This is a genomic window from Nakamurella sp. GG22 (assembly GCF_052976845.2).
Genome location: NZ_JBRIIO020000008.1, coordinates 114263 through 171209, shown reverse-complemented (window position 1 = coordinate 171209; position 56947 = coordinate 114263). Strand labels below are relative to the sequence as shown.

At 68.2% G+C, this 56947-nt stretch carries 51 protein-coding genes and 2 pseudogenes (2 of these 53 cut by a window edge); 22 read left to right on the top strand and 31 right to left on the bottom strand.

The window, feature by feature from the left end; genetic code table 11:
* The 3 genes in view from larC to larE are tightly spaced (each overlapping or abutting the next) and all read right to left on the bottom strand, a layout consistent with a single transcriptional unit that may run on beyond the window.
* A protein-coding gene (gene larC / locus ACVBEQ_RS11355) for a nickel pincer cofactor biosynthesis protein LarC (RefSeq protein WP_447153233.1) crosses the window boundary here: on the bottom strand, positions 1–407 show its 5' portion. The gene continues 811 nt to the left of window position 1, outside the view; only the first 407 of its 1218 coding nucleotides appear in the window; the start codon lies at positions 405–407; the stop codon falls past the left edge of the window.
* Positions 404–1171 carry a nickel pincer cofactor biosynthesis protein LarB gene (gene larB, locus ACVBEQ_RS11350; RefSeq protein WP_447153232.1) on the bottom strand — a complete coding sequence of 256 codons (768 nt, stop codon included), beginning with the start codon at positions 1169–1171 and terminating at the stop codon, positions 404–406. Before larB ends, larC begins: the two co-directional genes overlap by 4 nt.
* A complete protein-coding gene (gene larE / locus ACVBEQ_RS11345) occupies positions 1164–2042 on the bottom strand; it encodes an ATP-dependent sacrificial sulfur transferase LarE (RefSeq protein WP_447153270.1) in 879 nt (292 codons plus the stop codon). The genes larB and larE overlap by 8 nt, the downstream gene beginning before the upstream one ends.
* A gap of 179 nt (positions 2043–2221) precedes the next feature.
* On the opposite strand from larE, the gene ACVBEQ_RS11340 reads away from it, so the two are divergent.
* On the top strand, positions 2222–3250 hold the full coding sequence (locus ACVBEQ_RS11340) for a LacI family DNA-binding transcriptional regulator (protein WP_447153231.1): 1029 nt from the start codon (positions 2222–2224) through the stop codon (positions 3248–3250).
* Between the two features lie 108 nt (positions 3251–3358).
* A complete protein-coding gene (locus tag ACVBEQ_RS11335; protein ID WP_447153230.1) occupies positions 3359–5095 on the top strand; it encodes a glycoside hydrolase family 3 protein in 1737 nt (578 codons plus the stop codon).
* A 21-nt stretch (positions 5096–5116) separates the two neighbouring features.
* On the opposite strand, the gene ACVBEQ_RS11330 is transcribed toward ACVBEQ_RS11335, so the two are convergent.
* A complete protein-coding gene (locus ACVBEQ_RS11330; protein ID WP_447153229.1) occupies positions 5117–5758 on the bottom strand; it encodes a trimeric intracellular cation channel family protein in 642 nt (213 codons plus the stop codon).
* Between the two features lie 131 nt (positions 5759–5889).
* Here ACVBEQ_RS11330 and ACVBEQ_RS11325 point away from each other — a divergent pair, with 131 nt between their 5' ends.
* Positions 5890–6495 (top strand): helix-turn-helix domain-containing protein, encoded by a 606-nt coding sequence (locus ACVBEQ_RS11325; RefSeq protein ID WP_447153228.1) that lies wholly within the window; start codon positions 5890–5892, stop codon positions 6493–6495.
* Positions 6488–7213, top strand: coding sequence for a B3/B4 domain-containing protein (locus ACVBEQ_RS11320; RefSeq protein ID WP_447153227.1), 726 nt, complete (start codon positions 6488–6490; stop codon positions 7211–7213). Before ACVBEQ_RS11325 ends, ACVBEQ_RS11320 begins: the two co-directional genes overlap by 8 nt.
* 30 nt (positions 7214–7243) lie before the next feature.
* On the opposite strand, the gene ACVBEQ_RS11315 is transcribed toward ACVBEQ_RS11320, so the two are convergent.
* The 12 genes from ACVBEQ_RS11315 to ACVBEQ_RS11260 form a co-directional block, all read right to left on the bottom strand.
* Entirely contained in the window at positions 7244–7999 is a 756-nt protein-coding gene (locus ACVBEQ_RS11315) for a sugar phosphate isomerase/epimerase family protein (RefSeq protein WP_447153226.1), read from the bottom strand.
* Positions 8000–8141: 142 nt separating this feature from the next.
* Positions 8142–8468 carry an L-rhamnose mutarotase gene (locus tag ACVBEQ_RS11310; protein WP_447153269.1) on the bottom strand — a complete coding sequence of 109 codons (327 nt, stop codon included), beginning with the start codon at positions 8466–8468 and terminating at the stop codon, positions 8142–8144.
* Positions 8465–9982 carry a rhamnulokinase gene (locus ACVBEQ_RS11305; protein ID WP_447153225.1) on the bottom strand — a complete coding sequence of 506 codons (1518 nt, stop codon included), beginning with the start codon at positions 9980–9982 and terminating at the stop codon, positions 8465–8467. Before ACVBEQ_RS11305 ends, ACVBEQ_RS11310 begins: the two co-directional genes overlap by 4 nt.
* Complete coding sequence (locus tag ACVBEQ_RS11300) at positions 9979–12021, bottom strand: bifunctional aldolase/short-chain dehydrogenase (RefSeq protein ID WP_447153224.1); 2043 nt, start codon at positions 12019–12021, stop codon at positions 9979–9981. Before ACVBEQ_RS11300 ends, ACVBEQ_RS11305 begins: the two co-directional genes overlap by 4 nt.
* 70 nt (positions 12022–12091) lie before the next feature.
* Entirely contained in the window at positions 12092–13261 is a 1170-nt protein-coding gene (rhaI, locus tag ACVBEQ_RS11295) for an L-rhamnose isomerase (protein WP_447153223.1), read from the bottom strand.
* A gap of 69 nt (positions 13262–13330) precedes the next feature.
* Positions 13331–14434 carry an ABC transporter permease gene (locus tag ACVBEQ_RS11290; RefSeq protein WP_447153222.1) on the bottom strand — a complete coding sequence of 368 codons (1104 nt, stop codon included), beginning with the start codon at positions 14432–14434 and terminating at the stop codon, positions 13331–13333.
* A complete protein-coding gene (locus ACVBEQ_RS11285) occupies positions 14431–15483 on the bottom strand; it encodes an ABC transporter permease (protein ID WP_447153221.1) in 1053 nt (350 codons plus the stop codon). Before ACVBEQ_RS11285 ends, ACVBEQ_RS11290 begins: the two co-directional genes overlap by 4 nt.
* Positions 15480–17057, bottom strand: a complete 1578-nt coding sequence (locus tag ACVBEQ_RS11280; RefSeq protein ID WP_447153220.1) for a sugar ABC transporter ATP-binding protein — start codon at positions 17055–17057, stop codon at positions 15480–15482. The genes ACVBEQ_RS11285 and ACVBEQ_RS11280 overlap by 4 nt, the downstream gene beginning before the upstream one ends.
* A 109-nt stretch (positions 17058–17166) precedes the next feature.
* Positions 17167–18234 (bottom strand): autoinducer 2 ABC transporter substrate-binding protein, encoded by a 1068-nt coding sequence (locus ACVBEQ_RS11275; RefSeq protein WP_447153219.1) that lies wholly within the window; start codon positions 18232–18234, stop codon positions 17167–17169.
* A gap of 148 nt (positions 18235–18382) precedes the next feature.
* A complete protein-coding gene (locus ACVBEQ_RS11270; protein ID WP_447153218.1) occupies positions 18383–19243 on the bottom strand; it encodes a DeoR/GlpR family DNA-binding transcription regulator in 861 nt (286 codons plus the stop codon).
* Positions 19244–19404: 161 nt separating this feature from the next.
* Positions 19405–20001: a dihydrofolate reductase family protein gene (locus tag ACVBEQ_RS11265; protein ID WP_447153217.1), complete on the bottom strand. Its 597-nt coding sequence runs from the start codon at positions 19999–20001 to the stop codon at positions 19405–19407.
* A 54-nt stretch (positions 20002–20055) separates the two neighbouring features.
* The gene (locus ACVBEQ_RS11260) at positions 20056–20598 is read right to left on the bottom strand and encodes a hypothetical protein (protein WP_447153216.1); all 543 of its coding nucleotides are present in this window, start codon (positions 20596–20598) and stop codon (positions 20056–20058) included.
* A 417-nt stretch (positions 20599–21015) separates the two neighbouring features.
* Between ACVBEQ_RS11260 and ACVBEQ_RS11255 the strand changes: the two genes are divergently transcribed.
* Positions 21016–22434, top strand: a complete 1419-nt coding sequence (locus ACVBEQ_RS11255) for a glycosyltransferase (protein ID WP_447153215.1) — start codon at positions 21016–21018, stop codon at positions 22432–22434.
* 24 nt (positions 22435–22458) lie between these two features.
* Here ACVBEQ_RS11255 and ACVBEQ_RS11250 read toward each other — a convergent pair whose 3' ends face one another.
* Positions 22459–23160 carry a type 1 glutamine amidotransferase domain-containing protein gene (locus ACVBEQ_RS11250; protein ID WP_447153214.1) on the bottom strand — a complete coding sequence of 234 codons (702 nt, stop codon included), beginning with the start codon at positions 23158–23160 and terminating at the stop codon, positions 22459–22461.
* 150 nt (positions 23161–23310) lie between these two features.
* Here ACVBEQ_RS11250 and ACVBEQ_RS11245 point away from each other — a divergent pair, with 150 nt between their 5' ends.
* Positions 23311–23667 carry a GntR family transcriptional regulator gene (locus tag ACVBEQ_RS11245; protein WP_447153213.1) on the top strand — a complete coding sequence of 119 codons (357 nt, stop codon included), beginning with the start codon at positions 23311–23313 and terminating at the stop codon, positions 23665–23667.
* Between the two features lie 18 nt (positions 23668–23685).
* Here the strand turns inward: ACVBEQ_RS11245 and ACVBEQ_RS11240 are convergent, their stop codons facing one another.
* Both ACVBEQ_RS11240 and ACVBEQ_RS11235 read right to left on the bottom strand, forming a co-directional pair.
* Positions 23686–24174, bottom strand: coding sequence for a VOC family protein (locus ACVBEQ_RS11240; protein WP_447153212.1), 489 nt, complete (start codon positions 24172–24174; stop codon positions 23686–23688).
* Positions 24174–24407, bottom strand: a complete 234-nt coding sequence (locus tag ACVBEQ_RS11235; protein WP_447153211.1) for a hypothetical protein — start codon at positions 24405–24407, stop codon at positions 24174–24176. The genes ACVBEQ_RS11240 and ACVBEQ_RS11235 overlap by 1 nt, the downstream gene beginning before the upstream one ends.
* 103 nt (positions 24408–24510) lie before the next feature.
* On the opposite strand from ACVBEQ_RS11235, the gene ACVBEQ_RS11230 reads away from it, so the two are divergent.
* Positions 24511–27246, top strand: a complete 2736-nt coding sequence (locus ACVBEQ_RS11230) for a helix-turn-helix transcriptional regulator (RefSeq protein ID WP_447153210.1) — start codon at positions 24511–24513, stop codon at positions 27244–27246.
* 33 nt (positions 27247–27279) lie between these two features.
* Here ACVBEQ_RS11230 and ACVBEQ_RS11225 read toward each other — a convergent pair whose 3' ends face one another.
* The 5 genes from ACVBEQ_RS11225 to ACVBEQ_RS11205 all read right to left on the bottom strand — a co-directional run bounded on the left by ACVBEQ_RS11225 (position 27280) and on the right by ACVBEQ_RS11205 (position 33378).
* Positions 27280–28287, bottom strand: a complete 1008-nt coding sequence (locus ACVBEQ_RS11225; RefSeq protein WP_447153209.1) for a sugar phosphate isomerase/epimerase family protein — start codon at positions 28285–28287, stop codon at positions 27280–27282.
* Position 28288: 1 nt separating this feature from the next.
* On the bottom strand, positions 28289–29488 hold the full coding sequence (locus ACVBEQ_RS11220; RefSeq protein WP_447153208.1) for a Gfo/Idh/MocA family protein: 1200 nt from the start codon (positions 29486–29488) through the stop codon (positions 28289–28291).
* A gap of 67 nt (positions 29489–29555) precedes the next feature.
* A complete protein-coding gene (locus ACVBEQ_RS11215) occupies positions 29556–30659 on the bottom strand; it encodes a substrate-binding domain-containing protein (RefSeq protein ID WP_447153207.1) in 1104 nt (367 codons plus the stop codon).
* A gap of 110 nt (positions 30660–30769) precedes the next feature.
* Positions 30770–31774 carry an ABC transporter permease gene (locus ACVBEQ_RS11210; protein ID WP_447153268.1) on the bottom strand — a complete coding sequence of 335 codons (1005 nt, stop codon included), beginning with the start codon at positions 31772–31774 and terminating at the stop codon, positions 30770–30772.
* Between the two features lie 68 nt (positions 31775–31842).
* Positions 31843–33378: a sugar ABC transporter ATP-binding protein gene (locus ACVBEQ_RS11205; RefSeq protein WP_447153206.1), complete on the bottom strand. Its 1536-nt coding sequence runs from the start codon at positions 33376–33378 to the stop codon at positions 31843–31845.
* Positions 33379–33483: 105 nt separating this feature from the next.
* Here ACVBEQ_RS11205 and ACVBEQ_RS11200 point away from each other — a divergent pair, with 105 nt between their 5' ends.
* Positions 33484–34692, top strand: coding sequence for an ROK family transcriptional regulator (locus ACVBEQ_RS11200; protein WP_447153205.1), 1209 nt, complete (start codon positions 33484–33486; stop codon positions 34690–34692).
* An 8-nt stretch (positions 34693–34700) separates the two neighbouring features.
* Here the strand turns inward: ACVBEQ_RS11200 and ACVBEQ_RS11195 are convergent, their stop codons facing one another.
* Entirely contained in the window at positions 34701–35702 is a 1002-nt protein-coding gene (locus ACVBEQ_RS11195) for a sensor histidine kinase (protein WP_447153204.1), read from the bottom strand.
* Positions 35699–36406, bottom strand: coding sequence for a response regulator transcription factor (locus tag ACVBEQ_RS11190; RefSeq protein ID WP_447153203.1), 708 nt, complete (start codon positions 36404–36406; stop codon positions 35699–35701). Before ACVBEQ_RS11190 ends, ACVBEQ_RS11195 begins: the two co-directional genes overlap by 4 nt.
* Positions 36407–36506: 100 nt before the next feature.
* On the opposite strand from ACVBEQ_RS11190, the gene ACVBEQ_RS11185 reads away from it, so the two are divergent.
* From ACVBEQ_RS11185 to ACVBEQ_RS11165, 5 genes are all read left to right on the top strand, one after another.
* Positions 36507–37955: a ferredoxin reductase family protein gene (locus ACVBEQ_RS11185; RefSeq protein WP_447153202.1), complete on the top strand. Its 1449-nt coding sequence runs from the start codon at positions 36507–36509 to the stop codon at positions 37953–37955.
* 19 nt (positions 37956–37974) lie between these two features.
* On the top strand, positions 37975–38562 hold the full coding sequence (locus tag ACVBEQ_RS11180; RefSeq protein WP_447153201.1) for an FMN-binding protein: 588 nt from the start codon (positions 37975–37977) through the stop codon (positions 38560–38562).
* On the top strand, positions 38559–39362 hold the full coding sequence (locus ACVBEQ_RS11175) for an FAD:protein FMN transferase (protein ID WP_447153200.1): 804 nt from the start codon (positions 38559–38561) through the stop codon (positions 39360–39362). Before ACVBEQ_RS11180 ends, ACVBEQ_RS11175 begins: the two co-directional genes overlap by 4 nt.
* A 554-nt stretch (positions 39363–39916) precedes the next feature.
* Positions 39917–40945 carry an aldo/keto reductase gene (locus tag ACVBEQ_RS11170; RefSeq protein WP_447153199.1) on the top strand — a complete coding sequence of 343 codons (1029 nt, stop codon included), beginning with the start codon at positions 39917–39919 and terminating at the stop codon, positions 40943–40945.
* Between the two features lie 15 nt (positions 40946–40960).
* Positions 40961–41380, top strand: coding sequence for a DUF1622 domain-containing protein (locus ACVBEQ_RS11165; protein WP_447153198.1), 420 nt, complete (start codon positions 40961–40963; stop codon positions 41378–41380).
* Here ACVBEQ_RS11165 and ACVBEQ_RS11160 read toward each other — a convergent pair.
* From ACVBEQ_RS11160 to ACVBEQ_RS11150, 3 genes are all read right to left on the bottom strand, one after another.
* Positions 41317–42615: an NAD(P)/FAD-dependent oxidoreductase gene (locus ACVBEQ_RS11160; protein WP_447153197.1), complete on the bottom strand. Its 1299-nt coding sequence runs from the start codon at positions 42613–42615 to the stop codon at positions 41317–41319. The two genes, ACVBEQ_RS11165 and ACVBEQ_RS11160, sit on opposite strands and share 64 nt — an antisense overlap.
* Complete coding sequence (locus ACVBEQ_RS11155; protein WP_447153196.1) at positions 42612–43652, bottom strand: NAD(P)H-binding protein; 1041 nt, start codon at positions 43650–43652, stop codon at positions 42612–42614. The genes ACVBEQ_RS11160 and ACVBEQ_RS11155 overlap by 4 nt, the downstream gene beginning before the upstream one ends.
* A gap of 108 nt (positions 43653–43760) precedes the next feature.
* Positions 43761–44966 carry a saccharopine dehydrogenase family protein gene (locus ACVBEQ_RS11150; RefSeq protein ID WP_447153195.1) on the bottom strand — a complete coding sequence of 402 codons (1206 nt, stop codon included), beginning with the start codon at positions 44964–44966 and terminating at the stop codon, positions 43761–43763.
* A 191-nt stretch (positions 44967–45157) separates the two neighbouring features.
* Here ACVBEQ_RS11150 and ACVBEQ_RS11145 point away from each other — a divergent pair, with 191 nt between their 5' ends.
* The 3 genes from ACVBEQ_RS11145 to ACVBEQ_RS11135 all read left to right on the top strand — a co-directional run bounded on the left by ACVBEQ_RS11145 (position 45158) and on the right by ACVBEQ_RS11135 (position 48406).
* Entirely contained in the window at positions 45158–46738 is a 1581-nt protein-coding gene (locus ACVBEQ_RS11145; protein WP_447153194.1) for an APC family permease, read from the top strand.
* Complete coding sequence (locus ACVBEQ_RS11140) at positions 46735–47166, top strand: universal stress protein (protein WP_447153193.1); 432 nt, start codon at positions 46735–46737, stop codon at positions 47164–47166. The genes ACVBEQ_RS11145 and ACVBEQ_RS11140 overlap by 4 nt, the downstream gene beginning before the upstream one ends.
* A gap of 193 nt (positions 47167–47359) precedes the next feature.
* Positions 47360–48406 (top strand): LacI family DNA-binding transcriptional regulator, encoded by a 1047-nt coding sequence (locus ACVBEQ_RS11135; protein WP_447153192.1) that lies wholly within the window; start codon positions 47360–47362, stop codon positions 48404–48406.
* A 77-nt stretch (positions 48407–48483) separates the two neighbouring features.
* Here the strand turns inward: ACVBEQ_RS11135 and ACVBEQ_RS11130 are convergent, their stop codons facing one another.
* Together ACVBEQ_RS11130 and ACVBEQ_RS11125 are read right to left on the bottom strand one after the other, a co-directional pair.
* Positions 48484–49443, bottom strand: coding sequence for an alpha/beta fold hydrolase (locus ACVBEQ_RS11130; protein WP_447153191.1), 960 nt, complete (start codon positions 49441–49443; stop codon positions 48484–48486).
* A 166-nt stretch (positions 49444–49609) separates the two neighbouring features.
* Positions 49610–50125: a TspO/MBR family protein gene (locus ACVBEQ_RS11125; protein ID WP_447153190.1), complete on the bottom strand. Its 516-nt coding sequence runs from the start codon at positions 50123–50125 to the stop codon at positions 49610–49612.
* A 243-nt stretch (positions 50126–50368) separates the two neighbouring features.
* Between ACVBEQ_RS11125 and ACVBEQ_RS11120 the strand changes: the two genes are divergently transcribed.
* The 6 genes and pseudogenes from ACVBEQ_RS11120 to ACVBEQ_RS11095 form a co-directional block, all read left to right on the top strand.
* On the top strand, positions 50369–50941 hold the full coding sequence (locus ACVBEQ_RS11120; protein WP_447153189.1) for a Rieske (2Fe-2S) protein: 573 nt from the start codon (positions 50369–50371) through the stop codon (positions 50939–50941).
* A 110-nt stretch (positions 50942–51051) separates the two neighbouring features.
* Positions 51052–51810, top strand: coding sequence for a response regulator transcription factor (locus ACVBEQ_RS11115; protein WP_447153188.1), 759 nt, complete (start codon positions 51052–51054; stop codon positions 51808–51810).
* A complete protein-coding gene (locus ACVBEQ_RS11110; protein ID WP_447153187.1) occupies positions 51788–53371 on the top strand; it encodes a sensor histidine kinase in 1584 nt (527 codons plus the stop codon). The genes ACVBEQ_RS11115 and ACVBEQ_RS11110 overlap by 23 nt, the downstream gene beginning before the upstream one ends.
* Positions 53372–53521: 150 nt before the next feature.
* Positions 53522–55546: pseudogene (locus tag ACVBEQ_RS11105) on the top strand (PAS domain-containing sensor histidine kinase); the annotation flags it as partial.
* A gap of 48 nt (positions 55547–55594) precedes the next feature.
* On the top strand, positions 55595–56188 hold the full coding sequence (locus ACVBEQ_RS11100; RefSeq protein ID WP_447153267.1) for a response regulator: 594 nt from the start codon (positions 55595–55597) through the stop codon (positions 56186–56188).
* Between the two features lie 169 nt (positions 56189–56357).
* Positions 56358–56947, top strand: a pseudogene (locus ACVBEQ_RS11095) (aldo/keto reductase); it runs 379 nt beyond the window's last position.

The window sequence follows — 56947 nt, the reverse complement described above, 5'->3', positions numbered from 1 at the left end:
ACCCCGACCACATCCGCGATCGAATCGAGCGCACCGACCTCATGGAAATGCACATCATCCAGGTCGATGCCGTGAACGTGCGCCTCGGCCGCGGCGAGCCTGCCGAACACCGTCATAGCGCTCGTCCGGACCGGCTCCGCCAGGTGGGCCGCGGCCAGCAATTCACGGATGGTTCGCCAGGTCCGGTGCGGGGGATCGTCGACCAGCACGGCGACGTCGACCTTGGTTGCCCGCAACCCGGCTCTGGACACGACGGTGCCGGTGAGCCGTACGGCGCCGGGAATCACCGCCTCGACGGCCGACTGCACGGCGCCGAGGTCGGCGCCGGCATCGACGAGCGCACCCAGCACCATGTCACCGGCGACCCCGGCCGAGGCGTCCAGCCAGGCCTGCAGGAGCCTGGTCACCTGCCTTCCTCGACAGGCGAGTCCTCGACAGGTGCATCCTCAATAGGTGCATCCTCGACAGGTGCTCCCTCGATAGGTGCGGCGATCTGCGCAGCCAGATGACCCGCGCCGTAACCATTGTCGATGTTGACGACCGCCACACCCGGGGCGCAGGCGTTCAGCATCGTCAGCAGCGCGGCGATTCCGCCGAACGACGCGCCGTACCCCACAGAGGTGGGCAGGGCGATCACCGGCGCGGAAACGAGCCCCGCGACGACCCCGGGCAGGGCGCCGTCCATCCCGGCGGCCACCACGATCACCCTCGCCCTGCGTAGGTCGTCCAGCCGGCGCAGGACACGGTGCAGCCCGGCGACTCCGACGTCGACGACCAGTTCGGTTGCGCGGCCGAGGTACCGGGCCACCAGCTGGGCCTCCCGGGCGACCGGCAGGTCGGAGGTGCCGGCGCACACCACGACGACCAGTCCGCCGGTCGGTTCGGGCGGCTCCGCGGGCCAGGCCAGGAGTCCGGACTCGGCGTCATGAAATGCCTCCGGCAACACCGCCAGCACCGCTGACGCGTGCGACGGCCCTGCCCGGGTGAAGAGCGTCACCCCTGGCCGGCCCCGCACGGCGGCCGCGATGGCCGTGAGCTGTTCCGGTGTCTTGCCGCTGCAGTACACCGCCTCCGGATAGCCGCGGCGCCGCAACCGGTCGTGGTCCAATTCAGCGAATGCCGCCAACTCCGGTGGACCGACGTCATTCTGTGGCGCGGAATGGTCATCCACGGGACACCTGTACCAGCGGCAGGGTGAACGCCCCCGACTGCATACCGGCGAGATCGATGGCGGCATAACGGAAACCGGCGCCCGTTGCGGCGGCGAGAATCTGCGAACGGGCGGGATCCTCGACGGCCCGGAGGAGTTCATCCCCGGCCAGTTCGATGCGGGCGATCTCGCCGTGGTGACGCACCCGCAGATCACCGAAGCCGAGCCGGTGCAGGGCGGCCTCGACCTGCTCTATCTGGGACAGCTTCTCGGGTGTCACCGACTGGAAATGCGGAATGCGCGACGCCAGGCAGGGTGCCGCCGGCTTGTCGGCGGACGGCAGCGACCACGCCCTGGCGATGCCGCGCACCGCGGCCTTGGTCAGGCCTGCCTCCGCCAGCGGCCGGAGGACTCGATGGTCGGCGGCGGCTCGCGAGCCCGGCCGGTCGGGGCGAACCGCGTCGTCGGCGTTCTCGCCGTAGGCGACCGCATCGAGCCCGTACCTGCTCGCGACGTGGTCGTCGATGCGGGTGAACAGTTCGTCCTTGCAGTGGAAGCATCGGTCCGGCCCATTGGCCCGGTACTCCGGCCTGTCACCCTCATGAGTGACGACCTCGACGAGTTCGGCACCGATCGACGCGGCCACCCGGTGGGCGCCCGCCCGTTCCTCGGCCGCGAGGCTGGGTGACACCCCGAGGATGGCGACCACTCGTTCGGCGCCCAGCGCGCGCACCGACAGGGCCAGCAGCACCGACGAATCCACCCCTCCGGAGAAGGCGACACCGAGCCGATCGATACCGGCCAGCAGGCCCGCGACGCGGGTCAGGGCATCGGCGGCCACGTCGGCATTCCCGGCCTTTTCGGCCGGCTCGCCCGGCAGGGGCTCGGTCATCGTCACGCTGCCAGCCTCCCACTGTCGCAGTCCAGCTCTCACCGTGCCCGGGCACGGCGGACGCAGGTGCAGTACATCTTCACCCCTGAGGAGCCGGCAAGCGGTTGCCACTTGTTGCGTCCGAGGCGTTTACTTTTTCGGACCACTCACCGTCGCCGCCACGCCGCAAGGACTGTCCCGTGACCGAGGAGCCACCACCGCCGCCGATCCGTCCGCCGACCATCTACGACGTCGCGAAGGTCGCCGGGGTGGCCGCATCCACGGTCTCCCGGGCGTTCTCCCGGCCGGGGCGGGTCAACGCCGCGACGGCCGAACGCATCCGCGCGGCCGCGGATGCGCTCGGGTACCGGACGAACCCACTCGCCCGCGCCCTGCCCACCGGCCGTACGTCGATGATCGCGGTGATCATCTCCGACATCACCAACCCGTTCTATTTCGAGATCATCCGTGGCGCCCAGGCCGCGGCGGCCGCAGCCGGATACACCATGCTGCTGGCCGATGCGCAGGAATCCGACGTGCTGGAGCGGGAGGCGCTTGACCGGGCCATCCCGACGGTGGAGGGCATCGTGCTGGCCAGCAGCAGGATGTCGGACTCGGCGATCCGGATGACCGCCAAGCAACGGCCGATGATCGTGCTGAACAGGGCGGTCGCCGACGTACCCAGTCTGGTCACCGACAATCCGCACGGCGTACGCCGGGCGGCGGAGCATCTCGCCGAACTGGGCCACCGCTCGATCACCTATGTCGCAGGGCCGGAGGCCTCCTGGGCCGATGGCATCAGGTGGCGCTCGCTCCGGGAGGCCGCGGCCGAACTCGGCCTGCAGACCCGACGTCTGGGACCGTACACACCCAACGTGGCCGGCGGAGAACAGGCGGCCGCCGCCCTCAAACGCAAGCCGGCGTCGGCGATTCTGGCCTACAACGACCAGTTGGCCATCGGGATCATCCGTGGGCTGACCGCCGCCGGCACCAGGGTTCCCGGCGATGTCAGCATCATCGGCATCGACAACATCTTCGCCGCGGATCTCATCACCCCGCGGTTGACCACCGTTGCCGCGCCGCTGCACGCGCTGGGCGGCACCGCGGTCAAGAATCTACTCGCCATCATCAACGGCGCGCATGCACGGGCGCGGGAAGCCATGGTGCTGCCCACCCGGCTGGTGGAACGCGCGTCCACCGCCCCTCGGCGCCGCACGTCGCAGGAATGAGATCCAGCGCTGCGGGCAATTGATGGCAACCGATTGCTGTTCGTCAGGGCGACCGGCGAAGCTGATGTCACCACGTCGGTAGCACGTCAGTGAATCGAGGAGTCAGTCATGGTCGACCTGTCCGCCGCACCGTTCCATCTGGATCAGGACGCCGTCGACTGGGTACACAGCACCATCGAATCGATGACCGTCGAGGAGAAGATCGGGCAGCTGTTCATCAATCACAACAACGAATTCACGCCCGAGTATCTCGACGGAATCCTCGATACCTACCACGTCGGGGGAATGCGATATCGCTCCGGCGATGCCGCCGAGATCCGGGAGCATGCCCGCTATGCCCAGTCGAAGTCGAAGATCCCACTGCTGATCGCGTCGAATCCGGAGATGGGCGGATTCGGCAGCAGCAACGACGGCACCTTCGTCAGCACCCACCTGCAGGCAGGCTCCCACCCCGACAAGTCGATCGCCAGGGACATGGGCGATGTCGCCGGAGCGGAATGCAGGGCCATCGGCTGCAACTGGGCCTTCGCGCCCATCGTTGACATCCATTACAACTGGCGAAACACCGTCATCTCCACCCGGGCATTCGGGAACAACCCGGACATCGTCATCGAGCGGGCCAAGGAATACTTCGACGGAATCACCGCGCACAACATGGTCTGCGCCATCAAACACTTCCCCGGTGACGGCATCGACGAGCGCGACCAGCACGTGGTGACCTCCTACAACACCCTCCCCGCCGATGAATGGGACCGGACCTACGGCAAGGTGTACCGGGAACTGATCGACCGCGGCGCGCACTCCGTTATGGTCGGGCACATCGGCGCGCCCGAACTGTCCCGCCGGTATCGGCCCGACATGACCGACGCGGACGTGCTGCCGGCCACCCTGTCACCGGAACTGCTCCAGGACCTGCTGCGCGGCGATCTGGGATTCAACGGCGTGATCCTCACCGACGCGTCACAGATGATCGGCCTCACCCAGGCCATGAAGCGACGCGACCTGGTGCCCGCGACCATTGCCGCCGGCTGCGACATGTTCCTGTTCTTCCGTAACCCGGAGGAGGACTTCCGGTACATGCTGGACGGCTACCGGACAGGTGTCATCACCGAGCAACGGCTGCAGGATGCGCTGGAACGGATCCTCGCCCTCAAGGCCTCACTCGGCTTGCATCTGATCCCTCGGGAGGACATCGTCCCGCCCGCAGCCGGTCTCGCGGTGATCGGCAGCGAACGGCACAAGGCGGTCGCGGCCGCCATCGCCGACAAGACCGTCACCCTGATCAAGGACACCCAGCACAATCTGCCGATCACCCCACAGACGCACCCCCGGATCCGGCTGTACGGGGTCGCCGGTGGCCGCGATTTCACCCGCACCGACCCACTGGGCTACCTGGACATCGTCCGGGAGGAATTGGAGAAGGCCGGGTTCACCGTGGATGTGTTCAAGACCGCACAGCAACGGCAGGAAGCGGGCGACACCGAGGCCAATTTCATGAGCGTGATCTCGGACGAGGCACGCGGGGACTACGCCGACCGATATGACGCGGCCTTCATCTTCGCCAATGTCAAGGGATTCGCCCAGGAGGCGGCGATCCGGATCAAGTGGTCGACCCCGATGGCCGCCGAGATCCCCTGGTACGTCACCGAAGTGCCGACCGTGTTCGTGTCCTTGACGCAGCCGAACCATCTCATCGACGTGCCGATGGTGAAGACAGCCATCAATGCGCATGCCGACACCGCGGAGGCCATCCACGCCACCGTTCAGAAGATCATGGGCCTCTCCGAATTCCAGGGCACCTTCAACGACAACGTCTTCTGCGATTCCTTCGACACCCGGCTGTAGTGCAACCGGCAAAGGGAACCGCTATTCATGCCTATCGTTGCCGTGCAATGGCACCGGTGCGTGCCACTTGAACCGCAGGGCAAGGAGGCGAAAGCCGCAGATGCCCGCGGCCGCCGCTCCCTGGATGGCGATGTTGCTGTATCCGAACGAGTACGCCACCGCCACCACCAGCGAGCCGGCGACCGCGGGAATGGCATAGAGCTGCGAGTCGCGGCGCAGGACGGACGGAATCTGCCCGGCCAGCACGTCACGCAGGATGCCGCCGCCGACCCCGGTGATGGTGCCGAGGAGGACCGCCGCCACGATCGGGATGCCCGCGGCGGTCGCCTTGGTGGTCGCCGTCGCACAGAAGACGCCGAGGCCGATCGCGTCGAAGAACAGCACGGTGCGCCCCATCATCGCCACCCGCGGATGGAAGACGAAGGTGACGACCGTGGCGACCAGGGGAAGCACCAGGAACCAGGAATTGGTCAGCGCCGCGGGAGGGACCGCGCCGATCAGAACGTCCCGGATGACTCCCCCGCCCAGTGCGGTCACGGTGGCCAGTACCGCCATGCCGACGATGTCGAACTTCCGTCGGACCGCCAGCAGTGCACCGGAGAGCGCGAAGGCGAATACCCCGATCAGATCCAACGCGGTCTGGACGATTTCTGTCGCGGACATGAACGGCATTCTGGCGCATCGGATCTCCGGTGTCGGGTGATTCGGCATGTCTTCGATCGGCCACGTCCGGCCTTCGTCTGTAAGGTCATCGCCAGGTTTGCAGTGCACTTGCAGTGCACTATGCTGCACTGATGGATGATACGACCGCCGACCTCTCCATGGTGATCGGCAACCGGGTCCGGCATGAGCGGCAATCCCGGAAGTGGACCCTCGACCAGCTGGCAGAGGCGGCAGCCGTGAGCCGCCGGATGATCATCAATGTCGAGCAGGGCGAGGCGAATCCGAGCATCGGAACGCTGCTGAGGATCAGCGACGCTCTCGGCGTCGGATTGCCTGCATTGGTGGAGCCGCCTCGGCCCACACCGGTGAAGGTCACCCGCAACGGTGAGGGCGCCGTGCTGTGGACCAGTGAAGCCGGCGGCCGCGGCGTACTGATAGCCGGTACCGAACCACCTGATGTGGTGGAGCTGTGGGACTGGACCCTGGGTCCGGCGGACCGGCACACCAGTGAGGCTCACGCACCGGGGACCAGGGAACTTCTGCAGGTCCAGCAGGGCGCGATCACCGTCGAGATCAACGGCGAGATCACCAGCTTGGGCGTGGGTGACGCCGTTGCGTTTCCCGGCGACGTTGCTCACGCCTACGCCAACCCGAACACGCAGCCGGCCAGGTTCTCACTGGCCGTGTTCGAGCCCGTTGTGGGCTCGGGGCGCCGGTCCGAGGTGACCCATGGCTGACGCAGCATCGCTCGAGGATTTCCTCGCCGGTGGACGGGTCGACGCCGAGGTGTTCGCCCTGCGCCCGGATTACCGCGCCCTGCTGATTGCGGTGGACGGGTTGATCCCCGGCCCGAGCGACCAGACCGGCGAGGGCCTGCTGCTGGCAGCGGAGAAGGCCACCCGTCGGGACCTGAGTGACCGGCCGCTCGAGCAGCTTCCTTCGGTTGCCGCCTGGCGGGACGCATACCGGGCGTTCGGCGCCAAGCCGCAACGCACCCGCAACAGCCTGGAGGCGCTGATGCGTCGCGCCGCGGACGGACTCCCCCGGGTGAATCGGCTGACCGATCTGTACAACGCGATCTCAGTGCTGCATCAAATCCCGCTGGGCGGCGAGGATGTCACCCGCTATGCCGGGCCGCCGCGGCTACTGCGCGCCACCGGCGCCGAGCCGTTCGACACCGTCGCGGGCGGCGAAACCGTGATCGAACACCCCGACCGCGGCGAGGTCGTCTGGTGCGACGATGCCGGCGTGACCTGCCGCCGCTGGAATTGGCGTCAGGCTCGCCGCACTCAACTCCGCGAGGACACCACGAAGGCCCTGTTCATCCTGGACGCCCTGGAACCGACAACCGATGACGAACTGAGCGCCGCGGCGGACGACCTGCTCGCCCATCTGACCGGGTTGGGTCCGGGCGTGCGCACTGCCCACCGTCTGATCACCGCCGACACAGGCTGATATCCGGCGTGCGTCGGGTGCATGGACAACTCAGTGCAGGCTGATCGTCTCGACGGCCCGCAGCTTGTCCCGGATGAACCGGTTGGCGTGCGCGGCCAGGTCGTCGCTGTCCTGCCACAGGTTCCGCCAGATGCCGAGCGTGTTGCTGAGCTCGGGACTGACCACGGCCGAGGAGAACGACTCGAAGACGACAGGCCCGTCGTACTCGATCCGCGCAAGGCCGCGGAAGAACTCGTCGAAATTCACCGTTCCGGTGCCGAGGTAGCCACGGTGACTTTCGCCGATGTGCACATAACCGACGTGCTCGGCCGCATCCAGCACGGGTGAGAACTGGTCGGATTCCTCGATGTTCATGTGATAGGTGTCCAGGTGCAGCGAGACGTTGTCCGTCCCGACCCGCTCCAGGAATCCCAACCCGGCCCTCGCGGTGTTCATCACATTGGTCTCGTAGCGGTTGACGATCTCCAGCGAGAGCCGCACGCCCGCCGACTTCGCCCTCTCCGACAGCCGGCCGATCGCGGCCGCGCTGTTCGCGATGCCGGTCTCCGTCGCAGGGGCCGAGTACTTTCGCATCGCCGAATAGACGACGCCGCAGAGCACCTCGCCGCCCATGGTTGCGACGTGGTCGATGCAGGTGCCGAGCATGCGCTCTCCGGCGGCGACCGTTTCGGGATCCTCGCTGGACAGGTCGGTGCGCTCCGTGAGGCCGAGCGAGGCGGTGACCGCGAGGTCGTTGTCACGCAGCAGCCGCGCGGCAAGGTTCGCATCAAAGGAATCCGGATCCATCAGGGGAACCTCGATGAGATCGAAAACCCGCTGCCTTCGTCCGCTCTATCGCGTGCCGCAGGCCCTTCTCCTCGAAAGTGCCGGTGAAGACCAAGGCGTGTGCGCCGATCAACATGCTTTCCCTCCTGGATAGTCGAACATGTCAGTGGTCGCCGAGGTGGAAGACCTCGGTGAGCAGGGTCATCGAGGTGTCCGGTGGCCGGCCATCGATGCCGACGAAGAACTCCGCCATCTCCGCCTGCCAGCGGCCGTTCACCTCGGTACCGGCCATCGCTTGTTGCGCCAGGTCCAGATCGTCGGTTTCGACGTAGCCGATGAGCAGCCCGTCGTCGCGCAGGAACAGCGAATAGTTGCCCCACCCGGCATCCCGAAGCGCCGACCGCATCTCCGGCCAGACCCGCGCGTGCCGATCCGTGTACTCGGCGAGTCGGTCGGGCCTGACCTGGAGGCTGAAGCAGTACCGCATCAGGTGCCTTCCACAGTGCCGGGCCGATGAGTGCCGGGCCGATGAGTGCCGGGCCGATGAGTGCCGGGCCGATGAGTGCCGGGCCGATGAGTGCCGGGCCGATGAGTGCGGGTCCGCACCGCGGCCCGCAGTTCTGCCCGCAGCGACCACAGGTCACCACTGAGCACCCCGTGGGTTCGCGCTTGCACGAGCAGATTGCCCAATGCGGTGGCCTCCACCGGCCCGGCGATCACCGGTCTACTGCAGGCGTCGGCGATCAACTGGCACAGCAACTCGTTTTGCGACCCTCCGCCGACCACGTGCACTGTGTCGATGGAATGACCAGATAGCCTTTCGGCGTCATCGATCCCGGCCGCGAACGCCGTGGCGAGGCTGTCCAGGATGCACCGGACCACCTCGGCAATGGTGTGCGGAATCGGTCGTCCGGCGTGGCGGCAGGCTTGCACAATCCGGGCCGGCATGTCGCCGGGGGGCAGGAACCTCGGGTCATCCGGGTCGAATTGTGGCCCGCCGGCAGGAAGCCGACCGGCCTCGGTGAGCACCTCGTCCAGGTCGACGTCCCAGCCCTGCAAGCTCCAGGTTCTGATGGATTCCGACAGCAACCACAGCCCCATGACGTTGCGAAGGTAGCGGGTGGTGCTGTCGACGCCGCGTTCGTTGGTGAAGTTCGCCGCCCGGCTGTCCTCGGTCAGCACCGGATGCTCCAGTTCGACACCCACCAAACCCCACGTGCCGCAGGAGATGTACCCGAAAGCCGGGTCCACCGCGGGGACGCCGACCACAGCGGAGGCGGTGTCGTGGGAACCGACCGTCGTCACCTGGAGCGGACGGTGCACCCCGGTGCCCTCGACGACCCGGTCGGCGAGCTCGCCGAGAACAGTCCCGGGCGGAACCACCTTCGGCAGCAGACCATCTGGGAGGCCGGTTGCCTGCAGCAGGTCGGTCGACCAGCAACCGGTGCGGGCATCGAGCAGTCCGGTGGTGGACGCATTGGTCTCCTCGGCGACCCGCCTGCCGGTCAGCCAGTAGCCGAGGAGGTCGGGGATCAGCAGGGCCTGAACATCGGGTCGGTGCGCGTCCGGGTCGGCCGCGAATTGGTAGACGGTGTTGAACGGCAGGAATTGCAGGCCGCTCACGGCGTACAGGCGCTCGGGCGGCACCGCGTGATGCACGGTGTCAAGGACCCGGTCGGTGCGGGAATCGCGGTAGTGCCGCGGATTTCCGAGCAACCGCCCGTCCGGTTGCACGAGCCCGTAGTCCACCGCCCACGAATCGATCGCCAGTCCGGCGAGGTCCGGTGCTTCCCGGGAGGCCGCACGGATGCCCTCCAGCACCTCCCGGTACAAGCCGAGGATGTCCCAGTACAACCCGTCCGGGAGCGCGACCGGGCCGTTGCGGAACCGGTGCACCTCGGTCAGCTCGATGCGTCCGGGCCCGACCCGCCCGACGATCACCCGGCCACTGGACGCGCCGAGATCCACTGCTGCCAGGCTGATCCCGCCGCCTGCCACGGTCATCGCAGGAACGCCGCGGCGACCCCGGAATCAACAGGGATGTGCAGGCCCGTGGTCTGGGACAGGTCACCGGCGGTGAGTGCATAGACGGCGTCACCGATGTGCTCCGGCAGCACCTCCCTACCGAGCAGCGTCCGCTTCGCGTAGTAGGCACCGAGGTCCTCTTCCTTGACCCCGTAGACCGCTGCCCTGGAGGCGCCCCACCCGGAGGCGAAGATGCCGGAACCGCGGACCACCCCGTCGGGATTGATCCCGTTCACCCGTACCCCGTACTGACCCAACTCGGCGGCCAGCAACCTGACCTGGTGGGCCTGGTCGGCCTTCGTGGCCGAGTAGGCGATGTTGTTCGGTCCGGCGAACACACTGTTCTTGGAGGAGATGTAGACGATGTCGCCGCCCAGCCCCTGTTCGATCATCACCCTGGCCGCTTCCCGGGACACCAGGAAGGAGCCCTTCGCCATCACGTTGTGCTGCAGATCCCAGTCCTGGACGGTCGTCTCGAGCAGCGGCTTGGACAGCGACAGGCCCGCGTTGTTGATCACCAGATCGACACCGCCGAACGCCAAGTTCGCGGCCGCGAACATGTCGGCGACGGCGTTTTCGTCGGATACATCCGCCCTGACGGCGATTGCGATGTCCGGCCCGCCCAGCTCGTCGGCGAGTTGCCGGGCACCGTCGAGGTTAAGGTCGGCGATGACGACGCAGCCGCCCTCGGCGGCGATCCGGGTGGCGATGGCCTTGCCGATCCCGGAGCCGGCTCCGGTCACCACCGCGACCCTGGTGGCCAGCGCCTTCGGCTTCGGCATCCGTTGCAGTTTGGCCTCTTCCAGCGCCCAGTATTCGATGGCGAACTTCTCCGCCTCCGAGATGGGCTGATAGGTGGAGACCGATTCGGCGCCGCGCATCACGTTGATCGCGTTGACGTAGAACTCACCGGCAACCCGGGCGGTTTGCTTGTCCTTCCCGAAGGAGAACATCCCCACCCCGGGCACCAGCACGATCGCCGGGTCCGCGCCCCTGATGGCGGGGCTGTTGGGGGTGGCATTGCGGTCGTAGTAGCCCTGGTACTCCGCGCGGTACGCATCGTGCAGTTCCACCAGCCGTGCCTTGGTGTCCGCCACCGACGCCGAGGAGGGCAGGTCCACCACCAGTGGCTTGACCTTGGTGCGCAGGAAATGATCCGGGCAGGACGTCCCCAGCTCCGCCAACGCAGCCAGTTTCTCCCGGGACAGGAACTCGAGAACCACCTCGCTGTCGGTGTAATGCCCGACCTGCGGCTTGTCGGTGGACGCCAGACCGCGAATGGTCGGCGCCAGCGCGGCGGCCTTCGCACGACGTTCGGATTCCGGCAGGGCTTCGAATCCCGGCACGACGGCACCGAACGGTTCGGCGGAACCGGTCTCGGCCAGGAAGGACTCCGCTGTCCTGATGATCTCCAGCGAGTTCGCCTCCGCCTCGGCGGAGGTGTCGCCCCAGGCGGTGATGCCATGGCCGCCGAGTATGCAGCCGATCGCCTGCGGGTTCCCGGTCTTGATGGCTGCGATATCCAGTCCCAACTGGAAGCCCGGGCGCCGCCACGGCACCCAGACGACCCGGTCCCCGAACGCCTTGCGGGTCAACTCCTCCCCATCGGCGGCGGTGGCCAGCGCGATCCCGGAATCAGGATGCAGATGATCGACGTGCTCGGCGTCGACGAGCCCGTGCATGGCGGTGTCGATCGACGGGGCGGCACCGCCCTTGCCGTGCAGGCAATAGTCGAACGCGGCGACCATCTCATCCTCCCGGTCCAACCCCGGGTACACCTCCACCAGCGCACGGAGCCGATCCAGTCGCAGCACCGCCAGACCCTTCGGGGTCAGCGTGCCGAGGTCACCGCCGGAGCCCTTCACCCACAACAACTCCACCGGCTCACCGGTGACAGGGTCGGTCTCGGTGCCCTTGGCCGAGGTGTTGCCACCGGCGTAGTTGGTGTTGCGCGGGTCCGCGCCCAACCTGTTCGAACGCGCGATCAGTTCTTGCGCGGCCGTCGGGGCATCACTCATCGGACGTCATCTCCTGCATCGGGAAGCGGAACAATCGGGAAGGGTTGAGCACTGCCATACATGCGGTCGTTCAGGCTCCCCAGCTGGCCTGGGTGCCGCCGACCCGCTCCCGCGCGACCTTGGCGGAGTATCCGGACGCGGCGAACGCCTGCAGCGGATCCCGCGGCAGGCCGAGGTTCTCCCGCCGATCGGCGAGCACGCCGCGGACATCGGTCTCGTACGCGTCCATCAGCACCCCGTGCGCGCCGAGGATGTCACCGGCCTGCTGCGCAACCTGCAGCGCTTCCCGGTCGACCAGCAGTGCCTTGGCCGTCGCGGCCTGCACGTTCATCACCGAGCGGATCTGTCCCGGGATCTTCTCCTCGATGTTGTGACACTGGTCGAGCATGAAGTTCACCCCGGACCCGGGCAGATGAGCCTTCGCCTCCACGATCTCGACCATGATCCGGAACAACTGGAACGGGTCCGCCGACCCAACGATCAGATCGTCATCGGCGTTGTACCGGGAATTGAAATCGAACGCGCCCAACCGGCCCTGGCGCACCAACTGCATCACGATGAACTCGATGTTGGTGGACTGCGCATGATGCCCAGTGTCCAGAATGACCTTCGCCCGCTCCCCCAACGCCATGCAATGCAGCAAAGACGTGCCCCAATCCGGGACGTCCATGGTGTAGAAGTACGGCTCGAAGATCTTGTATTCCAACAACAAACGCTGGTCATCGTCCATCGCTGCGTAGATCTCCGCGAGGGATTCCGCGAGCCGGTCCTGCCGGCCGCCCAGAGAATCCTGACCGGCATAGTTGGTACCGTCCGGCAACCAGATCTTCAGATCCTTCGACCCCGTCGCCCGCATCACGTCAAGGCACTCCAGATGGTGGGCAACGGCCTTCGCCCGGATCTTCGGGTCTCTGTTCGTCAACGACCCCAACCGGTAATCGTCATCCTGGAACAGATTCGAATTCACCGACCCGATCGTCACGCCCAATTCCTTGGCGTGCGCCTCCAGAGCCGCGTAATCCTCCACCTTGTCCCACGGGATGTGGATCGACACCTTCGGCGCCAACCCGGTCATCGCGTGCACTTGCGCCGCATCCGCGATCTTCTCCCACGGATCCCGCGGCGTCCCCGCAGTCGTAAACACCTTGAACCGGGTGCCGGAATTCCCATACGCCCAGGACGGCACCTCGATACCGAACGTGTCGAGATCCCGCAACGCGCTGGGAATGCTGTGAGACATGGTGAAATCCTTTACTTTCTCGATCCGCATTCTGCTGCGGCAGAGCAGGGTTCTGGACAAACACAACGACTAGCGGGACCCGCCGTACCGGCGGTTGGTGATGCCGTTGAGCAGGGCAGCGAAGATCAGCACGGTGCCCAGCGCGAGCAGTTGGTACTGGGACCCCTCGTTGCCGATGAAGGCCAGCAGGATGCCGGCGTTCAGCCACACGACGAGCAGCGTGGCCAGCACGACTCCCGCAACCCGGCCGATCCCGCCGGTGATGGCGACACCGCCCAGGACCGCGATGGTGATGGCGGGCAGGGCCATGCCGCTGCCAGAGACGCCGGCGTCGGGACGCGCGGAGGCGAACTGGCCGACGGTGACCACGGCGACCAATCCGGAGATCACGCCGGCGTAGACGTAGGCCTTGAACCTGGTGTCCTTCACCGGGAGACCCGCCCACTGACCGGCGGTGTCGTTGGTACCGATCGCATACAGCCTGCGGCCGTAGGTGGTGCGCGCCAACAGCACCCAGACGATGACGACGGTCGGGATCATGAACGTGAAGATGCCCAGCGGCACGTCCGGCAGCTGGGAGCCGACCACCGGCAGTTCCACGGACCGGCTGAGCGAGAACAGTTCCTGGATCGGCGGCGTGCTGATCGGGCGCTGGTTGTTGACGACAATGGCCAGCGACTTGTAGGCGTAGAAGGTGGCGAGGGTTGCGATCAGCGCGGGAAAGCCGATGTAGGCGACGAGGAATCCGTTGACGGCGCCGCACAAGCCGCCGAACGCGGCGGTCAGCAGGATGGCTGTCCACAGCGGCCATCCCCACTGGCCGTAGGCGAAGCCGAACACCATGCCCGCGAGCGACACGATGGCCCCGACGGACAGGTCGATACCGCCGCGCCCGGACATGATGACCAGCAATTCCGCGAGACCCAGCATGACCAGCGGCACCGCGTTGATCAGCGAGCCCACCAGGTAGTCCGCGTCGTACGCGCCGGTCAGGTAACCCCCGGCATCCATGAAGGTGAACCAGACGACCACGCCGACGATCAGGACGGCGAGCAGCACGATGCGCTGGGTGAGCAGCGCCCGCAGCACGCGGGCCGCGAGAGATTCGGTCGGTCCCGCCGACGGTCCGGGAGCGGGTGCCGCGGTGCTGTCGGTGACGGTCGGTGTGCTCATTTGCCCTTCCTTGCCCGCTGGCGGATCAGGTCGGCTCCGACCGCGATGATGATGAAGATGCCGACGAACAGGTCGGACAGCTGCGAGCTCCACCCGAGCTGCGTGACGCCTGAGGTCACGGTCTGCACCAGCAGCGCCCCGAGGACGGTGCCGAGCACCGAGCCCCGTCCGCCCATGATCGACGTGCCGCCGATGACGACGGCCGCGATGACGGCGAGTTCCTTGCCGCTGCCGACCGTCTGGTCCAGTGTCGAGGTGCCCTGCGCGATGACGAAGCACGAGGCCAGTCCGACCAGCAGGCCGGTGATTACGTACGCCAGCAGAATGCGTCGCTGGACCCGCACCCCGGCGAGCCGCGCCGCGTGGGCGTCACCGCCGATGGCGTAGAAGTGCCGGCCGCCCGCGGTGTGCCGCAGGTACCACCAGGCGACCGCGGCGATGATCACGGTGATGAGGAAGGCGTGCGGCACACCGAAGGTCCGGCCGGCGACCCCGCGACCGAAGACGTCGAAGGTCTGCGGGATGTTGTTCACGGTGCTCGAGCCGAAAATCTGCAGACCGATGAAGAGGAACAGGTTCGCGGTGCCGAACGTGATGATGATGGCGTGCACCCGGCCGTAGGCGATCAGCAGGCCGTTGACCAGTCCGAGCACGCCGCCGACCAGCACGGAGACGATCACCGCGACGGGAAGTGAGAGTCCCTGTGTCACGAGCAGTTTGGCCGTGATCACCGAACACACCATGATGGCGGCCCCGACCGAGACGTCGATGCCGCCGGTGATGATGATGATCGTCATGCCGACACCGGCAAGGGCGATCGGCGCGGTGGACACCAGCAGCGGCTGGATCGAGCCGGCGGTGAAGAAGGCGGGGGTGGCGAACGCGAGGATCACCCACAGGGCTGCGATGACTCCGATCAGCACCAGTTCCTGACCGGAGACCGGCGACGGCAGTACCCGCCCGCGGGCCTGCGGCGCGACAGCGCGCGGCTCACCGGCTGGGGGACCGGGATCCGGCCGGCCCGGCGAGTTGGTGATGGTCGTACTCATGCGGCGTTCCCTTCCTCGTCGACAGCGCCGGCGGCGGCGGCGAGAACATCGACCTGGGTGGCCTCGGGGCCGAACTCGACGGTGGTGGTCCCCCGCCGGACGACCAGCAGGCGATCCGAGATGCGCAGCGCCTCGGGCAGATCGGAGGTCACCACGAGCACGGCGGAACCGTTCTCGGCGAGTTCGGTGATGATGCGATGGATCTCCTCCTTGGCGCCGACGTCGACCCCCTGGGTGGGTTCGGCGAGCACGAGTACTTCGGGCCGCTCGACGAGTTGCCGTGCCAGCACGACCTTCTGGGCGTTGCCGCCGGACATGGCGCCGATGGCCTGCCGCTCGTGCGGTGTCTTGACCGCCAGGCGCTTGATCATGTCCTGGGCGACCGACTTCTCCTTCGCGCGGTCCATGAACGTCCCGAACCGCGAGAGCAACTTCAGGTGCCCGGCGGAGATGTTGAAGGCGATCGACTGGAAGGAGAACATTCCCTCGAGCTTGCGGTTCGCGGGCAGCAGGGCGATGCCCAGCCTCTGTGCCTCCTGCGGGCTGCGCGGCGAGATCGGTGTGCCGTTGAGCAGGATCTGACCGCCGGTTGCCCGGTCCATCCCGTAGACACAGGCCGCAATCTCGGACACGCCCGACCCGACAAGCCCGTACAGGCCGACAATCTCACCGCGCTTGACCTGCACGTTGACATCGTGGAACTTCCCGGTCCGGGTCAGCCCGGCCAGTTCGAGTGCGGGTTCGCCGTCCGGCACGACGCGCTCGGGACGGTCGTCCGAGAGGATGCCGCCCACCATCAGCTCGGCCATCTGCCGGACCGTCAGGTCCTGGATGGGATAGCTGCCGATGGTCTGCCCGTCCCGCATGATCGTGACCTGCTGCGCGATGCGGGACAGCTCGTCGAGGCGGTGGGAAATGTAGATGACCGAGACGCCGGAGGCGGTGAGCCTGCGGACGACGGCGAACAGCACCTCGATCTCGGCGTCGGTCAGAATGGCCGACGGCTCGTCGAGGATCAGCACCTTAGCGTTTCCGGCGAGGGCCTTGGCGATCGAGACCTGTTGCTGTTCAGCGATCGACAGCGTGCCGACCGGAACGGTGGCGTACCGGCCGGGCAGGCCCAGCAGTTCCAGCAATTCGGTGACCCGGGCGTTCTGTGCCGCCCAGTCCACCCGCGGACCCTTCCGGATCTCACGGCCGGTGAAGATGTTCTCCGAGACGGTGAGCTCCGAGAACAGTTGCGGTTCCTGGTAGACGGTGGCGATTCCGAGCGCCATCGCCTCGGTGGTGGAGGAGATCGACACGTCGGCGCCCTCGAACTCGATCCGCCCGGCGTCGGCGGACTCGACGCCCGAGACGATCTTGATCATGGTCGACTTGCCCGCGCCGTTCTCCCCGATCAGCGCATGGACCTCGCCGGTCCGCACGATGAGGTCCGCGTTCCGGATGGCGCGGACGGCACCGAACCTCTTGGAGATCCCGGTCAACTGAAGTCGCACCGGGGCGCCGGCCGAAGCCGCGGCGGTCCCGTCCGCCGATGACGCCGGCGTGCCGGATGGTCCGTCGAGAGTCACTGCTGGTACTCCCTTTCCGCATCGCGGTGGAGATGTCGGGTGGAACGTGCGGGTCGCCGGCCGGTCGGGTGCGGGTCGCACCCGATCGGCCGGCGGTATCACCCCTCGGTCAGTAGCTGAACTGGTCGACGTTGTCCTGGGTGATGGCCAGTGCCGGCCCGAGCAGCAGCGTCTTGGTGGCTTCGTCGTAGGCGACCTCCGGCAGCTTCGCGCTGACGTTGTTCGTCGCCGCGAACGGCTTGTCCTCCGCGAGCTGCGCACCTGTCCATGCCGTCAGGTAACCCAGGTTCTCCACGTCCCACAGGATGGACGCGGACGAGGAACCGTCAGCCAGGTACGGCTTCATCGACTGCGGCGTGCCCAGTCCGACGGTGAAGACCTTGCCGACCTTGCCCGCGTCCCGAACAGCTTGCGCCACACCGGGTGCCGACGAGGTGCACTCGCCGACCAGACCGGTGAGGTCCGGGTGCGCGTTCATCAGGTCGGTCGCCATCTGGGTGGCCTTCGCCTGATCCTCACCGGCGTAGACCGTGTCGACGATCTCCGCGTCCGGGTACTTGGACGCCGTGTACGCCTCCTGGACCTTGATCCAGGCGTTCAGGTTCTCCGCGGTCTGCCCACAGGACACGATGGCGTACTTACCCTTTCCGCCCATCGCCGTCATCAATGCATCGGTCAGGCCCTCACCGATGCCGTCGACCGATGCCTGGTTGACAAACGCCTCGCGAACGGATGACGGGGCGTCGGTGTCGGCGGTGGCGACGTGGATCCCTGCGTCCTTGGCCTGCTGCAGCAGCGGGGCCATCGAATCGGGGTCGTTCGGGGCGACGATGAGGGTGTCGACCTTCTGCTGGATGAAGGACCGGACGATGTCCGCCTGCGCCGCGGCGTCGGCCTGGGTCGGCCCCTGGTACAGCCACTCGACGTTGCCCAGCTCGGCAGCGGCGGCCTTTCCGCCCGCGTTCATCGCCTCGAAGTACGGAACCCCCTGCAGCTTCGGCACGAACGCGACCTTGACCTTGGCGCCGGACGCTGCTGATGCAGCACCGGACGATGCCGCGGCGGGCGCGGTCCCGGCCGCTGCCGGTTCCTCGTTCTTCTTGGTGCACGCGGTCAGCATCAGGGTGGTCGCAACACCGACCGCAACCAGAGCGGTGAGTTTTCGGACAGGTCGCATGGGTACTCCAGGGGTGAGCGGCCCGAGGGCCGGTGGAATGGAACAGCATCGGTCCATGTGGACAGATACGCGTGGGGAACAACACCGAACTGCGAGCCGGTCCATCGGCCCGGCCGCGGTTCTGGGCTGTCGAAATGCAGCGGCGCTTTCAGCCGCTTCGGTTCCGGACCGATGACAATCGGGTGGAGCGCCCCACCCGGTCCGCCATCAATTCGACGACCGACGCGGTGGCCGGATGGGCGGGCGCGACGGTGACCGGCACACCCGCGGATTTCCACTCCGAGACGACATCGGCGCCGACGCCGTCGTCGGTGAAAAGCCCAGTCAGGCGGGCGGATTCGGCGAACGAATGCAACCCGAATCCGCTCACCTTGGAGTAATCGAACAGACCGTAGACCTTGTCGCACGCCGCGGCCAGAAAACTCTTGGTCTGCGCCTCCTCAGCCGAGATGTCCAGCAATCCCAGCGACGTCGACAGCCCGATGACACCGAAGAATCCCTTGGATATCCTGCCGCGGCCGGCAAGAACATCGCCGATCGGTCCCACCAGGGAACCGGCCGACCGCCGCAGCACCCCGCCCGGCATCAGAACCCTTGCCGAAGAATTCTCCATGAACAGCATGGCGTGCCGCAGGCCGTTCGTGACGATCACCAGATCCCGCCGGCCGAGCAATTCCTGAGCGAGGTAGAACGTCGTGGTCGACGAGTCGATCGCGATGACGTCACCGTCGCGGACCAGCGGCGCGGCCGCTCTGGCGATGGCGCGCTTGGCCTCTTTGAGATGACGCAGTCGCATCTCGAAGGCACCCTCGTCGCTCGCGCCGACGCTCACCGCGCCGCCGCGGACACGCCGCAGCAGGGAGCGGCGCTCCAGCGCCTCGAGATCCTTGCGGATCGTCACGGTGGAGACGGCGAAGGTGGCAGCCAGTTCCGCCACCGAAACCTGGCCGGTGGACTTGAGTTGCGCCAGCACCGCCTGCTCGCGTTCGTACTCGTCGAGCGATGCCATCTCATCCACCCCCTCGTGGTCTCGCTGCCATGCGGATATTTGCCCGTGCTCACTTCTGAAGTCGGTGTAGTTAAACGCGTGACCCACGACACGTCAATGAAGTGGCAAGAAGTGAAAGCAGTTCAGTTTCGAACGAGCGGTGGCGAGCTTTCGGGAACCTCTCAGACCCTGCTGATCCGATAGGTCAGGTGGGTGCAGACCGGTGACACTTCCACCGCGGTCTGGTGCAGGCGGTGCCGCCCGACTCCGGCGAACAGCGGGGTGCCCGCCCCGAGCAGTTCCGGCGAGAGGTGCAGGCGAAGTTCGTCGAGAAGTCCGTCACGCAGGCACGAGCCGACCAGCGTCCCGCCGCCCATGACGAAGACGTCGCGGTGCCCGGCGGCCGCCCTGGCCAGTTCGATGGCCGCTGCGGGACCGTCGAGAACAAAGGTGAAGTCGTGGGAGTCGGCGAGCCGGTACGACTCCGGTGCCCGGCCGGTCACCACGTAGAAGGGCGGCCGACCGTCGCGGTCTGCACCGTAACCGCGCTCAGCGCTCCATGCCCCGTCGACCGTGTCGAACGTCCGTCGCCCCATCACGACCGCGCCGGAGTCGGCGGTGTGCCGCTCGAGAACCCCGCGGTCCACCGGGTCCGCACTTTCCAGCGCCCACGCGTGCAGGCCCTCGGCGTCGAGGCCCAGCCCATGCTGCGGGTCTGCGCCGGGGCCGGTCACGAATCCGTCGAGTGAGACGGTGATGTCGCCGATCACGAGGGTCATGCTTGTGCCGACCGACCGGACCCGGTGAAGTCATCGCGCACATCGGCGAGTCGCTCAGACAGCGTTGCCGACGAGCAGTTGCTCGACCCGGTCCTGTAACGACTCGGCATGTCCGGCGGCCGGATCCGTCGATCCGATCGATCCCCAGCGGTCGCCAGCGGGCAACAGCGGTCCCCGCCGGGTGATGTGGGCAACCTCGGCCATCGCCGTGTTGCTCTGGCAGAGGTGCGGCGATTCGGCCGTCAACGGCACTGCTCTGGCGATGACCGCAGCGACCACCCGACCGTCCGGATAGATGACTTTCAGATCCAGGGCGTGCACCCATCGGGCCAATGCACACGGACCACATTGCAGGTTGTCGCTGACGCTCTGCAGCATCCGTGTACGAGCCGACGACCGGATTGTCGCGACGCCGTCGGTGACAGTGACGTCACCGACGGCCAATTCGGCGAGCTCCTCGTAGGCGAGTTCCGCCATCTGCGACAGCACCACCAGGGCGCGGTCCCGGCGGCCGACCCAACCGGCGGTCCATCCGTGCGACGGGATCCGGCGCAGGATGTCCTGGACCCGACTTCCGGAATACCGCTGATGAGCCAAGCCTCGTCCCACGGGCGGGGGATCGCCGGTTCGAGGAAAAGCCGTTGCGGTCTGTTGTGCCTCGGTCGTTGCCATTGTGCCGCTCAATCTCGCAACTGCGCGCCCGTACCGCACCGGGGTCTGTGACCGAAAAGGCCTCGTGGTCCGCTTTTCGTCGAATGACGGCGTTCAGGTGCAGTGAGCCTTGTGGATCGGGCAACACGACATAGCCGATGTGACGGCGGCATCGGGTTTCCGGCGGCTGTGTGTCCAGCAATTCGAGCCAACCCGACTCAATTGCATATGTCAAGCGATGATCATCTTCGTCGCGCGACACTCATGGCTGGGACCCGGGATGGCGGCATCGTTTCCGCCGCGCTTTTCCGCCGTATCCGTCGACGCGGGGCGCAATCAGCCCGGTCGTGACACGCTGGAACGATGTTGGAGCTGGTACCAGTGACGCCGCACCGCATTGCAAGCCTGTTCCCGATCATCGGAGACGACCGGCGGGACGCGCTGGTGGCCACGGCCACAGCCGCGAGCGAACGGCTCGGGGGGCGCATCGTTCTGCATGTCAATTCGACTGCCACCGGTGGTGGAGTCGCCGAGATGCTGCCGACGCTGGTCGGATATGCGCAGCAGGTCGGGGTGGACGCGCGCTGGGCGGTGGTCCCCGGCAACCCGCCGTTTTTCGATGTGACGAAAAGGGTGCACAACAGGATCCACGGTCATCGGGGTGATGACGGGCAATTGGGTTCGGCCGAACGGCAGACCTACGAAGGCGTGCTCGCCGAGGCGGCACCCGACCTGTTGCTGATGCTGCATCCGGGCGACGTGGTCGTCATTCACGATCCACAGACGCTGGGGCTGGCGCCGATGCTGCACCGGGCCGGTATCGCCATCGTCTGGCGGTGCCATATCGGATCGGACTCTGCCAATGCGATGACCGAGGACGCCTGGCAATTCCTCGCCCCGTATTTCGACAGCGTCAATGCCTTCGTCTTCTCCCGCGCCTCCTACCGGCCCGAACAGGTTCCAGCAGACCGGTTCCACGTCATCACCCCGTCGTTGGACCCGTTGTCCGCCAAGAATCGTCCGATACCCGAGGCCGAGGTCATCGCGGTCCTGGGCTACACGGGGCTGATCACAGCCGGCGACGGGCGGGCGCCGAGTTACCAGCGGCGGGATGGCTCCATCGCCACCATGGCCCGCCGCGCCGACGTCATCCAGGTCGGCCCGCCGGTTCCGCAGGACGAGCCACTGGTCGTCCAGGTGTCCCGCTGGGACGGTCTGAAGGACATGTCAGGCGTGATGACCGGCTTCGCGGAGCAGGTGGCAACCACCGGCCCGGGCCACCTGATCCTGGCCGGCCCCAACATGGCAGGCGTCTCCGACGATCCGGAGGGCGCCGCGGAGTTCGAGCGGTGTGTCCACACCTGGCAGAAGCTGCCGTACGCCCAGCGGGAGCGGGTCCACCTGGCGTCCCTCCCACTGGACGACACCGAGGAGAACGCGACGATCGTCAACGCGCTCCAGCGGCACGCGACGGTGGTCGCGCAGAAGAGCCTCGCCGAGGGCTTCGGCCTGACCGTGGTGGAGGCCATGTGGAAGGCGCGGCCGGTCGTGGCCAGCAACGTCGGTGGGATCGCCGACCAGATCGACGGACCGGGCTGCGGTGTGCTGCTGGACGACCCGACCGACTTGACCGCGTTCGGCGGACTGGTCCGTGAACTGCTCGACGACACCGGGCGCGCGAAGGCCATCGGGCTCGCCGCCGAGGCCAGGTCCCGGCACTTCCTGCCGGACCTGCACCTGGCCAAGTGGGCGGCGTTGATCGGCGAACTCGTCGATCAGTAGCCCGGCGGCTCAGTCCGCCCCGGTTCAGGAGCCGCCGAGGGCCTTCACCATCTCTGCGGCCAGCGGCGCCGACGACGCCGGGTTCTGCCCGGTGTACAGGTTGCGGTCGACCACCACGTTCGGGGCCCACGGCTCACCCTCGCGGTAGTCGACTCCGAGGGCGACCAACCGGTCCTGCAGCAGCCATTTGGCCTTGTCCGCGAGCCCACCCTGGGTCTCTTCGGCATTACTGAACCCGGTCAGCCGGTAGCCGGCGAACGGGGATGCGCCGTCCGCGTCCGCGGTCGCCAGCAGCGCGGCGGGGGCGTGACAGACGACGCCCAGCGGCTTGTCCGATGCGAGCGTCTCGGCCAGCAGGCGCGCCGAATCGGTGTCGACGGCGAGATCCTCCATCGGACCGTGACCGCCCGGGTAGAACACCGCCGCATAGTCGGACAGGTCGACGTCCTCGAGCTTCAGCGGAGACCGGAACTGCTGGATCGAGGCAAGCTCGGCCTCGATCGCGGCGGCGTTCTCCTTGCCGCCGTTGACCTCCGGCGCGAGGCTGGCCCGGTCGACCACCGGCGTCACGCCGCCCGGGGTGGCCATGACGACCTCGTGCCCGGCCGCGGTGAACTCCCGGTACGGCGCGACGAGCTCCTCGGCCCAGAATCCGGTGGGGTGCGCAGTGCCGTCGGCCAGTGTCCAGCTGTCGGCGCCGGTGACGACGAACAGAACCTTGCTCATGGGTGGTGCTCCTTCGGGATGGGGACGGTGAACCCACGCCACCGTAGGCAAGATCTGCCCGTCCGTCGAAGTCCCCGCACGCTCGACGCCTCCGGACCCCCGATCAACTACCGTCAGTCGACCGGGACACTGCAGGAAGGGAGCCACTCGATGACCGTTGTCGTCGACCCCGCGTCGGGTGTGCCGCCCTATGAGCAGGTCCGTTCCCAGCTCGCCCGGCAGATCAACCAGAGATCACTGGCCGTCGGGACCAAACTGCCGACGGTCCGCGCACTGGCAGCCGACCTCGGCCTCGCGGTCAACACGGTGGCCAGGTCCTATCGCGAGCTGGAGGCCGCACAGCTGATCGAAACACGCGGCCGTGCAGGTACTTTCGTCGCCTCGAATGGTGATCGCAGCAGATCTGAGGCGGCGGCTGCCGCTGCGGAGTTCGTGCGAGCCGTTGATTCCATCGGCATCGACCGAACGGAAGCGCTGGCCATCGTGCGCGCCGCCCTGGACAGCTGACCGGGTGGCCTCAACCGCTCAGTGCACCGATGCGTGACCCGACGCGACGGCGGATCGCGGGCTGGACAGACCGAACCCCGCGGCTGCTTCGTCGCTCATCACGAAGAGTTCGATCGGCACATCGTCCGGCGCGGTCACCGTGAGATGGTGACCGGCATCCGAGTTCACGATGCCGGAATGGTGTACGCCGCGGCGGTCGAGGTGCTCCGCCCACGCCACCAGACGCGCCAGGTCGTCGACGGCGAGCGCGAGATGGTCCAGACCGACCCTGCGGTGGTCGAACGGCAGCCCGTCACCGTCGTCATGCCTTGCAACGGCCAGCCCGATGCTGCTGGATCGCTCGAGGAGCAGGCAGTAGTCCGGTGTTTCCGCGGCCTTCTCGAAACCCATCACCTCCGACCAGAACATCACCGCGGCGGGGAGATCGTTGACCGTCAGGGCGACGTGCGAGATACCTAGAACCGTTGCGCCGCAACGACTTCCCTCAGTCGTCACCGGTGCCGACATCACGACTCCTGCCGGGTCTGGACATGCCTGCTGAACGCGCGCGGATGCAGCGGCGCACCGAATGCGAAAGCGACGGTGGCCAGTGATGACGCGGCGGCGAGCAAGGCCCTCTCCCACCTGCCCGGAGGGGCCGGCAGGGTTGTCGACCGGGTGTCGTCGCGGGGGGACGACAGGGTGGTGCGGCGCGTGATCGGCTGCTTGATCGGCTGCGTGATCGGCTGGGAGATGGTCATCGTCGAAGCTTCGCCTGCCCTGGTGACCGCTCGCGTGGGGCAAATCCCCCAACTCGACCTCCGAGCTGGTGACGCCCGCTTCGTACCGATATAGGTTCGGCACGTGCTCGTCGGTCGGGACACTGAACTCGCGGCCATCATTGCCGCCCTGGATTCGGCGCGGGGCGGCCGGAGCGCTGCGCTCTGTCTGGTGGGTGACCCGGGGATCGGCAAGTCCACCCTGCTCCAGGCGGCGTACGCCGCCGGTGCCGACTTCCTCCGGCTGCGGACCGTTGGCATCGAATCCGAGCTCGCGCTGGGTCATGCCGGCCTGGGCGACCTGCTGAACGACATCGCCGGACATCTCGGTGAGCTGGCCGGAGCACAGCGCGAAGCGTTGGACGTCGCGCTGGGCCGGGCGACGACGACCAGCACAGCGGGACCGGACCCGTATCTGGTCGCCGTCGGGACGCTGTCGCTGCTCGCCGCCGCCGCGGAACGGCGCCCGGTGCTGGTGGTGGTCGACGACTTCCAGTGGGTGGATCGCGAGTCACGACGGGCGATCGCGTTCGCCGCGCGCAGGCTGCAGCATGATCGGGTCGCGTTCGTGTTCGCGAGACGGTCCGGGAGTGACGCCCCTGAACTGACCGGTGTGACGGATCTGCTGGTCGGCGGACTCGATACCCGTGAGTGCCAGTTGATTCTCGGCCCGACCGTGTCCGCGGCTGTCGCCGAACAGTTGACCGGCATCACCGGCGGCAACCCGCTGGCACTGACGGAATTGGCCCCGCAACTGAGCCCCGCACAGCGGCGGGGGTCGGCGGTGCTGCCACCCACCCTGTTGCTGGGCGAACGCCTGACACAAGGTTTCGAACTCTCGCTCATGCCGTTGTCGGCAGCGGGTCGGCAGGCTCTGCTCCTTGCCGCCGTCTCCATCGACGGCCAGGCCGGACAGATCGGCGCGGCTCTGGAACTGCAGGGTCTCGATCCTGTCGGCACCGTCGGCGAACTGGAACAGGCCGGCGTGATTCAACTCTCGGACGGCCGCTACCTCTTTCGCCATCCGCTCTTCAGGTCGATCACCATCCAACTCGCCACACCCGATGCGCGCCGAGCGGCGCACGCGGCACTGGCGGCCACTCTCGCGGAGCGACCGGCACTACGGGCCAGGCATCTCGCCGAAGCAGCGGTCGGATTCGACGACGAGGTTGCGACCGAACTCCTGGCCGCCGCGGAGCGGGAACAGCGGCGACGCGGCTTCGCTGCCGCCGCCGCCCTGCAGGAGCGGGCCGGTCAACTCACGTCATCAGCTGCCCGGCAGGCGCATTGCTACAGCGCGGCAGCCGAGAACGCCCTCCTCAGTGGTGACACGACCGCGACCCGCCGGCTGGCTGGGCTGGTCATGGCGGACGCCGATGACCCGGATGCTCGAGCGCATGCACTGCTGACCCTGGGGACCCTCGAGCAGTACGCCGGCTCGGTCCCGCGCTCCCGCGAACTCCTCGATCAGGCCGCGCGGCTCGGCACCGGCGTGATCCGGCTCAGGGCGCTCGCCGAACTGGCGAATGCCAGTTACCGATTGAGTTCCGCACAAGGCATGGCTGCTGCTGCCGCGGCGCTCCGCGAATATGCCGACCCGGCCGAACCGGAGCAGGAAATGCTCGCTTGTTACACCTCCGGGGCAGCGCTGGCCTTCGGTGGGGAATGGGACCTCGCTCACCCACCCATGTCGCGAGCCCTGGAACTCCTGGAAACCGACCCGGTCCTACGAGACGAGCCGAGATATCTGTCGACGGCGATGCTGGCCCCTGCCTGGATGGGAGAACCGGCCCGGATCCTCGGCTTCCTGGACCGCCGGCTCGACACAGCGCGGGACATGGGAGCTCTGGGTGTCCTGCCGCTCGCACTCAGTCTGCTGGCCGCCGGCGCCGCCCATCAGTTCGGCTGGCACGAGATCGCGTACGCCTATGCCGGGGAAGCGGTGGAGATCGGCGAAGAACTCGGGTTCGTCACCGACGTTGCCATGGCCTACGCCGTCCTGGCGTGGGAGCTCGCCGCGCGCGGCGAACACGATCAGGCAGCGAGCTCGCTGGCCCGGGCCAGGCAACTCGACGACAGAGCCGAGATAGTCGGTACCGCAGTCCACGTCGAACTGGTCGACGCCTATGCCGCACTGTGCCGGGGAGACCTGGCACGCGTCGTCGAGGTGCTCGAGGCCCGGATCGCCGCCGACGGTGGTCGGTTCCCGCGCGGGGACTACGAGCTGGGCGTCGCCCCCGAACTCGTGGAGGCCTACCTCGGACTCGGACGGCGGGCCGACGCCGTCGCACTGGCGGACAGGCACGCCGCCCTTCATTCAGCGTCGGCGGATCCGACCATCCGCGGTCAGGCCTGGAGGGTGCGCGCGATGACGTCCGATGACCACGCGCAGGCGGAGAACTTTTTCGCGTGCGCCCACGAGGCCCACGCCTCCGGGTCGAACGCGTTCGAGACGGCCCGGACGCACCTGGCGCACGGCACTGCTCTACGCAGGACGGGCCGGCGGATCGACGCAAGGTCCTACCTGCGGACGGCCGAAAATGCTTTCTCGACAATGGGACTCGACGGGTGGGCGGCCCGCGCACGAGCGGAACTGTCCGCCAGCGGTCAGCATGCCCGCCGTGGATCCGTTCCGGGTGATGCATTGACGTCGCAGGAGACCAGGGTCGCGATCATGGTGGCTCGCGGGCTGTCGAACAAGGAGATCGCCGCCGCGCTGTTCCTGAGCCCGAAAACCGTCGAACACCACGTCAGCAGCGCCCTGCGCAAACGCGGGCTCCGCACCAGGACCGAGTTGGCTGTCGCGTTCTCGCAATCCTGAGTGCCATCCAAACCGGTCGCTTCCCCGAAAGGTTCAGCCCTGACTTGAGAAAGCCGCGTCGAACGCCGCAGATGGCGGATCGAAGGCCAGCGACTTCACGAAGGCGAGCGCCTCGGGTGCGCCGACCAACCGATCCATCCCGGCGTCCTCCCACTCGACGGACAACGGACCGGTGTAACCGATCGTGTTCAGCATCCGGAAGCAGTCCTCCCACGGCACGTCCCCGTGCCCGGTGGACACGAAATCCCACCCGCGCCGGGGATCGGCCCACGGCAGGTGCGAGCCGAGCACACCCCGCCGCCCGTTGCCGGTGCGGAGCTTCGCGTCCTTGCAGTCGACATGGTAGATGCGGTCCTTGAAATCCCAGATGAACATCACCGGGTCGAGCCCCTGCCAGACGAAATGGCTCGGATCCCAGTTGAGACCGAACGCCGGCCGGTGACCGATCGCCTCCATCGTGCGCTCGGTGGTGTAGTAGTCGTAGGCGATCTCACTCGGGTGGACCTCGTGGGCGAACCGCACGCCCACCTCGTCGAAGACGTCGAGGATCGGGTTCCAGCGGTCCGCGAAATCCTGGTAGCCGGCGTCGATCAGCGCCTGGGATGCGGGCGGGAACATGGCGATGTACTTCCATATCGACGATCCGGTGAAGCCGACCACGGTGTCGACACCCAGCCGGGCGGCGGTCCGCGCGGTCATCTTCATCTCCTCGGCAGCCCGCTGCCGCACACCCTCGGCATCGCCGTCGCCCCAGATGCGGTCGGGCAGGATGTCGCGGTGCCGTGCGTCGATCGGGTCGTCGCAGACGGCCTGGCCCTTGAGATGGTTCGAGATCGCGTAGACGGACAGCCCGTAGCGGTCGAGGATCTCTTTTCGGCCGGCGATGTAGGCGTCGTCCTCCGCGCCTCGCCAGACATCCAGATGATCTCCCCAGCAAGCGATCTCGAGACCTTCATAGCCCCATTCGGAGGCCAGCCTGGCAACCTCCTCGAACGGCAGGTCAGCCCACTGGCCGGTGAACAGGGTGATCGGGCGGGCCATGTCAGTGCTCCTCATCGGGAATGGACTGCCAACTGCTGTCGGCGGCGGAACTTGCCTCGATCGCGGCGAGCACCCGCTGCACGTGCAAGCCGTCGGCGAACGTCGGCCGGGCCGGGTCGCCGGAGGCGATCGCCCGGACGAGATCGATCACCTGATGGGTGAAACCGTGCTCGTAGCCGAGGCCGTGCCCGGGTGGCCACCAGGACGACAGGTACGGGTGGGTCGGCTCGGTCACCAGGATGCGGGTGAACCCGGACTCCGCGGGCGGTCGGCGCCCGTCAAAGTGCTCGAGCACGTTCATGTTCTCGAAGTCGAACGCGAGAGACCCTACGCTGCCGTTGATCTCGAAGCGCATCGCATTCTTGCGACCGAGTGCGAAACGGGACGCCTCGAAGGCGGCGATCGCCCCCGAGTCGAGCCGGCCGAAGAAGACAGCCGCGTCGTCAACGGTCACCGGGCCGTAGCCCTCACCGGCCGTGCCACCGATGGTCGCGCCGGTCCCGCCGTCTGCGGCGGCGGGCAGCGGCCGCTGTTTGACAAACGTCTCGGTCAGCCCGGACACCCCGGTGAGCCGATGCCCGGTGACGAACTCGACCGCATCGATGATGTGCGCGCCGATGTCGCCGAGCGCCCCGGAGCCGGCCCGTTCCTTGTCCAGCCGCCAGGTGAGCGGCGCCTCCTCGTCGGCCAGCCAGTCCTGCAGGTACTGGGCGCGCACCTGACGGACGGACCCGATGATGCCGTCGGCGACCATTTCCCTGGCGAGGGCCACCGCCGGTGTGCGCCGGTAGGTGAAACCCACCATCGCCTGCCGGCCGGGCGCGTTGCGGGCCGCCGCCACCATGGCCTCCGCCTCGGCAACGGTGTTGGCCAACGGCTTCTCGCACAGCACGTGCTTGCCGGCGGCCAGTGCGGCGATGGCCATCTCGGCGTGCGTGTCGCCAGGGGTGCAGATGTCGACGATGTCGATGTCGTCCCTGGCGATCGCCGCCCGCCAATCGTCGGTGCTGTCCTGCCAGCCCAGCCGGTCCGCCGCCGCCGCAGCGGAGTCGCTGCGACGGCCCACCACGAGCGCCATCTCCGGACGTAGCGGCAGTTCGGCGACGTGCCCGGCGGTGCGCCAGGCCTGGGAGTGGGCTGCCCCCATGAACGCGTGCCCGATCATCGCCACCCGCACCACTGGTGTTCCGGCGGTAGTCATCTCGCTGTCCCTTCGTCGTCCGACCGGCAGTTCATCTGATCAGAGCAGAGCATCCGATGAAAGCAGGTCAGGACTCGAAGGCGCTCGGCAGGTACTGCTCCACGTTCTCCTTGGTCACCACAGGTGCGTAGAGCTTGACCTCGCGGGGCACCTCGACCTCGACAAGGTCACCCATCGACTCGCCCTGGACGAGCAGCCGGGCCAGCCGGATCCCGTCAGCGGCCTGAGTGGAGGGGTAGATCACAGTCGCCTTCAGCACCGTGTTGTCGGCCTGGATGTCGCGCATGACGTTGGCCGATCCGGCGCCGCCCACCATGAAGAACTCGTCGCGACCGGCGTTCTTGATCGCAGCCATGACGCCGACACCCTGGTCGTCGTCGTGGTTCCAGAGCGCATCGATCTTCGGCGCTGCCTGCAGCAGGTTGGAGGCCTGGGCCTCACCGGACTCGACGGTGAACTCCGCCGCCACCCGGTTGGACACCTTCAGCCCACAGTCGGCAAGTGCATCTGCGAAGCCCTTGGAACGGTCCTGCGTCAACGGCAGCGAGTCGATACCGGCGATCTCCGCCACGACCGCATCCGGCTTGTCGCCGAGCTGCTCGCAGATGTATGTGCCCGCCGAGACACCCATCCCGTAGTTGTCGCCCAACACGGTGCTCCGCGCGGCGAACGGGCTGGAGAACTCACGGTCGACGTTGATCACCGGAATACCGGCGTTCATCGCCTTTGTCGCCACATCGGTCATGGCGGCACCGTCGAACGGCAGCAGCACGATGGCGTCGACCTTGTCGTTGATGAAGGTCTCCACCTGGCTGATCTGGAGGTTGACGTCATTCGTGCCCTCTGCGACGACCAGGTCGACATCGCCGAGCGCCTCGGCCTCAGCCACCGCGGACTTCGTGATCGAACCCATCCAGCCGTGGTCGGCCGCCGGGGCCGAGAACCCGATTTTGATCTTCTCACCGGACGCCGGCGCGGCACTGGCGCCGGCCGATCCGGCCGCGGATCCACCGGCCGGCGCGCTGGCCGCGGCACTGTCCCCAGCGGCGCTGGTCGCGGCCGACGTCGTGCTGCTGGTGGCGGTGTTCGACGAGTTGGTACACGCGGTCAACGCCAGCGCGCCGGTGGCGACGATCGCCATGGTGCGGGTGATGCGGGAGGTACGGGACATGGTGGTGCTCCTTCACTGCGTCGTGACGAAGAACAGAGGGGTTCGGTATCGGTGCGGTCCGCGGACCTGACCAAAGGGCTGATTGCGCTGCTGCGGGAGAGGAATCGAGATCAGCCCCCGCGGGACCGTGCGGCGACCCGCTGCTGCAGCAGGACGGCAGCGACGATGATCAGGCCCTTGGCAATGGCCTGGGCTGAAATCGACAGGTTGTTCAGGGTGAACACGTTGGTCAGGGTGGTGAAGATGAGGACGCCGAACACGGTGCCCACGATGGTGCCGCGACCGCCCGACAGCAGCGTTCCACCGATGACGACCGCCGCGATCGCGTCCAGTTCGTACAGCGTGCCGTGGGTCGACGATCCCGCCGTCGTCCGCGCCATGATCATGACGCCCGCGATGCCGGCCGACAGGCCCACCAATCCGTAGAGCATCATGGTCTGCCGTTTGACCCGGATTCCGGCGAGCCTGGCGGCTTCGGGATTCCCGCCGACCGCGAAAGTCCGCCGGCCGAACGTGGTGCGATTCAACAGGATCCAACCGGCGACGGCGACCGCGGCGAAGACCCAGACGATGACCGGAATACCGAACAGGCTCCCGGTGAAGACGTCAAGGAAGCCGTTGACCCTGATGATCTGCGTCTGTCGGTTCGCGATGATCTCGGCCAGCCCGCGGGCGGCCGCCATCATGGCAAGCGTCGCAATGAACGGCACGATCCGCCCGTACGCCACCATCAGCCCGTTCAGCAGACCGGCCGCGGTGCCGACCAGCAGCGAGGTGGTCACGACGATCGACCAGTGGATGTCGTTGGCCAGCATCTGGGTGCCCGATGTCGTCGCCCACACCGATGACAGTCCGACCACCGCGCCGACCGAGAGGTCGATGCCACCGGCGGTGATCACGAACGTCATGCCGATCGACACCACGCCGATCACCGAGGCGAGCCGCAGGATCGTCAGCAGGTTGTCGGTGCTGGCGAACCGGTCCCCCGCGCTGATGAATCCCACGATGCACAGCAGCACCAGCGCGATCACCAGGCCGAGATTCCTGGTGACACCGGAAGGCAGCGCCCTCCGCGGCCGATCGCCGGTCACCGTCGGCGCGATGTCCGGCGGCATGGATCGGGCCGGCTGGTGGACGTCGGTGGCCGGGTCGGTCAGCCGGCCACCCTCCGTGCTCTTGTCCGTCATGCGGCGGTCCCTCCCATCACCAGGTCCAGGACCTGGTTCTCGTTGATACCGGCGGCGGGGCCGTCATGCAGCACCCGTCCGCCCGCGACCACCAGCACCCGGTCGGCGAGACCGAGCACCTCTTCCACCTCGCTAGACACCACCACCACGGCGACCCCCGAGTCGGCCAGTTCCCTGATGAGCACGTAGATCTCGCTGCGGGCGCCGACATCGACACCGCGGGTCGGCTCGTCCAGCAGCAGCACCTTGCACTGCCGCAACAACCAGCGGGCCAGCACGATCTTCTGCTGATTCCCGCCGGAAAGTGTCCTCGTGACGCGGTCCGGGTCGGCGGGCCGCAGGTCGACGGTCGCCGCCACCTTCATTGCGGCGTCACGTTCCGCCGCATCCCTGGTGAACCCCCCAGCAGCAAACCGGCCGATCGCCGCCATCGAGATGTTGTGATAGACCGCCTGATCCAGGATCAGCCCCTGGGACTTCCGCTCCTCGGGGGCAAGTCCGACACCGGCTCGAACGGCCGCCCGCACGGACCCCCGGCGCAGCGTGGCCCCCTGCACCGCAACGGTTCCGCTGTCGGCGCGCCGGGCGCCGAAGATCGTCTCGATGATCTCGCTGCGGCCCGCACCCACAAGTCCGGCGAGGCCGACGATCTCGCCGGGGTGGACGTCGAATCCGACGTTCTGGAACTCCCCCGCCCTGGACAGGTCCCGCACCGACAGCAGCGGTTCCACCCCTGCCGCCGGCGGGAGCCCGGAGCGCGGCGGGAAGACGTATTCGATCGACCGGCCGGTCATCAGCCGGATCAGTTCCGACGTCGGGGTGGTCCTCGCGTCGAGCCCGGTGGCGACCGTCCGGCCGTCCTTGAGGACGGTGATCCGGTCGCCGATGCGGCGGATCTCCTCGAGCCGGTGCGAGATGTACACCACCGCAACGCCTGCCCTGGAGAGGTCGCCGATCAGATGGAAGAGGTTGTCGACCTCCTCGCCGTCCAGCACAGCGGACGGCTCGTCCATCACGATGAGTTGCGCGTCCCTGGACAGCGCCCTGGCGACCGAGACGATCTGCTTCCCGGCGGCGGACAGCGAGCCGACCTCCCTGGACGGCGAGATCTCCGGATGCCCCAACCGGGCCATCAGCTCGGCCGCGCGCCGGCGGGTCTCGGCGCGCTGCGAGAATCCGGCCGTGGCGAGCTCATGGCCGAGAAAGATGTTCTCTCCCACCGAGAGCCAGTCGACCAGATCGAGTTCCTGGTAGATCGTGGCGATGCCCTGCTTGAGCGCCGCGACCGGGGAGGCGAGGGACGCCGGCTCGCCCTGCCACAGCACCTCGCCGGCATCGACGGAGTGGGCGCCGGCCATCACCTTGATCAGCGTCGACTTACCGGCACCGTTCTGGCCGAGCAGGCAGTGCACCTCTCCGGCACGAACGTCCAGGTCGACCCCGTCGAGTGCGCGAACGCCAGGGAAAACCTTGACGATTCCACGCATTTCCAGGAGCGGAGCGGCGCTGTGGTCTTCCTCGACCGGGGGCATGACGTGACCGTAGCCACAGTTTCGTATGTTGGTCAAGCAAAAGCAGTCGACCGTGATCCACAAGTTGTCTGGTCGACGCAGCGAACTCTGTGCTTAGCTGTGCCGATGACGGCGTCGCGTCCCGGATCTCTTGCGTCCGGTGACCTGTTCCAGCTGTTACGGGGCGGTCGGGCGCGAACCAGGGCCGAACTCGCGGAGCTCACCGGGCTGGCCCGATCAACCATCACCGCACGGGTCGACGAGTTGCTGGCCGCGGGGCTGGTCGTCCCGGCCGGCGAGGCCAAGTCGTCCGGGGGCAGGCCCCCGAGCAGGATCGCTTTCGACCCGCACTGCCGGGTCGTGCTGGCCGCCGATCTCGGCGCCACCCATGTCACCCTGGCCGTCACCGACCTCGGCGCCGGCCTGATCGGTGATTCCACCGAGCCGCTGCGAATCGCCGACGGGCCGGAGAAGGTTCTGGATCATCTGTGGGAGGCCTGGACGGGCATCCTCGAATCGGCCGGGCGTTCGGTGGCCGACGTCGCGGGCGTCGGCATCGGCGTTCCGGGGCCGGTGGAATTCGCGACGGGCCGGCCGACCAATCCGCCGATCATGCCCGGCTGGGACGGTTTCGACATCCCCGCCTACATCCGCCGCAACATCGACGCCCCCGTCCTGGTGGACAACGACGTCAACCTGATGGCGCTCGGTGAATTCGACGAGGGCTGGCCCGGCGACGGTCATCTGCTGTTCGTCAAGATCGCCACCGGGATCGGTGCGGGCATCGTGTCGGACCGCACCCTGAACCGCGGGGCGCAGGGGTCCGCCGGAGACCTGGGGCATGTGCGGGCGGCCGGCGAATCGACCGCCCTGTGCACCTGCGGCAATGTGGGCTGCCTGGAGGCGGTCGCCGCCGGGCCCGCCATCGCGGCCCGGCTGCGGGAATTGGGCGTCGCCGCCGATTCCACCGCCGACGTCGTCGAACTGGTCCGTAGCGGCGATCCGGCTGCCCTGCAACAGGTTCGCCAGGCCGGTCGGGACGTCGGCGCGGTACTCGCTACCTGCGTGAACCTGCTCAACCCCTCGGTGATCGTGATCGGCGGCCCGATCGCCGAGGCCAGCGAGCACCTGCTCGCCGGGGTGCGGGAGGTGGTCTACCACCGCTCACCGCCGCTGGCCACCCAGCATCTCCGGATCTCCCGCAGCCGTACCGGCGCCCGCGCCGGCGTCCGCGGTGCCAGCGCGATGGTGATCCAGGCGGTGCTCGCTCCGGAGGCGGTCGACACCCTTCTGCAGCGACTGTCCGACGAGCGGACGGCGACGTCGCGGGTGTGAGATCGCGGTCAGAGTCGTTCCATGTCGGTCAGTGTCGGAAGGTCGATGACGGCCCGCACCCCGCCACCCTGCGCCTCGTCCAGGGTGAGCGCGCCGCCGTGGGCGGCGGCCACCTCGCGGACCAGCGACAGACCGAGCCCGAACCGGCGGGTGCCGCCGACCCCACCGGCCGAACCCTGGCCGCGCGCGAAACGCTCCGTCAGCTTGGCGGCGTCGTCACCGGCGAGACCTTCGCCGTTGTCGGTCACCGAGATGAGAACCCGGCCCGCGTCCGCCGCGCTCGCCACCACGACACGGCCGCCTGGCGGTGTGTGCGACAGAGCGTTGTCCACGAGTGCGGTGATCGCCCGTCGCAGGGCGCTCCGCGACGCCCGCACCAGGCGACCCGACGACGCTTCGACCTCCAGCGAGACGTCGGCCTTGTCGGCCAGGATGTCCATGGCGGCAACCACTTCCCTGGCGATGTCGTCGACGTCGACGGGTTCACCACGGCCGGGGTCGGCAGCAAGGGCGGCGCTCTCCAACATCTCGTCGACGATCTCGCCGAGCACCCTCGAGTCGTCCAGCAATTGGTCGACGGCGGGCCTGGACGGGTCGTCGGCCGGCATTCGTCGCGCCAGCAACTGCGCCCTGGTGTGCAGCACCGTCAGCGGCGTCCGCAGCTCATGTCCCGCGTCAGCGACGAATCGACGTTGCAGCGCAAGGGCTTCGCCCAGCGGCGCCACCGCGCGCCGGGCGACCAGGAACCCGACGACACCTGCGATCACGATGCCGACGACGGCGGAGATGATCAGCGTCTCGCGAAGCACGTCGTCCCAGTCGTCGTCCCGCAGGCCGGGGCGCGGCGGTCGCGAATGCCTGAACTGCCCCACCGACAGCGCCACCACCGCAACGAGCACCACCACGATGGCGCAGGCCGCGGAGATCTGCCATGCGATCCGCCGCGCGGCCGCCCTGAGCAGTTCCGCGTCGGGTTGGCGCTCGGCCCGGGGGGAGCGCCGCACCGTCATACCGCTCCCAGTCGGTAACCGAGGCCGTGAACGGTCTGCACGATGTCCTTGCCCAGTTTGCGTCGCAGGTAGTAGACGTAGGTGTCGACGGTGCCCTGGCCGTCCTGCGGGTCGAACACCATCTGCAACAGGTCGGGCCGGGTGAACACCCGCCCGGGACGGCGCGCCAGCACTTCCAGCAGGGCCGTCTCCTTGCCGGACAGTTCGACGGCATCGGCGCCGTCTCCGACCACACGGCGCCCCGCCACGTCGAGCCTCCGGCGTCCGACGGACACCATCGCCGCGGTCTCGGAGTGCCGGCGCAACAGAGCCCGCAACCGGGCGAGGAGTTCGTCGATCTCGAACGGCTTGACCACATAGTCCTCGGCACCCGCATCAAGGCCTTCGACCCGATCGGCAACGGTCCCCCGCGCGGTCAGGATCAGGATCGGGGAGCTGATGCCCCGCGCCCGCAGCCGGCCGATCAGGCTGATCCCGTCGATGGCCGGAAGCCCCCGGTCGATCACCATCACGTCGTACGGCCGGGTGAGCGCGAGGTGCAGGCCCGCCTGGCCGTCCCGCGCCAGGTCGACATCGTGCTGTTCGGTCAGTACCTCGACGAGCAGCGGGCCGAGCGCCCGGTCGTCCTCGACCAGCAGCAGCCGGGGCCTGTTCGGCTCGGTGGGCCCGACGCCGTCGGCGTCGACAGACGTGGTTTCGGTCACCCGGTGATGGTGGCACGGGTGCTTCTGAGATCACTCTGATGACAGGTGTCCACCATCGAAGTCGGCGGTGCACTCCGCCCTCGACGCAAGGACGGCAACCATGACTGTGACCGGCCGGCCCACGCGCTCCGCTCCCGCGGTCCCGCTCACCGGCGATCCGGGCCGGCGCGGCCACCGTCGACGACAGGTGATCGCCGCCGTCGTGATCGGCCTCGCAATCACCGGCCTGGCCTTCGTTGTGGCCCTCTGGTTCGGCGGGGGCGGAATCGATGGCTTTTCCGGCCGCGGCGGCTGGGAAACCGAGATCGGGCGCCTCACCGGCCTGATCGCTTCCTACCTGCTGCTGATCCAGGTCCTGCTGATGGCGAGAATCCCTTGGCTGGAGAGCATCTGGGGACAGGATGTGCTGGCCCGGCAGCATCGGCTGGTCGGTTTCGCCTCGTTCGATCTGATGCTGGCGCACATCGTGCTGATCGTCCTCGGCTACGCCGCCGCCGCGGACAGCGGCGTGCTCGCCGAATTCTGGCAGCTCCTGACCATCTACCCGGGAATACTGCTGGCGGCCGCGGGCACCGTCGCCCTGATCGCCGTGGTGGTGACCTCGATCCGCGTCGCACGGCGCTCGCTCCGCTACGAGTCGTGGCACCTGATCCACCTGTACGCCTACCTGGGTGTCGGCCTCGCCCTGCCGCACCAGTTGTGGACCGGTGCTGACTTCGTCGGATCCCCACTGGCGACCGCCTTCTGGTGGGCATTGTGGGGTGCGACGGCCGCCGCGCTGGTGCTGTGGCGGGTGGTGACGCCCGTGGTCCGATCGCTGCGGCACGACATCCGGGTGCTGACCGTTGTCCGCGAATCTGCTGACGTGCTGTCGATCGTGATGTCCGGCCACGACCTCGATCGGTTGGGCCTGCGGGCCGGCCAGTTCTGCCAGTGGCGGTTCCTCGGCGGTCCCGGCTGGACCCGCGCGCACCCGTTCACGGTGTCCGCCGTGCCGACCTCGACTCGCTTGCGCATCACCGTGCGAACCAGCGGTGACGGCACAAGAGCGCTGACGACGCTGCGGCCCGGCTCACGGGTGCTGATCGAGGGGCCGTACGGAGTCATGGATCCTGCCCGCCGCCGGCACCGGGACGTGCTGCTGATCGCGGCCGGCGTCGGGGTCACCACCATGCGGGGCATCGCCGAAGCGGTGCTGGCCGAGCCGGCCGCCATGGGCCATCGGGGCTTTCGCCGGCCGTCCGTCGTTGTGCTGCACCGCATCCGCAGCGGGGCTGACGCCCTCTTCGTGCGGGAATTCGGCCAACTCGCCGCCGGCGGCCACCTCCGGGGTTTCTCGCTCGTCGGGCACCGCTCCGAGGTCAGCGGGTGGTGGGGCGGCGACCGACAGGTTGACCCCGCCGCCGCCCTCACCCAGCTCGTCCCGGATCTCAGCGACCGGGAGATCTACCTGTGCGGACCCGGGCCCTGGATGACCCAGGTGAAGCAGACGCTCGGTGAGCTGAAGATCCCGTCCACGTCCGTCCATGCCGAGGAGTTCGCATGGTGACCGCCATCGAGGTCTCGCGATGAGACGCATCGCCCTGGTCGTGCTCTCGACCCTCGCGGCCCTGGTGGCCCTCTTCAGCTATCCGACGAGCACCGGCCACTCGGGAAGCACCGCCGCCGAAGCGGTCTCGGCCGCGAAAGTGATCACCCAGGCCGGCACCGCGACCACCACCACAGGGCAGGGCCCCGATCCGGCACCGTCGCCGTCGACCTCTCAGACAGCTGCGCCTCCGACAACCGCTGGTTCGGCAACCACTGCCCCGACAACCACTGCACCGACAACCACTGCACCGACAACCACTGCACCGACAACCACTGCGGCCCAATCGGTCACCGTCGACGGTGCAGCGGAGATGACGCGGTACGGCATCGTCCAGGTCCAGGTGGTGCTGACCGGGGGCGCGATCACCGACGTCACCGCGCTGGAATACCCGCAGCAGGACCGCACCGATCGGGAGATCAACAGCCAGGCCATCCCGTTGCTCCGGTCGCAGGTACTGGCCGCCCAGAGCGCCAAGATCGACGGCGTCTCCGGCGCGACGTTCACCAGCGAGGGGTACATCACCTCGCTGCAGTCCGCTCTGGATGCGGCCGGATTCCAGCAGTGAGCCGCATCGTCGTCCGTACGGCCATGATCATGGGCTTGCCGTTCTCGGTCCACCTACGATTCGGTGATCCCGGCCCCACCACCGACGACCTCGCGCGTTGCGATACGGCGGTGGACGCGCTGTGGGAGACCTTGCGGGAGGCGGACCGGGTGTTCAGCACCTACCGGCCGGATTCCGACATCAGCCGGATCGGCCGCGGCGAACTGAGCGTCGGTGACGCCGACCGGACGGTGGCCGAGGTGCTGGATCTCGCCGCGGTCGCGGAGCGGATCACCGGCGGCACGTTCGACATCCGGGCCGCCGGGATGTTGGATCCGTCCGGGATCGTGAAGGCGTGGGCGGCCTCCCGGGCCGCCGAGCAGCTGACCTGCCTGGGCGTCGACCATTACCTCAACGCCGGCGGCGACGTGTTGCTGCGCTCGCTGTCGGAGGCGCTGCCGTGGCGAATCGGGATCGAACACCCGGACAACCCACAGGGCCTGCTCGCCGTCGTGCAGGCTGTCTCCGGTGCCGTGGCGACGTCCGGCCGCTCGCACCGCGGTGGGCACATCACCGACCCGGCAACCCGCGAACCGGCTATCGGGATCGCCCAGGCGACGGTGCTCGGGCCGTCGCTGATCTGGGCCGACGTGCTCGCCACGGCGGTTGTTGCGGGCGGCGTCGAACGACTGGACCGGGAGCAATGGCCGCCCGGGCACGAACTCCTGCTGGTGACCGACTCGGGAGAAGTGCTCGGTTCGTCGGGCGTGCGCCGGTTCCTTGCGCCCGACCTACCCGCGCCGACCTTCGCGTCGCTGTGACGTGGGCTGCCGCGCAACCGCTTTCCGGTTCGGTGCCGCACCGATACCCGCAATGACTCTCGAGATGCCATCGCGGGCAAGCTCTTCGGCGGCGCCCGCCGGCAGAGACTTGAAGGCCGCGCGGCGAACCGCAGATAGGCGACGCCGAGGTCCTCCAGACTCAGCACCCCGGTGTCGACGACAGCCTGCGGGTCGGCGGCGAGTTGATCGAAGGCACCGATCGCCAGACCCCTGGGCAGATCGTGCCCGCCGTCGCGGCAGCAATGGCCACGCTGGGGACCGGTGATCTCAGGTGGGGACGGGTATGGATGCCGCCGGTGCAGCCCGCCGTCACCCAGGCCGAGTTCGAGAAGCCGTACATCGTTGACTCTTCCGACTTCAGACCACGTTCGAGGCGACGCCCACCGCACTGGACGACGCGATCGCGACCACGCTGCGGTCGCACGCACCGCACAGCACGGCTGGCCCCCGCGCGGTGGGCAGCGCGCGGGGCTGATCCAACCGCTGCCGCACCCGTTGTGGCTTCCCTCGCGTCGGCAGGTCAGGATGTGCCGATGGAATACCGCACACTCGGGCGCACCGGCTGCGCCGTCTCCCGGCTCGCTCTCGGCACCATGACCTTCGGTGCGGAGACCGATCAAGCCGGCGCCCACGAGCAACTCGATACCTTCGTCGAGGCCGGCGGCACCTTCATCGACACCGCCGACGTCTATTCCGCGGGGGTCTCCGAGGAGATCGTCGGCGCGTGGCTCAAGGACCGCCCGGCCGACATCACCGGCGAGGTGGTGCTGACCACCAAGGGCCGTTTCCCGATGGGACCCGGCCGGAACGAGGTCGGCCTGTCCCGGCGGCACCTGCAGCGGGCACTCGACGACTCTCTGCGACGGCTGGGAGTGGACACCGTTGATCTCTACCAGGTGCATTCGTGGGATCCGGTGACCCCACTGGAAGAGACGCTGCGAACACTGGACGACATGGTCACCGCCGGCAAGGTCCGATACGTCGGGCTGTCCAACTTCACCGGTTGGCAGGTGCAGAAGGCCGTCGCGCTGGCGACCGCCGCGGGGTACGCCGTGCCGGTGACCCAGCAGTCCCAGTACAACCTGCTGGTCCGCGAGCTGGAATGGGAGATCGTCCCGTCATGCCTGGACGCCGGTCTCGGGCTGCTGCCCTGGTCACCGCTCGGCGGCGGATGGCTGACCGGGAAGTACCGCCGCGAGACGCCACCGACCGGCGCGACCCGGCTCGGTGAGAATCCTGACCGGGGCGTCGAGGCGTACGACCGCCGTTCGCTCCAGGAGCGCACCTGGGCCGTTGTCGACGCGGTCCGCACCGTCGCGGAGGGGCGCGGGGCGACGATGGCCCAGGTCGCGCTGGCCTGGCTGGCCGAGCGACCAGGTGTCACCTCCGTCATCCTGGGTGCTCGCACGCTCGACCAGCTCACCGACAACCTCGGGGCCGCGGATCTGTACTTGGATCCGTCCGAGATCGCCGCGCTGGATGTGGCGAGCGATCCCGAGCCGGCCGACTACCCCTACGGCGAGCCCGGGATCGCCCAGCGTGACCGCCGACTGAACGCCTAGGAACAGAGGGTCCCGATGCACTTCTCGGAGGTCATGGAGCAGGTCGCCCGGGTCTTCGAGGGGATCGGCGCGGCGGTCCTGTTGATCGGCCTGTTCTGGGCCGCCGTGCTGACGATCAAGGTATGGCGGACGTCGGGTGACGGCGTGCGGGCCTACGGCACGCTCCGGCGGTCGATCGGAGCGGTCCTGCTGCTCGGGTTGGAGGTCCTGGTCGCCGCCGACCTCATCCACACGGTCGCGATCGAGCCGACCCTCGAGAACGTCGCCGTTCTCGGGCTGATCGTCGTCATCAGGACGATCTTGAGCTTCTCCCTGGAGATCGAGATCGAGGGCATGCCGCCCTGGCGGCGGGCTGCGATGAGCGGTGCGAGTCACGTGACGCGGGCCGCGAGGATGGCCCGCGCGGACACCGCCCCGGGAGCAGACGGCTCCTGACGGAGTGCGGGCGTCGTTGACGGGCGACGGCGCAGCGCCGCCGCGGTCATCCGGGCGAGAACCGTGCCCGCCCGTCTCCGCTCCGGCAGGAAGCGCAGGAAGAAGCTCAAACGCAGCAGCCAGCCGATCGGCCCTGCGACGGGGATCCCGTAGAGCACGGTGGCCGACCTGCCGATCCCGAACGCCATCGCCTCTCCCAGTCCCCGGTAGGTGAAGGACTTCGGCCTCCGGCCGTCGATCACCCTGGCGAGGTTCCGGCCGACGTGTCCACCGGCCTTGATCGCCCACAACGCGTTCGACGTGACCGGTCGGCCGGTGCCCGGGTGCGCGACCCGGGCAGCATCGCCGGCCGCCCACACCGTCGGCGATACCTGCAGGGTCCGCCGGGTCAGCAGTTTGCCGAGACGGTCGTGCGGCAGGCCTTCCAGGCCCGGCAGCACCACCGGACGCTGACCGGTGGTGGCCAACACCGCCGCCTGCGCCAGCACGGCGCCGCTGGACAACGTGACAGTGTTCGGTCCGACTGCCGTGACCCGTGTCTGCGAACGCACGATCACCCCACTGCGAACCAGTTCCCGCTCCGCCCGGTCGGCGACCGCCGGGTGCTCCGCACGCAGGGCCGGGAGCAGTTGGTGGCCGGAATGCGCGAGGACCACCGGGGTCGCGCTGCCCGCGGTCCTGAGCCGTGCGGCCACCGCAGCGGCGATCTCGACACCCGCCATCCCGCCTCCGGCGATGACCACCGGCGCCAGGCCTTCCGCCGCCGGGGCTCCGGCGGTCTGCCGGGCGACGAAGTCGAGCCGTTCGAGCCAGCGCTCGAACTGACCGGGTGCGCGGAGGCTGAACCCGTGTTCGGCCATCCCCACGACGGACCCGACCGGCTCCCGACCGCCGGCCCCGACGACCAGATGGTCGTAGCGGATCGTCCTGTCGGCACCGCCGCCGACCGGCCGCAGCAGCACGGTGCGCTCGTCGACGTCGATCCGGATGGCGCTGCCGTGCAGCACTTCTGCCTGCGGAAGCAGGTATGTCAGCCTGGTTCTGGTGACGGACAGCGGCAGCACGCCGGCCACCACTTCCGCACTGAACCCGTGAAAGTTGTGGCAATCGTCGGCCGTCACCACGCAGATGTGCAGCCGGTCGGCGGGGATCCTGCGGACGAGCGCCCGGTACGCGTGCAGGCTCGCATAACCCCCGCCGATCATCACCACCCTGGTCGGCCGGCGAGCGGTCATCGCGACACCGACGGCGCGGCGACCGGGATGACGGACGGCCGGCCGAACGTCGCCGGCGGAGCCGGCAGGAAACCCAGTTCGCGATGGGCGTCCGCCACCGCTGCGATGTGATCGAGTTGGTCGAGGGTGGGCCGGCCGAGGGCGAAGTGACCGCGGTGACCGGCGAGGGAGAGCAGCATCGTCTCGGCGAGGCAGGCGAAGATCAGGCCGTCGGGCAGGCCGATCGACCCGCCGCGCACCCTCAATCCGGGGACACCGACAACGCCGCCGTCCAGCACCAGCACATCGGGCCTGGCGGCGGCAAGATCCGGGCTGGGGTTGCGGGGCTGCGTCGCGTCGAGCACCGTCACGCCGATGTCGAGATGATCGGGACGGATCACCGTGCCGGACGCCGCGGTGAGCAGGACAACGATGTCGCACCCAGCCAGCGCGTCCAGCGTCTGTGCCGTGCGAACGGTCACTCGGGTGCCGACATCGGCTGCGAGGGACGCCAGCCGTGCCGAATCCCTGGCCAGCAGAACGAGTTCGTCGACGTCGCGGTCGCGGGCGAGCAATCGGACGACAGCGGAGCCGACGCTGCCGGTCGCGCCGACGACGGCGACCCGCCCGCTGCGCGCGGAATCCAGCAGCTGCCGGATCTGCCGGTGGACGATCACCGCCGTGAAGGCATTGCCGTTGGTCACCCCGATATCGGTGCGCGACCGCAGCAGCCCGCCCCCGTTCGTCACCGGCGCGGTGAGACCGCCCAGCCCCACCAGATCCGCGCCGGACCGCACCGCGCAGTCCACCGCCTCGACGACCTTGCGCGCGGCCGTCCGGCGGTCGGCCAGCAGATGGCCCGCGCCGAACGGGACCAGCACCAGTCGACCCAGGTGGTCGGCGCCGAGCTGGATGGTGGCAAACGGCAACGGTCGCAGCGGTAGTCGGCGCAGTGCTACGTCGTAGACGGCGGTCGGCAGGATCCCGAGCGGCCGCCAGATCCGGGCCATGTCGGCGCTGAGGTCGACCCGGGGATGGACGAGGAAGGCGAATGTCATGCCACCGAGGAGCGCGCTCCGCGATCACTGATACCCCGAATGGAGCAGTGGCCGGTCGTCAACCACCCGTCGGTTCGTCACACCGCTCGACCCTCGCCGACGCTCCGATCAGTCCTCGCGAATACCCCAGGGTGAACCGTATTCCGTGACGAGTTCCAAGAAAGGCTTGGGCGGCAACGCCTCCGGTCCGAGAACGCCGGATCCGGACCAGACTCCGGCCGCCATCAACTCCAGCGCGACCACCGGATTCAACGCGGTCTGCCACACCACGGCCTGGGCACCGTATTCGCGCATCGACCATTCGTTGTCGACCACGTGATAGAGGTAGACCTGCCGCGGGGCACCGTCCTTGCCCGTGCCCTTCACCCACAGGCCCGCACAGGTCTTGCCGGACATGCGATCTCCCAGATGCGCCGGGTTCGGCAGCACCGCCGCGACGACGTCACGCGGTGAGACCTTCACGTCGCCCACCTGCACCGGCGTCGTGCTGTCGAGTCCGAGCTTGTGCAGTACCTGCAGCACGGTGATGAATTCCTCGCCCAATCCGTACTTGAACGTCACCCGCCCGGCGTCGATCCAGCGCGGCATCAACAGCACTTCCTCGTGCTCGACGTTGACACACTCGACCGGGCCGATGCCGTCGGGAAACTCGAAGACCTCCGGTTCACTGAACGGCGGCGTCGTGAACCAGCCGCGGTCCTTCTCGTAGATCACCGGCGGGTTCAGGCATTCCTCGATCGTGGTCCAGATCGAGAAGCTGGGCGCGAAGTCGAAGCCGGCCACGGCGAGGTTGGCGCCGTCCCGGACGCCGAGTTCCTCGATCTCGGAGAACAGTTCGTCGGCGGCGTAGCGGGCGAACACGTCGGCAAGCCCTGGCTCGATGCCCATGCCCACCAGCGCGAGCTGACCGGCGGCCTCCCACTCGTCGGCCAGCGCGAACTGCTCATCGCCCAGCTTCACGCCGGTCTTCGAGTACGGCTCGGTCGGATGTGGCTTGGACAGGGACATCGCCATGTCCAGATAGTTCGCCCCACCGCGCAGCGCCGCCGTGAACAGGGGCATGACGAAACGCGGATCGGTCGCGTTCATCAGGACATCGCAGCGGTGCTCGGTGAGCAGCGCGGAAACGGCGTCGACATCCGACGCATCGACGCGGGCGGCCACAAACCGTGGGTCGGCGGTCATCTCGACCACCTGAGCCGCCCTTGCCGCATCGAAGTCGGCGACCACCATCGCCTCGAAGAACGTCCGCCGAGCGGCGATCAGGGCGATCGAGCCGCCGACGCCGCCCGCTCCCACCAACAACACTCGCATGGATGAACCCTTCGGCCGGAAAAATGACTGTCAGAGACCGGACCTTGCGCAAATGGGTCTCAGCAGTGACATTATGACCCTTCACCGGACAGTATCGCCGGGCAGAACAGATACGCGGGTCAGCGTCGCGTCGGAGCGATGTCGGGAACCGCTCGAGGCCATGGCCCTCCGGGTCTGGCGTGGAGGACACGATGGCGACTGAACCCGCTGCCACACCACCTGCTGCCACCCCGCCACCGTCGGACCCGTTGCAGGACAGCGGTTCATCGGAGGCGACGCTCAAACCCGGTGCCATCGGTTTCGTCAGCTCGATGGTGATCGGGCTGGCCTCCACGTCCCCGGCCTACTCGCTCGCCGCCATCATCGGGCCGATGGTCGCACTGCTCGGTGTCTATGCGCCGGGCGCATTGTTGGCGTCATTCGTACCCATGTTGTTGATCGCGTCGGCCTTTTACTACCTCAACCGGGTCGATTCTGATTGCGGAACGACATTCTCCTGGGTGACGCGGGCAATGGGTCCCTGGTTCGGGTGGATCGGCGGGTGGGCGATCGGTATGACCGGTGTGCTCGTCGTCGGCTCACTGGCGAACGTGGGCGTCACCTATTTCCTGCTGGCCATCGGCGCCGACGACCTGGTCGAGAACGAATGGCTGATCCGGGCTCTCACCGTCGCGCTGATCCTGGTCATGACGGCAATCTGCGTGATCGGCACAGAGCTGTCGGCGCATTTTCAGGACATCCTGATCATCGCCCAGGTCATCGCGCTGATCGCGTTCGCCGCGACCGCCCTTTACGCGGCCTTCTCCGGGACGAGCGAACTCGGATCCATGACCCCCGAATGGGGTTGGCTCAATCCGTTCGGAGCGGGCGGCGCGGCGCTCACCGGCGGGCTGCTGCTCGGGGTCTTCGCCTATTGGGGTTGGGAATCGGCGGTCAATCTCAACGAGGAGACCGAGGGCGCGAGCTCGACCCCGGGCCGGGCCGCGATCGCATCGACCGTGGTGCTGCTGGTGACCTACGTGTCCGTCGCCATCGCCGTGGTCGCCTATGCAGGCGTCGATTACCTGACCGAGAACGCCGAAGAGGAGGAGGCGATCTTCGCCTCGCTCGCCGACAGCGCGATGGGCGGCTGGTCATGGGTGCTGCTGCTGGCGGTGTCGACGTCGGCCATCGCCTCCACCCAGACGACGATCATCCCGGCCTCGCGGACCGGCCTGTCGATGGCCCGCCGGCACGCCCTGCCGAAGGCGATGGGCCATATCCACCCCCGGTTCCGCACGCCTGATGTCTCCACCTGGACCGTGGCCGTCATCGCCATCGTCTGGTATCTGGTCGTCGACTACATCAGCGAGAACGCGCTGTTCGATTCCCTCACGGCGCTGTCCCTGCTGATCGCCTTCTACTACGGCCTCACCGGCATCGCCTGTGCCATCTACTACCGGCACGAGCTGACCAAGAGCGTGAAGAACTTCATCCTGATCGGCGTCGGGCCGGTGATCGGCGCCGTGCTGCTGTTCTGGCTGCTGGTCGAGTCGATCATCGACATGTCCGACCCGGAGAACTCGTACACCGGCGAGGCATGGTTCGGCGTCGGACCGCCGTTGGTGATCGGTGTGGGCGTCTTCGTCGCCGGCATCCTGTTCATGATCTTCTGGCGCATCAAGGACGGTCGCTACTGGCAGGAGCAGCGCAGCGTCGCGGACCCGGTGCTGGCCGCCGGCCCCGGCAAGAAGTCGGCCGGGACGACCGACAGGGACGGAGAGGGCCGATGAGCATCGTCCTGGGGTATGACGAGTCGCCGGGCGCCCGGCGCGCGCTCCGCTACGCCATCGACCTGGCAAAGCTGCTGAACGACGAGCTGGTGCTGGTGTACGGCGCGGAACCCCCCAGCCGGATGGGCGAAGAGTTCGCCGAGCATCTCCATGCGCTCGCCGAGGAGGGCAAATCCGCACTCGCGCACGCCGTCGAGCAGACCAAGGCCGCCGGCGTCCCGTCCATCGTCGAGTTGGTCGACGAGAAGCCCGCGGCCGCACTGCTGGCGGCCGCGGACAAGCACGACGCACGGCTGATCGTCGTCGGTACCTACGGCGAGAGCCCGCTGCGCGGAGCCATCCTCGGCTCGACCCCGCACAAGCTGCTGCACTGGTCGTCGCGGCCGGTGCTGTGCGTCCCGCCGCCTGAAGACCCCGCAGACGACTGACCCAAGAGACGACTGACCCCGTGGACTGACCGACGACTGACAACGATGGACAGCGGACCGACGGTGGCCACCGCATGCCGCCCGCGCCCGGAGATCCGGACCCACCGCCGTGGGTTCGCCGTGCGAGGCCACCCGTGCGGCACCATGGCAGGGTGATCGTCTGCCCTCGGACCCGGATCAGGACCGACGTCCGATGAGCGCTGCCAGGGTCACCCTGATGGACGTCGCCCAGCGCGCGGGGGTGTCCCGCACGACGGCGTCGTTCGTGATGACCGGCCGGCGCGACATGCGGATCTCCTCCGATGCCGAGCAGCGGGTGATGAAGGCGGCCAGGGAGCTGAACTACCGGCCCAGCCTGCTGGCCCGCAGCCTGCGGACGAACCTGTCGCAGACCATCGGGCTGCTCTCGGACGTCATCGCGTCGGAGGCGTTCGCGGGTGAGCTCATCCGCGGCAGCATGGCGTCGGCGCTGTTGCACGACCACCTGATGTTCATCGGCGAGACCGAGGGTGACCCCGAACTCGAGAAACGCCTGGTACAGAGCATGCTCGACCGCGGTGTCGGCGGTTTTCTCTATGCGTCGCTGTACACCCGGAACGTCCGGGTGTCGCGCATCCTGCGCGAACAGCAGGTGGTGCTGCTCAACTGCCTGTGCAGCAGCACGAAATTCCCGGCTGTGATCCCGGACGAGAAGGCGGGCGGCAGGGCAGCGGCGGCAGAACTGCTGCGGCACGGACACCGGGACGGCATCGTGCTGGTCGGCGAGCGCCCGCGATCGGTGGTGGCCGCCGTGGAACGATGCGCCGGCATCGAAGAGGAACTGGCCGGCAGCGATGCGCGCATCGCCGGTTTCATCGACACCCTGTGGTGGCCGGAACCGGCGCAACAGGCGGTCCACGACCACCTCGCGGCCGGTCACCGGCCGACGGCGTTCATCTGTTACAACGACCGGATCGCGATGGGGGTCTACCAGGCCGGCCAGGACTTCGGGCTCCGCGTGCCGGACGACTTCTCGGTCGTCTCGTTCGACGATTCCGATCTCGCCTGCTGGCTGGCGCCGAAGCTGACAAGTGTGGCCATTCCGCACCTCGAGATGGGCAGGCGCGCAGTCGAATTGCTGCTCGACCCGGCGCGCGAGGCGATCGTGCACCGGGTACCGATGCCACTACGACAACGGGAATCCGTCGGGCCGCCTCCGAGCGTCAGTAATCAACCCCTGAAGGGTCGAATACCGCGCTGACCGACCGCGGGGCTGACCGCCGGGCTGACCGACCGCCGGTCTGACGGCATGCACCCGTCGGACAGCGGCCCGGGACGTCAGGCCAGCGCCGCGGCGGCCGGGGCCACGCCGGACACCAGCATCGGCCGGGTCCGGCCGTGCCGGATCAGACCCCGCCACCGTTGCACGTCATACACCGAAGGATCCGTGCGGCGGATGAAGTCGGTCAGCAGCGTGACGAATCGGTCCGGGAACTCCTCATGCGGGAAATGCCCGGCTCCCGGCACGATGTCGATGCGGGCGTCGGGAATGACAGCCCTGGCCAGTTCGGCGTGCCGGACCGGCAGGACGCTGTCCCGTTCGCCCCACATGACGCAGGTCGGCATGTTCGACGCCAGATAGGCACGATCGGCCATCGTCACCACCTGGCCGCGCCAGTCGACGACCGCCCGCAGGACGTGCAGGAACGCCGCCCGCTCCTGCGCATCGTGCTTGCCGGCCAGCACGGACAGCGCACCCGGCAGGTCCGCGGTACCCGGCAGCCCCGCAGCGTGCGCCCGGGTGCCCAGGAACCGGGCCACCGCGAACACCGGCGGGGAGGCGGCGACCGCAAGAGCCGTGCCGGCTCCGGGCAGCGTCAGTCCACGCAGCACGGGGCTGACACCCCGGCCCAGCCCGCCGGGCGCGATCAGCATCAGCCGTTCGGTGTACTGCGGGTACTGGTAGGCGAACTGCATGGCGACCCCGCCGCCGAAACTGTGGCCGACCACCGTGGCCCGTTCGATCTCCAGCAGTGCCAACAGGTCTCGCATACCGTTGGCGTACCCGCCCAGCGTGTAATCCGCCCGCGGCTTGGCAGAGGCTCCGTGCCCGAGCAGATCCGGGGCGACGACGGTGAACCGTCGGGCCAGCCGGTGCAGTACCGGGTTCCACGTGGTGTGGTCGCAGCCCAGGCCGTGCAGCAGGAGGAGGGCTGGGCCGCGACCGGCCACCACGAAGGCCCGCCGGTGCCCGTGCACCACAACGGAGCGAACGCGCGGTTCGCTGGACCGAGGCATCGGCACGCCTCCAGGGACGCGGTGATCACAGTGGGACGATCGGCGCGGCACCCGCTGGGTGACGGGCGCCACACTTCTCTTCGCACGATAACCCGTTTCGCCGTCAACCGTCGCGCGGAGTACGGCTACCCCGAGTCGGCTGCGTGCAGCCGACTCGGGAGTGTTTTCAGCCGAGCCGTTTCCTGATCGCGGACAGCGGGTTCCGGCGGGCGATGGCCACGGTGAGCGCGGTGGCGAAGCCGCACCACGCCGGGTACGGCGCCAGCGCGATGCCGGCGCGGCGATCCGCGGCGCCCACCCGGCGGACGAGATCGGCCGAACTCGCGGTCAACACCGCGCACTCGGCCGCCGCCACCCATGGCCGGCGGAAGCGGAAGAACAGCCACGACCACCCGGCATTCAGGGCCAGGTTGATGCCGAGGGCCGCGATCAACGAGCGTTGCTCCCGCACCCGGTGCTCGTCCCCGAGCCGGGCGATCGCGTGCCCGGCGGACAGCGCGACATCGACGTACAGGGGCGTCCAGACGATGCCGTAGACGGGGGGTGGCGGCTGCCAGGACGGCTTCTCGAGCGTCCGGTAGTACGGCCCGTCGGGGTCGGTGGCGAGCCCGCCGGCCACCGCGGTCGTGGTCACCCCGGCCAGGCAGCCGGCCAGGATCTTCAGTTTCGTCCGCCCATTCATCCGCCCACTGTGCATGACCGGCGACGCTCCGGCCCGATCGGACCCGCCGCCGGCAGACCCCTGCACCGGCCGGGGAGCCGGGCGGATTCCACGCCCGGGATGACGAATACGTAAACTCCGGCCGTCGATTCGAACCATCTCGAGGTGTTACAACGAGTATCCGAGTGGAAGTGTCCGCAAGTCCGCCCCGGTCGGTCGCGCCTGTGTCGGCGCGACGACCGAAGCCACCCGGAGGATCCACCCGTGACCCCAGAGCCACGCACGCTGCCCCGCCGCACCGTCCTCGCCGCCTCGGGAACCGCCGTCCTGGCCGCCGCGGCCGCCTGCGGTTCCAATTCGGCGGCGACGGACAGCTCGACGCCGGCGGCGACCTCCGCCGCGGGCAGCTCGTCCGCCGCAGCATCGTCGACCGCTTCGTCATCCGCCCCAGGATCCTCGACCGCAGCATCCTCGACCGCAGAGTCCTCGACCGCCGAGTCCTCTCCCGCCGAGTCGTCGACCGCGGCGTCATCCTCCGCCGCCGAGTCGACTCCGGCCGGCAAGTCCCTGGCGACCGTCGCGGACGTCGAATCAGCCGGATCGGTCGTCGTCGAGGGACCGTCGGGGCCGTTGTTGCTGGCCGCCGCGAACGGCTCCGTCGTTGCCCACACCGCGATCTGCACCCACCAGGGCTGCACCGTGGCGGCGAACGGTGGCTGCCCGTGCCACGGATCCAAGTTCAACGTGCAGACCGGAGCAGTGGAGAACCCCCCTGCTCTGCAGCCGCTCGCCGAGGTCCCCGTCACGGTCAGCGGCGGTCAGGTCTTCGCGACCTGAGTCCTGAATTCACGGAGCGCCGCCGATCACCCCAGGTAGCGCAGGGCGCACAGCAAGCACACAGCTCAGACCTAGACGGGGCACACTGCCGGCGCCGAGTATCGGTCACCATGAGCATCAGCAGCCCCCTCTCCAGCGCGGGAGCACCCGTGGACCGTGCCGCACTCCGCGGACCCGACGGCCGGCCGATCCGGGTTCTCGTCGTCGACGACGAACCCACACTGTCCGAACTCGTCGGTCTGGCGCTGCGCTACGAGGGCTGGCAGGTCCGGACCGCCGCCGACGGGATGTCCGCCATCGCGGCCGCCCGCGAGTTCAAACCGGACCTCGTCGTGCTCGATGTGATGCTCCCCGACGTCGACGGTCTCGAGGTGCTCCGCCGGCTCCGGGCCGATATCGAGCGGATGCCGGTGCTGTTCCTGACCGCGAAGGACGACGTGAGCGACCGGATCGCCGGGCTCACTGCCGGTGGCGACGACTACGTGACAAAGCCGTTCTCGATCGAGGAACTGGTGCTGCGACTGCGCGCGCTGTTGCGCCGCTCCTCCCTTGCGTTGACCACCGATTCGGCCACCATCGTGGTCGGCGACCTGGTGCTGGACGAAGATTCCCGTGAGGTCCGCCGCGGTGACGACCAGATCACCCTCACCGCAACCGAATTCGAATTGTTGCGATTCCTGATGCGCAACCCGAAACGGGTGCTGTCCAAGGCACAGATCCTCGACCGTGTGTGGAATTACGATTTCGGCGGCCAGGCCAATATCGTCGAGTTGTACATCTCGTACCTGCGCAAGAAGATCGACGCCGGCCGCGAACCGATGATCCACACCATGAGGGGCTTCGGTTATGTCCTCAAGCCAGCGCCGTGATGCCGCACCGCAGGCAGCAACGGAGAAGCGCCGCACCCGCCGCCCGCTGACCCTTCGCACCCAACTGACCGTCGGCATCGTCGTCCTGATCACCGTCGTCTGCGGTGTGGTCGCCGTCTCCACCGAGATCTTCCTCAGCCGTTACCTTGTCGCGCAGGTGGACAACCAGGCACGGCAAGTCAGTAGATTCGCCATCGGTCCCGAGCGTTCGCGGGACGACGTCCCGTTGCCGGGCAACGTGTTCGACTGCGATGGCGGGGCTGGAAGGTTCGGACCCGGGCAGACACTGGGCGGCCTGTCCGCTCTCGTCTTCGACGACGAGGTGGTTTCGGCCGGCATCCTGACGCTGACCGATCAGAACACCCCCAACTGCGCCGCAGTGCCTGCGTCGTCGGAAGCGGCCATCGCCTCGTTGCCGACCGACGGCACCGCACACACCGTCACCATCGACGGCGTGGGCGACTACCGCGCGGTGGCGAGCCCGCTGCCCAACGGCTCGGTCGTGGTGAGCGGCGTGCCACTGGCATCCGTGCAGGCATCCATCGTGCAACTGGGCATCATCATGGCGATCGTCACCGGAATCGCCCTGCTGCTCGGTGTTCTCGTCGTCTTCCTCATCGTCCGGCACGCCCTGCGCCCGCTCGACAGGGTGGTGGCCACCGCCCGGCAGGTCTCCACCCTGCCGCTGGATCGCGGCGAGGTGGACCTCGGGGTGCGGGTTCCGGAGCGGGATACCGACACCCGGACCGAGATCGGCCAGGTCGGCGCCGCGCTGAACCAGATGCTGGGCCACGTCTCCGGTGCGCTGGTCGCCCGGCAGGCGTCCGAGATGCGGGTCAGGCAATTCGTCGCCGACGCGTCGCACGAGCTGCGAACCCCACTCGCCGCCATTCGCGGTTACGCCGAACTCGCGCGCCGGGAGGAGGACGACACTGTCGGGGTCGCACACGCGTTGCGCCGGGTCGAATCCGAATCCGAGCGGATGACGACGCTCGTCGACGACCTGCTGCTGCTCGCCCGCCTCGATTCCGGACGACCACTGTCGAACGAGGAGGTCGACCTGACACTCGTGGTCGTCGACGCCGTCTCCGACGCCCGGGTGGCCGGGCCCGACCACCGCTGGCAGATGAATCTGCCCGAGGAGCCGGTTACCACCTTCGGCGATGCGGCCCGGCTGCATCAGGTGCTGGCAAATCTGCTGGCCAACGCACGCACCCACACACCACCCGGCACGACGGTGTGGAGCGGCCTGCGAACGGAGCCCGATTTCTCTGTCGTGACGGTGACCGACAACGGTCCGGGTATCCCGGCCGACCTCCAGCCGGAGATCTTCAACCGCTTCGTGCGGGGCGATTCATCACGGTCGAGAGCGGCCGGATCGACCGGTCTCGGCCTTGCCATCGTGGCGGCCGTCGTCGGCGCGCACGGCGGCACGGTGTCGGTGGCGAGCCGACCCGGCGAGACGACGTTCACCGTCCGGCTACCCCGCGGCGGCCCAACGGCCGACTCCGCACATACTTCGCAGGTCCGATCGGGGGCATCGGTCCGCGGCGGACAGTGACCTGAACTGGGCCGTTGTGCATGAGGGCCACCGCCCGGGTGGTGACCGGAGAATTCGTCTGACCGCGGGTGCGCGAGGCGCTGAAACCGTTGGGCTGTCAGGGTTTCCGGTCATCACCGGCACCGCGGCGGGGACGCGTACCGTGGCCGCATGTCTGACGGCAACGGGGGCGCCGATTCGGACAGCCCGATCGGACGCCTCGCCACCGCGTCGGCCGCCACGGATCCCACCGCAGGGGACCGGACCCTCGCCGATAGCGAGTTGCGCTACCGGCGCCTCGTCGAGAGCGTTCCGCACCAGGCGTTCCTGATGGCCGACACAGAGCTCCGCATCGTCCTGGCGATCGGCGATCCACTCCGCGCGAACGGCCTCGACCCCGACAGTCTGCCCGGGGCGCTGCTGGGAGACGTGATCCCGGCGGGCGCCTGGCAGATCCTCGAGCGGCACTATCTGGCTGCGCTGGAGCGGGTTTCGGTCGACCTGGATTACACCAGCCCGGTCCGCGGCCACGACTTCCGCATCCGCATCGGACCCGTCCTGGGCGACGACGGAAGCGTCATCGGCGTGCTGTCGGTCAGCGAGGACGTCACCGACCAGCGGTTCCACCAGTTCGAGCTGGAGTACCTGCACGGCCTCAGCCGGATCGGAACGGCCCGCTACGACCGGCAGATCGGGTGGCAATGGGACCGGCAACTGCTGGACATGTGCGGAATCGACACCGCCCGCGCGAACGCCGGTGCCACCGGCGGGACAGGCGATCCGGCCACCGCGATCGCCGGACTGATACTGCCGTCGGACAGGGCCGATACCCTGGGCGCGTGGGCGGCTGTGCGCGCCGAGGGCGGCCGATGCGTGACCTCCTACCGGATACGGCACGGAAGGACAGGGGAGGTCCGCCACCTGCAGAGCAACCAGCGTGCGGTCGTGGATACCCAGGGCCGGTTGCTGCATGCCATGGCCACCCACGTGGACGTCAGCGATTCCGTGATCGGGCGGGAAAAGGCCGAGCGGGCACGCAGGCAGGCCGCCGACGAACGGGCGGCGTTACTCCGCAGGGCCAGTGGCGCGCTGGCCGAGTCCGGCGGCGGCGCAACGGATGTCTTCCCGATGATCGTGGAACTGGCGGGCGTTGCGCTCCGGTCGGGCGCCGTTCTCCGCATCCTGACACCGGACCGCCGGGCCATCGAACGGGATGTCGTGGCTCACCACGATCAAAGAGTCCAGGAGCAGTTCGCCGCCGGGGTCCGACGGTCGACGCGCTCGATCGAACCCGGATCCGAGATCCGGAAGGCGGTGATCATCGGCTCGCAGATGATCTCCACGATCGGCGATGACGGGAAATGGCCCGCCTATCTGAGCGAGTTCCCCGACGATGCCGGCTACTTGCCGGAACAGAGCATCATTGCCCCCGTCCGGCATGACGGAACCGCTCTGGGATTGTTCTCCGTCGTCCGTTCCGACCTCGACGATCGATTCGAACAAGCCGACGCCGACCTCGTCCAGGTGCTGGCGGACAGCATGGGATCCGCCATCGCGGAGCGGCGGGCGCGGGCGCGGGCCGAGGACGACCAGCGCCGACTGCTCGATCACCTGGCGGAGACCGAGTCGCGCGAGCGATCCATGCTCGCCGAGGCCATCCACGACGAGCCGATGCAGATCATCATCTCGGCGATGATGCGTCTGGACCTGATGAGGACGCAGGATGGATTCAGCGATCCCGAGCAGGGCGAGGACATCATCGCGACGCTGGAGACGGCCGTCGAGAAACTCCGCACACTGATCGTCGCTGTCACCGCGCCGGACTTCGAGAACGGCCTCGGTGTCGCAGTACGAAACCTGGCGGACGGCATGTTCACCGGCACCCGCACCACCGCGACCGTGCTCGGGGACACCCACGTCACCCTGGCGCCGGCGACCAAGGCGGCGGCGTACCGCATCGTGCGGGAGGCACTGGTGAACGTGCGCAAGCACGCCGCCGCCGGAACCGTCACGATCCGGCTCACCGACGGCGAAGATGCCGTCACCATCGCCGTGACCGACGACGGCGTCGGATCCGCGCAGTTGGACGCCGGGGCAGGGCATCTCGGCCTGCTGGCGATGCGGAACCGCGCCCGCGCCGAGTCCGGGCGACTGACGATCGGCAGCGCGGTCGGCATGGGCACCACAGTCGTCCTGACGTTGCCTCCTTCGGTCCGGGAACCCAGGCCGCGGACCACACCCACACTGCGCGTCTTCGTGGTCGACGACCACCCCGCCGTCCGCCGGCAGGTCACCGAATTGCTCGACGAGGAGCCGGACATCACGGTGGTCGGGCAGGCGGCGTCGGTGGCCGAAGCGCTGGCGCTGATACCGGCGGCGGCCCCTGACGTCGCGGTGCTCGACGTGCGACTCCCGGACGGCGACGGGATCGGGCTGTGCCGTGAACTGCTCACGCTGATGCCGGACCTGCACTGCCTGATGCTGACGTCCTATACCGATGAGCCGGCCATGACCGAGGCACTGCTGGCCGGCGCCGCGGGCTTCCTGCACAAGGACGTCAAGGGAATGGAACTGGTGGACGCCGTCCGTGCCGTCGGTGCCGGCCGCTCCATGCTGGACGGCCGGGCGACGGCCGCACTGATTAACCACCTCCGTGCACGGAGCGAATCGTCAACGGACACAGCCCCTCTCACCGGCCAGGAGACCACCATGCTCGACCTCATCGGCGAGGGCCTGACCAACCGGCAGATAGCCGAGCGCACGCAGCAGTCCTCCACGGCGGTCGCCGATGGCGTCGGCCGACTGGTCGCGAAGCTCGGGCCCGATCCCGCCCGCTGAGGTTCGGCCCGAGCAGAATCATGGGTTGCGGGCAAGAGTCGGATCAACGCCCGCGATGATCCGCAATGCACCATGCCAAATGGGGGGCGGATATCTACACTGGGTCGACGTTGTTGCCGGATGACATCGGCGGCAGCTCAGGTCAGGGCACCGGCGTGGGAGGTTTGTCATGGAGTACTCGCGTCTGGGTCAATCCGGTTTGCGGGTGAGCCGGATCGGCCTGGGCTGCATGAGTTATGGGAAGGCCGCGACCGGACTTCACGGATGGACCTTGGACGAGGACGCCGCCGCGCCGTTCTTCCAGCAGGCGGTCGAACTCGGTGTCACCTTCTGGGACACCGCCAACGGCTACCAGGCCGGCACGTCCGAGGAGTTCGTCGGGCGCGCCATCAAGAAGTAGTCCCGACGCGAGGACATCGTCGTGGCCACCAAGGTCTGGGGCAAGATGCACGACGGACCCGGCGGCAGCGGGCTTTCCCGGAAGGCAATCCTGGAACAGTTGGATGCGTCCTTGCGGCGCTTGGACACGGACTACGTCGATGTCTATTACATCCACCGGTTCGATGACCAGGTGCCGGTCGACGAGACCATGCAGGCACTGGACGACGTGGTCAGGGCCGGGAAAGTGCGGTACCTGGGCGCCTCGTCGATGTGGGCATGGCAATTCGCCAAGATCCAGTACGCCGCCCGGTCGAACGGCTGGGCGACCTTCTCGGCGATGGAGGACCAGTACAACGTCCTGCGCCGGGAAGAGGAGCG

Coding starts and splice junctions, on each gene's coding strand:
- ACVBEQ_RS11320 (WP_447153227.1), top strand. CDS start 6,488: ATGGCTGACGCAGCATCGCTCGAGGATTTCCTCGCCGGTGGACGGGTC.
- ACVBEQ_RS11240 (WP_447153212.1), bottom strand. CDS start 24,174: ATGTCGGCACCGGTGACGACTGAGGGAAGTCGTTGCGGCGCAACGGTT.
- ACVBEQ_RS11215 (WP_447153207.1), bottom strand. CDS start 30,659: ATGTCCCGTACCTCCCGCATCACCCGCACCATGGCGATCGTCGCCACC.
- ACVBEQ_RS11165 (WP_447153198.1), top strand. CDS start 40,961: ATGCACTTCTCGGAGGTCATGGAGCAGGTCGCCCGGGTCTTCGAGGGG.
- ACVBEQ_RS11265 (WP_447153217.1), bottom strand. CDS start 20,001: ATGACCCTCGTGATCGGCGACATCACCGTCTCACTCGACGGATTCGTG.
- rhaI (WP_447153223.1), bottom strand. CDS start 13,261: ATGTCTCACAGCATTCCCAGCGCGTTGCGGGATCTCGACACGTTCGGT.
- ACVBEQ_RS11135 (WP_447153192.1), top strand. CDS start 47,360: ATGAGCGCTGCCAGGGTCACCCTGATGGACGTCGCCCAGCGCGCGGGG.
- ACVBEQ_RS11195 (WP_447153204.1), bottom strand. CDS start 35,702: ATGACGGTGCGGCGCTCCCCCCGGGCCGAGCGCCAACCCGACGCGGAA.
- ACVBEQ_RS11170 (WP_447153199.1), top strand. CDS start 39,917: ATGGAATACCGCACACTCGGGCGCACCGGCTGCGCCGTCTCCCGGCTC.
- ACVBEQ_RS11255 (WP_447153215.1), top strand. CDS start 21,016: ATGTTGGAGCTGGTACCAGTGACGCCGCACCGCATTGCAAGCCTGTTC.
- ACVBEQ_RS11210 (WP_447153268.1), bottom strand. CDS start 31,774: ATGCCGCCGGACATCGCGCCGACGGTGACCGGCGATCGGCCGCGGAGG.
- ACVBEQ_RS11200 (WP_447153205.1), top strand. CDS start 33,484: ATGACGGCGTCGCGTCCCGGATCTCTTGCGTCCGGTGACCTGTTCCAG.
- ACVBEQ_RS11245 (WP_447153213.1), top strand. CDS start 23,311: ATGACCGTTGTCGTCGACCCCGCGTCGGGTGTGCCGCCCTATGAGCAG.
- ACVBEQ_RS11160 (WP_447153197.1), bottom strand. CDS start 42,615: ATGACCGCTCGCCGGCCGACCAGGGTGGTGATGATCGGCGGGGGTTAT.
- ACVBEQ_RS11130 (WP_447153191.1), bottom strand. CDS start 49,443: ATGCCTCGGTCCAGCGAACCGCGCGTTCGCTCCGTTGTGGTGCACGGG.
- ACVBEQ_RS11315 (WP_447153226.1), bottom strand. CDS start 7,999: ATGGATCCGGATTCCTTTGATGCGAACCTTGCCGCGCGGCTGCTGCGT.
- ACVBEQ_RS11235 (WP_447153211.1), bottom strand. CDS start 24,407: ATGACCATCTCCCAGCCGATCACGCAGCCGATCAAGCAGCCGATCACG.
- ACVBEQ_RS11250 (WP_447153214.1), bottom strand. CDS start 23,160: ATGAGCAAGGTTCTGTTCGTCGTCACCGGCGCCGACAGCTGGACACTG.
- ACVBEQ_RS11290 (WP_447153222.1), bottom strand. CDS start 14,434: ATGAGCACACCGACCGTCACCGACAGCACCGCGGCACCCGCTCCCGGA.
- ACVBEQ_RS11305 (WP_447153225.1), bottom strand. CDS start 9,982: ATGACCGTGGCAGGCGGCGGGATCAGCCTGGCAGCAGTGGATCTCGGC.
- ACVBEQ_RS11220 (WP_447153208.1), bottom strand. CDS start 29,488: ATGACTACCGCCGGAACACCAGTGGTGCGGGTGGCGATGATCGGGCAC.
- ACVBEQ_RS11300 (WP_447153224.1), bottom strand. CDS start 12,021: ATGAGTGATGCCCCGACGGCCGCGCAAGAACTGATCGCGCGTTCGAAC.
- ACVBEQ_RS11145 (WP_447153194.1), top strand. CDS start 45,158: ATGGCGACTGAACCCGCTGCCACACCACCTGCTGCCACCCCGCCACCG.
- ACVBEQ_RS11125 (WP_447153190.1), bottom strand. CDS start 50,125: ATGAATGGGCGGACGAAACTGAAGATCCTGGCCGGCTGCCTGGCCGGG.
- ACVBEQ_RS11110 (WP_447153187.1), top strand. CDS start 51,788: ATGTCCTCAAGCCAGCGCCGTGATGCCGCACCGCAGGCAGCAACGGAG.
- ACVBEQ_RS11140 (WP_447153193.1), top strand. CDS start 46,735: ATGAGCATCGTCCTGGGGTATGACGAGTCGCCGGGCGCCCGGCGCGCG.
- ACVBEQ_RS11330 (WP_447153229.1), bottom strand. CDS start 5,758: ATGTCCGCGACAGAAATCGTCCAGACCGCGTTGGATCTGATCGGGGTA.
- ACVBEQ_RS11155 (WP_447153196.1), bottom strand. CDS start 43,652: ATGACATTCGCCTTCCTCGTCCATCCCCGGGTCGACCTCAGCGCCGAC.
- ACVBEQ_RS11270 (WP_447153218.1), bottom strand. CDS start 19,243: ATGGCATCGCTCGACGAGTACGAACGCGAGCAGGCGGTGCTGGCGCAA.
- larE (WP_447153270.1), bottom strand. CDS start 2,042: ATGACCGAGCCCCTGCCGGGCGAGCCGGCCGAAAAGGCCGGGAATGCC.
- ACVBEQ_RS11180 (WP_447153201.1), top strand. CDS start 37,975: ATGAGACGCATCGCCCTGGTCGTGCTCTCGACCCTCGCGGCCCTGGTG.
- ACVBEQ_RS11325 (WP_447153228.1), top strand. CDS start 5,890: ATGGATGATACGACCGCCGACCTCTCCATGGTGATCGGCAACCGGGTC.
- ACVBEQ_RS11205 (WP_447153206.1), bottom strand. CDS start 33,378: ATGCCCCCGGTCGAGGAAGACCACAGCGCCGCTCCGCTCCTGGAAATG.
- ACVBEQ_RS11225 (WP_447153209.1), bottom strand. CDS start 28,287: ATGGCCCGCCCGATCACCCTGTTCACCGGCCAGTGGGCTGACCTGCCG.
- ACVBEQ_RS11275 (WP_447153219.1), bottom strand. CDS start 18,234: ATGCGACCTGTCCGAAAACTCACCGCTCTGGTTGCGGTCGGTGTTGCG.
- ACVBEQ_RS11115 (WP_447153188.1), top strand. CDS start 51,052: ATGAGCATCAGCAGCCCCCTCTCCAGCGCGGGAGCACCCGTGGACCGT.
- ACVBEQ_RS11150 (WP_447153195.1), bottom strand. CDS start 44,966: ATGCGAGTGTTGTTGGTGGGAGCGGGCGGCGTCGGCGGCTCGATCGCC.
- ACVBEQ_RS11335 (WP_447153230.1), top strand. CDS start 3,359: ATGGTCGACCTGTCCGCCGCACCGTTCCATCTGGATCAGGACGCCGTC.
- ACVBEQ_RS11285 (WP_447153221.1), bottom strand. CDS start 15,483: ATGAGTACGACCATCACCAACTCGCCGGGCCGGCCGGATCCCGGTCCC.
- ACVBEQ_RS11185 (WP_447153202.1), top strand. CDS start 36,507: ATGACTGTGACCGGCCGGCCCACGCGCTCCGCTCCCGCGGTCCCGCTC.